Source organism: Mucilaginibacter sp. L196 (assembly GCF_009765905.1).
In the GTDB taxonomy this organism is placed as follows: domain Bacteria; phylum Bacteroidota; class Bacteroidia; order Sphingobacteriales; family Sphingobacteriaceae; genus Mucilaginibacter.
Map to the genome: position 1 here is coordinate 1 of NZ_LMUO01000004.1, position 57,671 is coordinate 57,671.

At 39.5% G+C, this 57,671-nt stretch carries 51 protein-coding genes (1 of these 51 running past the window's edge); 28 read left to right on the forward strand and 23 right to left on the reverse strand.

Translation table 11 applies throughout. The features are described 5' to 3' along the window. Positions 1 to 225: 225 nt before the first annotated feature. The 3 genes from pyrR to GSQ74_RS00425 are packed head-to-tail and all read left to right on the forward strand — an operon-like array spanning position 226 to position 3,231. Positions 226 to 771, forward strand: a complete 546-nt coding sequence (pyrR, locus tag GSQ74_RS00415) for a bifunctional pyr operon transcriptional regulator/uracil phosphoribosyltransferase PyrR (protein ID WP_158988921.1) — start codon at positions 226 to 228, stop codon at positions 769 to 771. A gap of 56 nt (positions 772 to 827) precedes the next feature. Next, complete coding sequence (locus GSQ74_RS00420; protein WP_158988923.1) at positions 828 to 1,754, forward strand: aspartate carbamoyltransferase catalytic subunit; 927 nt, start codon at positions 828 to 830, stop codon at positions 1,752 to 1,754. A gap of 40 nt (positions 1,755 to 1,794) precedes the next feature. Further along, entirely contained in the window at positions 1,795 to 3,231 is a 1,437-nt protein-coding gene (locus GSQ74_RS00425; RefSeq protein WP_158988925.1) for a serine hydrolase, read from the forward strand. Between the two features lie 71 nt (positions 3,232 to 3,302). Here GSQ74_RS00425 and GSQ74_RS00430 read toward each other — a convergent pair whose 3' ends face one another. From GSQ74_RS00430 to GSQ74_RS00440, 3 genes are read right to left on the reverse strand one after another with little or no spacing between them, the layout of a single operon-like run. Next, the gene (locus GSQ74_RS00430) at positions 3,303 to 4,493 is read right to left on the reverse strand and encodes an efflux RND transporter periplasmic adaptor subunit (protein WP_158988928.1); all 1,191 of its coding nucleotides are present in this window, start codon (positions 4,491 to 4,493) and stop codon (positions 3,303 to 3,305) included. Continuing rightward, positions 4,474 to 7,734 carry an efflux RND transporter permease subunit gene (locus GSQ74_RS00435; protein ID WP_158988930.1) on the reverse strand — a complete coding sequence of 1,087 codons (3,261 nt, stop codon included), beginning with the start codon at positions 7,732 to 7,734 and terminating at the stop codon, positions 4,474 to 4,476. Before GSQ74_RS00435 ends, GSQ74_RS00430 begins: the two co-directional genes overlap by 20 nt. An 18-nt stretch (positions 7,735 to 7,752) precedes the next feature. Then, positions 7,753 to 9,156 (reverse strand): TolC family protein, encoded by a 1,404-nt coding sequence (locus GSQ74_RS00440; protein ID WP_158988932.1) that lies wholly within the window; start codon positions 9,154 to 9,156, stop codon positions 7,753 to 7,755. Between the two features lie 88 nt (positions 9,157 to 9,244). On the opposite strand from GSQ74_RS00440, the gene GSQ74_RS00445 reads away from it, so the two are divergent. Both GSQ74_RS00445 and GSQ74_RS00450 read left to right on the forward strand, forming a co-directional pair. Further along, positions 9,245 to 10,291: a LysR family transcriptional regulator gene (locus tag GSQ74_RS00445; RefSeq protein ID WP_158988934.1), complete on the forward strand. Its 1,047-nt coding sequence runs from the start codon at positions 9,245 to 9,247 to the stop codon at positions 10,289 to 10,291. A 46-nt stretch (positions 10,292 to 10,337) separates the two neighbouring features. Then, complete coding sequence (locus GSQ74_RS00450; RefSeq protein WP_158988936.1) at positions 10,338 to 11,552, forward strand: glycosyl hydrolase family 8; 1,215 nt, start codon at positions 10,338 to 10,340, stop codon at positions 11,550 to 11,552. Here the strand turns inward: GSQ74_RS00450 and GSQ74_RS00455 are convergent. Then, positions 11,549 to 12,865 carry an NAD(P)/FAD-dependent oxidoreductase gene (locus tag GSQ74_RS00455; RefSeq protein WP_158988938.1) on the reverse strand — a complete coding sequence of 439 codons (1,317 nt, stop codon included), beginning with the start codon at positions 12,863 to 12,865 and terminating at the stop codon, positions 11,549 to 11,551. The two genes, GSQ74_RS00450 and GSQ74_RS00455, sit on opposite strands and share 4 nt — an antisense overlap. 733 nt (positions 12,866 to 13,598) lie before the next feature. Further along, positions 13,599 to 14,252 (reverse strand): ankyrin repeat domain-containing protein, encoded by a 654-nt coding sequence (locus tag GSQ74_RS00460; RefSeq protein WP_158988940.1) that lies wholly within the window; start codon positions 14,250 to 14,252, stop codon positions 13,599 to 13,601. Between the two features lie 175 nt (positions 14,253 to 14,427). Between GSQ74_RS00460 and GSQ74_RS00465 the strand changes: the two genes are divergently transcribed. The 4 genes from GSQ74_RS00465 (at position 14,428) to GSQ74_RS00480 (ending at position 19,140) form a co-directional block, all read left to right on the forward strand. Further along, positions 14,428 to 16,992, forward strand: a complete 2,565-nt coding sequence (locus tag GSQ74_RS00465) for a DNA translocase FtsK 4TM domain-containing protein (RefSeq protein WP_158988942.1) — start codon at positions 14,428 to 14,430, stop codon at positions 16,990 to 16,992. 370 nt (positions 16,993 to 17,362) lie between these two features. Next, positions 17,363 to 18,046, forward strand: a complete 684-nt coding sequence (locus tag GSQ74_RS00470) for an outer membrane lipoprotein carrier protein LolA (RefSeq protein ID WP_158988944.1) — start codon at positions 17,363 to 17,365, stop codon at positions 18,044 to 18,046. Positions 18,047 to 18,106: 60 nt separating this feature from the next. Continuing rightward, the gene (locus tag GSQ74_RS00475; RefSeq protein ID WP_158988946.1) at positions 18,107 to 18,379 is read left to right on the forward strand and encodes a hypothetical protein; all 273 of its coding nucleotides are present in this window, start codon (positions 18,107 to 18,109) and stop codon (positions 18,377 to 18,379) included. Further along, entirely contained in the window at positions 18,376 to 19,140 is a 765-nt protein-coding gene (locus GSQ74_RS00480; protein WP_158988948.1) for an MBL fold metallo-hydrolase, read from the forward strand. Before GSQ74_RS00475 ends, GSQ74_RS00480 begins: the two co-directional genes overlap by 4 nt. Positions 19,141 to 19,158: 18 nt before the next feature. On the opposite strand, the gene GSQ74_RS00485 is transcribed toward GSQ74_RS00480, so the two are convergent. Further along, positions 19,159 to 19,776 carry a hypothetical protein gene (locus GSQ74_RS00485; protein ID WP_158988950.1) on the reverse strand — a complete coding sequence of 206 codons (618 nt, stop codon included), beginning with the start codon at positions 19,774 to 19,776 and terminating at the stop codon, positions 19,159 to 19,161. Between the two features lie 13 nt (positions 19,777 to 19,789). Here GSQ74_RS00485 and GSQ74_RS00490 point away from each other — a divergent pair, with 13 nt between their 5' ends. Then, the gene (locus GSQ74_RS00490) at positions 19,790 to 20,656 is read left to right on the forward strand and encodes an alpha/beta hydrolase (protein ID WP_158988952.1); all 867 of its coding nucleotides are present in this window, start codon (positions 19,790 to 19,792) and stop codon (positions 20,654 to 20,656) included. 7 nt (positions 20,657 to 20,663) lie between these two features. On the opposite strand, the gene GSQ74_RS00495 is transcribed toward GSQ74_RS00490, so the two are convergent. After that, entirely contained in the window at positions 20,664 to 21,635 is a 972-nt protein-coding gene (locus GSQ74_RS00495) for a glycoside hydrolase family 5 protein (protein ID WP_158988954.1), read from the reverse strand. Between the two features lie 147 nt (positions 21,636 to 21,782). On the opposite strand from GSQ74_RS00495, the gene GSQ74_RS00500 reads away from it, so the two are divergent. After that, complete coding sequence (locus GSQ74_RS00500) at positions 21,783 to 23,045, forward strand: ectonucleotide pyrophosphatase/phosphodiesterase (RefSeq protein WP_158988956.1); 1,263 nt, start codon at positions 21,783 to 21,785, stop codon at positions 23,043 to 23,045. A gap of 90 nt (positions 23,046 to 23,135) precedes the next feature. Here GSQ74_RS00500 and GSQ74_RS00505 read toward each other — a convergent pair whose 3' ends face one another. Then, a complete protein-coding gene (locus tag GSQ74_RS00505) occupies positions 23,136 to 23,492 on the reverse strand; it encodes an endonuclease domain-containing protein (protein ID WP_158988958.1) in 357 nt (118 codons plus the stop codon). 436 nt (positions 23,493 to 23,928) lie between these two features. Then, the gene (gene bla, locus GSQ74_RS00510; protein ID WP_158988960.1) at positions 23,929 to 24,831 is read right to left on the reverse strand and encodes a class A beta-lactamase, subclass A2; all 903 of its coding nucleotides are present in this window, start codon (positions 24,829 to 24,831) and stop codon (positions 23,929 to 23,931) included. 132 nt (positions 24,832 to 24,963) lie between these two features. On the opposite strand from bla, the gene GSQ74_RS00515 reads away from it, so the two are divergent. From GSQ74_RS00515 to GSQ74_RS00525, 3 genes are all read left to right on the forward strand, one after another. Next, positions 24,964 to 26,580 (forward strand): amidase, encoded by a 1,617-nt coding sequence (locus GSQ74_RS00515; protein ID WP_158988962.1) that lies wholly within the window; start codon positions 24,964 to 24,966, stop codon positions 26,578 to 26,580. 80 nt (positions 26,581 to 26,660) lie between these two features. Then, positions 26,661 to 27,194, forward strand: a complete 534-nt coding sequence (locus GSQ74_RS00520) for a hypothetical protein (protein WP_158988964.1) — start codon at positions 26,661 to 26,663, stop codon at positions 27,192 to 27,194. Positions 27,195 to 27,253: 59 nt separating this feature from the next. Next, entirely contained in the window at positions 27,254 to 28,180 is a 927-nt protein-coding gene (locus tag GSQ74_RS00525; protein WP_158988966.1) for a DUF72 domain-containing protein, read from the forward strand. 10 nt (positions 28,181 to 28,190) lie between these two features. On the opposite strand, the gene GSQ74_RS00530 is transcribed toward GSQ74_RS00525, so the two are convergent. Genes GSQ74_RS00530 through GSQ74_RS00550 form a run of 5 tightly spaced genes read right to left on the reverse strand, consistent with a single transcriptional unit; the run spans position 28,191 to position 31,931 of the window. Continuing rightward, the gene (locus tag GSQ74_RS00530) at positions 28,191 to 28,883 is read right to left on the reverse strand and encodes a DUF1345 domain-containing protein (protein ID WP_158988968.1); all 693 of its coding nucleotides are present in this window, start codon (positions 28,881 to 28,883) and stop codon (positions 28,191 to 28,193) included. Between the two features lie 6 nt (positions 28,884 to 28,889). Then, entirely contained in the window at positions 28,890 to 29,090 is a 201-nt protein-coding gene (locus GSQ74_RS00535; protein WP_158988970.1) for a YwbE family protein, read from the reverse strand. 1 nt (position 29,091) lies between these two features. After that, positions 29,092 to 30,426: an argininosuccinate lyase gene (argH, locus tag GSQ74_RS00540; protein WP_158988972.1), complete on the reverse strand. Its 1,335-nt coding sequence runs from the start codon at positions 30,424 to 30,426 to the stop codon at positions 29,092 to 29,094. Positions 30,427 to 30,476: 50 nt separating this feature from the next. Further along, the gene (locus GSQ74_RS00545; protein ID WP_158988974.1) at positions 30,477 to 30,827 is read right to left on the reverse strand and encodes a four helix bundle protein; all 351 of its coding nucleotides are present in this window, start codon (positions 30,825 to 30,827) and stop codon (positions 30,477 to 30,479) included. A 39-nt stretch (positions 30,828 to 30,866) separates the two neighbouring features. Then, a complete protein-coding gene (locus tag GSQ74_RS00550) occupies positions 30,867 to 31,931 on the reverse strand; it encodes a M20 family metallo-hydrolase (RefSeq protein ID WP_158988976.1) in 1,065 nt (354 codons plus the stop codon). Positions 31,932 to 32,056: 125 nt separating this feature from the next. Here GSQ74_RS00550 and GSQ74_RS00555 point away from each other — a divergent pair, with 125 nt between their 5' ends. Next, positions 32,057 to 32,725, forward strand: coding sequence for a basic secretory protein-like protein (locus GSQ74_RS00555; protein WP_158988978.1), 669 nt, complete (start codon positions 32,057 to 32,059; stop codon positions 32,723 to 32,725). 1 nt (position 32,726) lies between these two features. On the opposite strand, the gene GSQ74_RS00560 is transcribed toward GSQ74_RS00555, so the two are convergent. Then, positions 32,727 to 34,007 carry an MFS transporter gene (locus tag GSQ74_RS00560; RefSeq protein WP_158988980.1) on the reverse strand — a complete coding sequence of 427 codons (1,281 nt, stop codon included), beginning with the start codon at positions 34,005 to 34,007 and terminating at the stop codon, positions 32,727 to 32,729. A gap of 111 nt (positions 34,008 to 34,118) precedes the next feature. Here GSQ74_RS00560 and GSQ74_RS00565 point away from each other — a divergent pair, with 111 nt between their 5' ends. From GSQ74_RS00565 to GSQ74_RS00580, 4 genes are all read left to right on the forward strand, one after another. Next, positions 34,119 to 35,405, forward strand: a complete 1,287-nt coding sequence (locus tag GSQ74_RS00565; RefSeq protein ID WP_158988982.1) for a DUF2851 family protein — start codon at positions 34,119 to 34,121, stop codon at positions 35,403 to 35,405. A gap of 1 nt (position 35,406) precedes the next feature. Next, positions 35,407 to 35,628 (forward strand): PspC domain-containing protein, encoded by a 222-nt coding sequence (locus GSQ74_RS00570; RefSeq protein ID WP_158988984.1) that lies wholly within the window; start codon positions 35,407 to 35,409, stop codon positions 35,626 to 35,628. 351 nt (positions 35,629 to 35,979) lie between these two features. Further along, positions 35,980 to 36,885 (forward strand): DnaJ C-terminal domain-containing protein, encoded by a 906-nt coding sequence (locus tag GSQ74_RS00575; protein WP_158988987.1) that lies wholly within the window; start codon positions 35,980 to 35,982, stop codon positions 36,883 to 36,885. Positions 36,886 to 36,901: 16 nt separating this feature from the next. Then, complete coding sequence (locus GSQ74_RS00580; protein WP_158988989.1) at positions 36,902 to 37,198, forward strand: chaperone modulator CbpM; 297 nt, start codon at positions 36,902 to 36,904, stop codon at positions 37,196 to 37,198. Here GSQ74_RS00580 and GSQ74_RS00585 read toward each other — a convergent pair whose 3' ends face one another. Then, entirely contained in the window at positions 37,199 to 38,872 is a 1,674-nt protein-coding gene (locus GSQ74_RS00585; RefSeq protein WP_158988991.1) for a hypothetical protein, read from the reverse strand. Positions 38,873 to 38,906: 34 nt separating this feature from the next. Beyond that, positions 38,907 to 39,683 carry an enoyl-CoA hydratase/isomerase family protein gene (locus GSQ74_RS00590; protein ID WP_158988993.1) on the reverse strand — a complete coding sequence of 259 codons (777 nt, stop codon included), beginning with the start codon at positions 39,681 to 39,683 and terminating at the stop codon, positions 38,907 to 38,909. 75 nt (positions 39,684 to 39,758) lie between these two features. On the opposite strand from GSQ74_RS00590, the gene GSQ74_RS00595 reads away from it, so the two are divergent. The 6 genes from GSQ74_RS00595 (at position 39,759) to GSQ74_RS00620 (ending at position 47,626) form a co-directional block, all read left to right on the forward strand. Further along, positions 39,759 to 40,391, forward strand: coding sequence for a LysE family translocator (locus tag GSQ74_RS00595; protein WP_158988995.1), 633 nt, complete (start codon positions 39,759 to 39,761; stop codon positions 40,389 to 40,391). Positions 40,392 to 40,527: 136 nt separating this feature from the next. Then, positions 40,528 to 43,527, forward strand: coding sequence for a PAS domain S-box protein (locus GSQ74_RS00600; protein ID WP_158988997.1), 3,000 nt, complete (start codon positions 40,528 to 40,530; stop codon positions 43,525 to 43,527). 48 nt (positions 43,528 to 43,575) lie between these two features. Beyond that, positions 43,576 to 43,947, forward strand: coding sequence for a PleD family two-component system response regulator (locus tag GSQ74_RS00605; RefSeq protein ID WP_158988999.1), 372 nt, complete (start codon positions 43,576 to 43,578; stop codon positions 43,945 to 43,947). A 110-nt stretch (positions 43,948 to 44,057) separates the two neighbouring features. Then, complete coding sequence (locus tag GSQ74_RS00610; RefSeq protein WP_158989001.1) at positions 44,058 to 45,356, forward strand: NRAMP family divalent metal transporter; 1,299 nt, start codon at positions 44,058 to 44,060, stop codon at positions 45,354 to 45,356. A gap of 102 nt (positions 45,357 to 45,458) precedes the next feature. Further along, on the forward strand, positions 45,459 to 45,995 hold the full coding sequence (locus tag GSQ74_RS00615; RefSeq protein ID WP_158989003.1) for a PA2169 family four-helix-bundle protein: 537 nt from the start codon (positions 45,459 to 45,461) through the stop codon (positions 45,993 to 45,995). Positions 45,996 to 46,144: 149 nt separating this feature from the next. Next, a complete protein-coding gene (locus tag GSQ74_RS00620; protein ID WP_158989005.1) occupies positions 46,145 to 47,626 on the forward strand; it encodes an ATP-binding protein in 1,482 nt (493 codons plus the stop codon). Positions 47,627 to 47,890: 264 nt separating this feature from the next. Here GSQ74_RS00620 and GSQ74_RS00625 read toward each other — a convergent pair whose 3' ends face one another. Next, positions 47,891 to 50,938 (reverse strand): DUF2723 domain-containing protein, encoded by a 3,048-nt coding sequence (locus GSQ74_RS00625; protein ID WP_158989007.1) that lies wholly within the window; start codon positions 50,936 to 50,938, stop codon positions 47,891 to 47,893. A gap of 279 nt (positions 50,939 to 51,217) precedes the next feature. Between GSQ74_RS00625 and GSQ74_RS00630 the strand changes: the two genes are divergently transcribed. Further along, positions 51,218 to 52,822 (forward strand): gliding motility protein RemB, encoded by a 1,605-nt coding sequence (locus GSQ74_RS00630; protein ID WP_254060777.1) that lies wholly within the window; start codon positions 51,218 to 51,220, stop codon positions 52,820 to 52,822. Between the two features lie 32 nt (positions 52,823 to 52,854). Here GSQ74_RS00630 and GSQ74_RS00635 read toward each other — a convergent pair whose 3' ends face one another. Beyond that, on the reverse strand, positions 52,855 to 53,751 hold the full coding sequence (locus GSQ74_RS00635; RefSeq protein ID WP_158989009.1) for a hypothetical protein: 897 nt from the start codon (positions 53,749 to 53,751) through the stop codon (positions 52,855 to 52,857). Between the two features lie 146 nt (positions 53,752 to 53,897). On the opposite strand from GSQ74_RS00635, the gene GSQ74_RS00640 reads away from it, so the two are divergent. Next, positions 53,898 to 54,416, forward strand: coding sequence for a hypothetical protein (locus GSQ74_RS00640; RefSeq protein ID WP_158989011.1), 519 nt, complete (start codon positions 53,898 to 53,900; stop codon positions 54,414 to 54,416). A gap of 155 nt (positions 54,417 to 54,571) precedes the next feature. After that, complete coding sequence (locus GSQ74_RS00645) at positions 54,572 to 54,934, forward strand: response regulator transcription factor (RefSeq protein ID WP_158989013.1); 363 nt, start codon at positions 54,572 to 54,574, stop codon at positions 54,932 to 54,934. 2 nt (positions 54,935 to 54,936) lie between these two features. On the opposite strand, the gene GSQ74_RS00650 is transcribed toward GSQ74_RS00645, so the two are convergent. From GSQ74_RS00650 to GSQ74_RS00665, 4 genes are all read right to left on the reverse strand, one after another. Next, positions 54,937 to 55,470 (reverse strand): Mpo1-like protein, encoded by a 534-nt coding sequence (locus GSQ74_RS00650; protein ID WP_254060778.1) that lies wholly within the window; start codon positions 55,468 to 55,470, stop codon positions 54,937 to 54,939. A gap of 89 nt (positions 55,471 to 55,559) precedes the next feature. Continuing rightward, positions 55,560 to 57,125, reverse strand: coding sequence for a ribonuclease Y (gene rny / locus GSQ74_RS00655; protein WP_158989015.1), 1,566 nt, complete (start codon positions 57,123 to 57,125; stop codon positions 55,560 to 55,562). Between the two features lie 226 nt (positions 57,126 to 57,351). Next, positions 57,352 to 57,642: a cell division protein ZapA gene (locus tag GSQ74_RS00660; protein WP_158989017.1), complete on the reverse strand. Its 291-nt coding sequence runs from the start codon at positions 57,640 to 57,642 to the stop codon at positions 57,352 to 57,354. A 21-nt stretch (positions 57,643 to 57,663) separates the two neighbouring features. After that, positions 57,664 to 57,671, reverse strand: partial view of a hypothetical protein gene (locus GSQ74_RS00665; protein WP_158989019.1) — the 3' end only. The gene runs 283 nt beyond the window's last position; only the last 8 of its 291 coding nucleotides appear in the window; the start codon falls outside the window, past its right edge — the gene reads right to left on this strand; it ends in the stop codon at positions 57,664 to 57,666.

Here is a 57,671-nt window from a genome sequence, read left to right on the forward strand (position 1 = left end):
GTTGTACTATGCGGTGGTGACCCACATAAGGTAAATACCTATCTTAAAATCTCCCCTGAATAATCTTCCGAACACCTATGGTGAAAACACCGACCACAGGCTTTTTATTAGCGCTTTTTGTTTTGATATAAGTAAAGAAATCTTGCAACTTTTACCACAACAAATCACAAATCACTATTCAACTAATCACTAATTTTCCTACCTTTGCCCAAATCCACCCAAACGATGCAAAATCTTACGCTGCTCGACGGTCAAAAATTTCAGATTACAATACAGCGTTTATGTCGTCAGTTAATTGAAAATCATGATGATTTTTCAAACTCAGTACTTATCGGCATACAACCCCGCGGCATTTATTTAGCCAAGCGCGTTGCCGAAGAACTACGCAAAATATTACCCGATAGCACTATACAACAAGGTGATTTAGATATTACTTTCTACCGCGATGATTTCCGTCGCCGTGGTGAGCAATTGGTACCAAATCAAACCAAAATAGATTTTATTATAGAAGGCAAAAAGGTCATCATGATGGATGACGTATTGTGGACTGGCCGCACCATCCGTGCAGCAATGGATGCCATGCTTGCCTTCGGTCGCCCAGAGAAGATAGAATTGCTTACCCTGGTTGACCGCCGATACTCGAGGCATATACCAGTAGCAGCAGACTATGTAGGTATTGAGGTTGATTCTATCGCATCGCAAAAAGTGGTGGTGAGCTGGAAGGAAACAGACGGCGAAGACAGGATAGTTTTACTATCGGAAGCAAAATAAAACAGAATACAATAATTTCGAAATCGAACATCCGAAACCCGAAATCAACATAGAAAATGGCAGGACTGAGCACAAGGCACTTATTAGGAATAAAAGATCTGAACCCGGCAGATATTCAATTAATATTTGAAACAGCCGATACTTTTAAATCGGTATTGAATCGTCCCATTAAAAAAGTTCCTTCCCTGCGTGATGTAACCATTGCCAATATCTTTTTCGAAAACTCTACCCGTACCCGTTTATCTTTCGAGCTGGCGGAAAAACGTTTATCGGCCGATGTGGTAAACTTCGCGGCATCCTCATCATCAGTAAGCAAAGGCGAAACGCTGATAGATACCGTAAACAATATTTTAGCCATGAAAGTAGATATGGTGGTAATGCGCCATCCCTACGCCGGTGCCGGTATCTTCCTATCAAAACACGTAAAAGCACAAATTGTAAATGCAGGCGACGGCGCACACGAACACCCTACACAGGCTTTACTTGATGCTTTCTCTATCCGTGAGCGCTATGGTGATGTAGCTGGTAAAAAAGTGGTTATTGTGGGTGATATTTTGCACTCGCGTGTTGCCTTGTCAAACATACTTTGCCTAAAACATTTGGGCGCCGAGGTAATGGTTTGTGGCCCTACTACGCTTATCCCCAAATATATTGGCTCGTTAGGTGTAAAGGTAGAGCATAACTTGTTAAAAGCATTAAATTGGTGCGATGTAGCCAACATGCTGCGCATTCAATTGGAACGTCAGGATATTAAGTATTTCCCTTCCCTGCGTGAGTATACCATGCTTTACGGCTTGAATAAACAGATACTGGATTCTTTAGACAAAGAAATCACCGTAATGCATCCCGGCCCTATTAACCGCGGCGTAGAAATTACCAGTGATGTTGCCGATAGCAAGCAATCCATCATACTTGATCAGGTTGAAAACGGTGTAGCTATACGTATGGCAGTACTGTACTTGCTGGCCGGGCAAACACCGTAGCCAATAAATTATTCGCATATTCGTTAATATTGCGATGTTTATGATAGCCAAACCCATTTGCCGTACTGTATTTGTTATTTTATTAAGCTGTATCTCACTAAATACCATAGCTCAAAGTGTTGAACAACACAAAACCGATTCGGTATTCCAACTGGTTAAGGTTCAATTCAATGCTAAAAACGCTGATCAGCTTTATACGCTTACAGGCTCTAATCTGAAACGGGATCTTATCATTGAAACCTTTCGGAACATATGCAATAACCAGCTTTTTACTTTGGGCGAGATCAAGCAATCATCGCTTATCAGCTTTGAGAATAATAAGGTAGCTACATACAAATTAACTTTCAGTACTGGCCAGGTATTACAGCTATTAATGAGTCTTGACAGGAATGATAAACTGGAAGTCTTCCTCTTTCAGCCTTACAAAAAAGCTGAGGGAGGGAAAAAATCATTAGCCTTATCATCTAATCCACTAAAAACAATTGAAGACAAGGAAATTGATACTGTCGCACGTACTTACATTCAAAAAGCAAATACCGTTGGTTTAAGCATTGGGATATTAAAAGATAATAAAATTAGCTACTACGAGTATGGCGAAACTGATCGTGGCAATGGCAAGCTACCAACAGGAAGCACTCTGTTCGAGATCGGTTCAATAACTAAAACTTTTACCGCTACCCTGCTGGCTTTGTATGTTAACGAGGGCAAATTAAAACTGAATGACCCGATAATTAAATATTTACCAGACTCTGTGGCTGCAAATCCTGCGCTACATGCTATTACATTGGAGGATCTGAGCAATCATACCTCTGGCTTACCTAGCCTCCCTCCCGACTTCTTTGCCCACGTTACAGACACATTAAACCCGTACAAGAATTATACGAAGCGCTTACTGTACGCCTATCTTAAAACCTGTACCCTAAACAGCAAACCTGGCGAAAAGTACGCATACTCTAATATGGCAGTGGGTTTATTGGGCGATATTTTAGAACGCGTCAGTGGTAAAACATTTGAACAACTGGTAACTGAAAACATCACCCAACCCTTACAAATGAGCAGCACGGTACAGCATATTACGCCATTACTTAAACCGCGTTTTGTAAGCGTTTATAACGACGGCGGCAAACTCACCGAAGCTTGGGACTTTAGCGCCCTTGCACCTTGCGGCTCATTAAAATCAACTGTAAATAACCTGTTGGTATATGCTAAAGCCAATATGGTTAAAAGCAATACCAGGCTCTCAAAAGCATTTGAATTAACCCACCAGGTAACCTTTGACAAGGACATTAAAATTGGCCTTGCCTGGCATATTATTAAGGTTGATGGTGTAGAATATTATTTCCACAATGGTGGTACATATGGCAGCAGCAGTTTTTTAGCGTTTAATCCCGAAAAGAATATAGCCATAGTGATATTATCAAATTGTGGCGAAAGTGTTGATCTGGTTGGGGTGGGTATTCTAAAGAAATTGCAGTAACTGCTACAAAAAAAGCCGATCTGAAATTAATCAAACCGGCCTCAAAAAAACAATAAAACTAACCTGTGGTATTATTTTTTAGTTTTTGATGTATCTGCTTTCTCAGGTTTAGCGATTCCTGTTTGATCACCCGAACCTATCTTAATTGGCGATCCATCTCTGATCTCTTCTGTTGCGGCTTTAACTATCTGGTCACCTGCATCAATTTTACCATAGATCTCTATGTTATCTCCGGATTCAAGTCCTTTTTGCACACCAAGCCATTCCGCTTTTCCATCCTTCACTCTAATAACAAAAACTTTTTCTGTTGATGTTACCACTGCTGTTTTAGGCACAATAAATGCACTGTCACTTTGTACCAATGGTACGTTAACATCAGCATACATGTTTGGCAACAATTTTTTGCTGGTGTTATAAACGTCCATTTCCAAACGTTCTGATCTTAAAGTGTTATCCAATGCACCCGCTAAACGAACAACCTTAGCTGTGAATTTTTCGCCACGCAGCTCACGTATAACAAAACTAACCTCATCCCCGTTATGCAAACCACCAGTAAAGTTTTCAGGTACCGATATTACCAAACGCAGCCTGTTATGATCCTCTAACCTAAATAAGGCTTGGTTTGATGCCGCACCACCCGGGCCAACATAAGCGCCAAGGTTTACATTACGTAAAGTTATAACACCATCAAAAGGTGCCCTTATTTGCAGATAACCTAAGTTAGCCGCGAATGATTGGTATGAAGATTTAGCAGCCTCTACACTTGCCGAATCTGATGATTTTTTCGCTTGCGCCTGCTCCAAATCATTTTCAGAAACTGTACCCGGAGTTTTGCTAGTGCTGTATAATCTGTCGAAAGTTGCTTTACTGGCAAAGTATACCGCTTTAGCCTGCTGAATTCTTGATTTTGCTTCTTCCAGCTGTGAGTTTAACTCAGGAGCCTCAAGCATAGCTAGTAACTGCCCCTGGTGTACTTGCGAGCCTATATCAACCAAAAGCGTTTTTACATAACTATTAACCTTGGCGTACAGATCAGTTTGTTGATAGGCCTGCAATTCACCCGGCACGGTAATATTTGAACTTAATTTTCCTTTATTAACAGCAACCAGGCTTACAGTAGGCGTGTCTAATGCATTTTCCTGCTGCACGGTTAAATCCTGTTCTTCTTTGTCTTTTTTACTTTCGCCGCATGAGCTAAAAAGTACTGTACCAATAACTAAAGCGGTTACTACAATTATTAATTTATTTTTTTGGATGTTCATGATTGTGGTGCAATGGGATATAAAATTTACTTTCTTTATCTTCAGGGTCTAATGAAACAGAATCTGTTGTAGCGTTACCTTGTACCCAGGCAAATACCAGTGGTAAAATAAATAACGCCGCAAATGTTGAGGCTATCAATCCGCCGATTACCGCGCGGCCTAACGGTGATGTCTGATCACCACCCTCGCCTAAGCCCGATGCCATCGGTATCATACCTACAATCATGGCCAAACTGGTCATTAATATAGGGCGTACACGTAAGGCAACCGCTTCACGGGCCGACTGTAGCGCATTGCCGTTATGCTTTCTTAATTCCTCCGCATTGGTTACGAGCAACACCGCATTGGAGATAGATACACCGACGGACATGATCATACCCATATAGGATTGCAGGTTAAGTGTAGCTCCTGTTATCTTCACCAGGAACAAGGAACCGAATAACACCGCGGGCACAGTTGACAATACCACCAGCGATACTTTAAACGATTGGAAGTTAGCCGCAAGCATTAAGTATATTACTAAAATAGCCACTAACAAGCCGGTTTGCAAACTGCTTAACGTATCGGTAAGCGTTTGGCTCATACCCCGCAGCTCAACAGTTAAGCCATGTGGTAATTTACCTAATGATTTTATTGCCTTTTGCACATCATCCGTAGCTGTACCCAAATCCACTTTATTGATATTGGCCGTAACCGATAGTGTTGGCACTGCGCCTATATCATCATTTTCGCCGTAGGTGCTGTCCACCTTAATATCAGCTACATCACTTAATACAGGCCTTGGTTGATTCGCCAAAACAGGTATCTCACGAATATCGTTCAAACTGGACATCTGGTACTCCGGAACTTCAACCTGTACCTGGTAACTTAGGCCTGCTTTTTCATCAATCCAAACGTTCTTTTCGGTAAGGCGGGATGATGAGGTTGATGCAGTTAATGTACGTGATATATCATTTACACTAACGCCTAATTCAGCTGCACGAGTCCGGTCAATATTAATATCGATAGATGGATACTGGTATGATTGTGCTATTTGAACATCGCGCAAATATTTAATACTATCCAGTTTTTTCACCATCGTTAAAGCAAAAGCAACATTCTGCTTCTTATTCTTTCCGGTAAAGGCCACCTCGATTGGTGTTGGTGATCCCTGGCTCAAAATTTTATCAGTAAGCTCAATAGGCTCGAATGACATTTTTACATCCGGTAGCGCTATTTTCATTGAGTCCCTGAATCTGTCTTTTAACTCATCCAAGTTTACTTTATAGCTCTCTGCAAGTTGCACTTGCATAACTGCCTCCTGCGGGCCTGCCATAAATAAGTAAATAGGGTTTGTTGAGAATGATGACGGGTGCGTACCAACTATAGTTGAGGTGATAGCTATGTTTTTTCTACCTACCAAACCTTCAAGCACGTGTAATGCTGTTAAGGTTGATGTTTCCGTACGTTCAAGCCTGGTGCCATCCGCACCGCGCAAACGAACCTGGAAGGTGCCTGAGTTAACTTTAGGCAATACGTCACGTCCAATTGTCGCGAATAGCAAGAAAGCTAACGCAAAAGCCACAACTAAATAAATACCAACAATTAATTTGCGGCGCAGCATCATTTTATCGATTACCTTAAGGAACCATACTCTGAACTTGTCAAACTTAGTTTCATTTTTGCCATGTTCCTCGGTAGCATGCTTAATTGCTTTCTCTTTTTGATCCCATGGGTCACCTTCATCATCCAGGGCGTAACCATCTTTATGGCTCTTGTCTTCATGCTCATTTTTCATTATCCAGTTTGCCATAATCGGCACAAAGGTTTGAGCAAGCAGGTATGATATGATCATGGCGAAACCAATTGCCAATGATAATGGCAGGAATAACGCTCCCGGGATACCTGTCATGGTAAAGGCTGGTGCAAACACCGCCAGAATACAAAACAAGATTAACAACTTAGGGAAAGCGATTTCTTTACAGGCATCCCATATAGCTAATGCTTTGGGTTTACCCATATCAAAGTGCTGGTGAATATTCTCAATGGTTACCGTCGACTCATCCACCAGGATACCAATAGCAAGCGACAGACCGCTCAACGTCATGATGTTTATTGTTTGATGGAATAAGTACAGGAAGAAAACGCTGGAAATAACGCAGGTAGGAATAGTCATGATAACGATGAGCGCACCGCGCCTGTCGCCCAAAAACAACAATACCATTAGGCCGGTAAGTATCGCTCCTATAGCACCTTCTTCGGCTAAACTTTTTACCGCGTTTATTACATATATCGATTGGTCAAATACGAAAGACAGTTTAACATCCGGTGGTACCAAACCTTGAAAACGAGGTATCGCTTTCTTTAAATTCTGTACAACATCCCATGTTGACGCCGATGCCGATTTGGTAATTGGCAAATAAACCGAGCGTTTACCATTAATAAGCGCATATCCTGCTGTAACGTCGGCAGCATCTTCAACAGTAGCTACATCCTTCAGAAATATAGTTTGGACACCATTCTTATACAGGGGGATATCACCAAAGTCGCTAACGTTTTTAATAGTGGTATTAGCAGGTGTAAGATAATTGAGATCGCCTATACGTACGTTACCTGCAGGCGTATTCTGATTGTTATCCCGCAAGGCAAGCACCAGTTGATCCGGTGTTAAATTATGCTGGCGAAGTAGTTGCGGATCGGCTTTAATAACTATAGTACGCTGGTTACCACCAAACGGCGCCGGTGCAACCAAACCCGGTACAGTTGTAAATGCCGAACGTATATAAACTAATGCAAAGTCAAGCAACTCGTTATTGCTACGTGTAGGGCTGCTTAATACAAGCTGGCCTACCGGTAATGTTGAGGCATCAAAACGCAAAATAAATGGCGGCTGAGATCCCTGCGGGAAACCTGCCTGTGCCCTGTTAGTATACGCCGTGACCTCCGCCGCGGCCTGTGCCATATTAGTGCCTTCGTAAAATGTCACTTTAATCAGGGTTAAGCCCTGTATATTTTTTGTCTCGATGCTTTTTACACCAGATACAAATAGTAGTAAGTTAACGTATGATTTGGCAAAATACGCCTCCATTTGGTTAGGTGTAAAACCACCATAAGGGTGCGATACATAAATAACCGGCAAATTAAGGTCGGGGAATATATCTATCTTAATGCTGCGCGTAGCATTAATACCAAAGAAAAACAATGCTGCTACTATAACCAGTATGGTGATTGGCCTTTGAAGGGCCCCTTTTATCATTCCCATTAGTGTATATTATGTATGTTAAAAGTTATTTATAAAAACCCCGAAATCGCCGGTTGCGGCCGCCTTATACAATAAAGCTTGCCAAACATTGTTCGATGTAATATCCTGGTCAACTTCGGCACGGTTCAGCGTGTAAAGCGCATCCGTAAAGTCAACTATATTAGCAAGCCCATTTTTATATAGCGCGAATTTTTGAATGTAGGCACTGTTTGCTGCCCTTACTTCAACCGGTGCTTCTGAATAGTTTTTTAATGCGTTATTTATCTTAATGGTAGCTAACGCTTCCTGATCACGTATCTGCTCATCAGCCAGGTTATATTCATCTCTGTATTGTGCAGATGTGTATCGTTGTGATTTTACCTGGTAATGCACCCGGAACGGATTAGTTAGGTTCCAAACAAAAGCTACACCTAGTAAATAGTTGTAACGTGTTGGATCTGCACCCGCACCGTAGCTGCTGCTATAATCATTTCCATCTGATGCAATGTCAGATTTAAAACCTGATCCCCTACCCTGATATGTCCCAAAAAGACTAAATGTTGGATAGGCAAATGTATTTAAATATTTAGCCTGCTCATCGCTCACGCCTATGCGGTTACGGTAGTATTTTAAAACAGGATGCTCTTCCGTACCACTGGCCGGCTCGGCATAAATATTTGCAGGTATTTTACTTATAAAGGTAGTATCCAGCACAAACTCCTGTGGTGGTATACCCAAATATTGCGCTAACTGATTAGCCTGCTCAGCAACTGTTTGCTGTGCATTGGTTAATGATATCCTTGCATTTGATACCTGGGCGTTTGCCAATGATGAATCCACACCCGGGTTTAAGCCGTTTTTCACACGTGCGATAACCACCTTTTGCAGGTCTAAACTGCGGTTAAGGTTATCTTGCTGTGCTTTACTTAATTGCTGGGCAACCAATAAATTAAGATAGGTGCTTGCCACTCTTACTTGATGTTCAAATTGCTCCTGGGCTAAATCGCTTTCATTAAGCGTTACTACGGAGTTTTGAACTTTAACTTTTTCCTTTGCTCTGCCAAAAGCAAAAAAGTTCCAGTTAACGTTGGCTACGTAAAGTGAGCCAAAAGCGGCGTTCCAGTTTTGATTAGGTAGTGCAGGGCCGGAAGACGCAACAGCTAAACCACCGTATGAACCAATCGGGCCATTAGTGCCGTTTATGGTGCCATAAGCTTGCTGTGCTGATACGCTAAGATCAGGTAAATATTCAGTTTTGGTTTCTGTTAACGAGGCTTTCGAAGCGTTTAGCTGGTTTGCTTTAGCTTTAATAGTGCCATAGTTTGAAAGTGCTAACTGTTCGGCATCCTTTATACTAAGTACTTTTTGTTGGGCCTGTACATTTACTAAAATTAAAATACCTGATAAACTTAAGAATAGACGTTTAGAAATTGTAACTAACATATTCGGTATTTTGATGCCGCAAAATTAAAACTATATTTTATATGAAAAAAATGAATTAATTTTGTGTTAATCATTAATAAAAGTAATAATGAATATCGCGATACATCACTTCAGACTTATAGATACTATATCAAAAGACGGAACCCTTACTAAAGCAGCCGCTACTTTGCACTTAACACAGTCGGCATTAAGCCACCAGTTAAAGGAGTTGGAAAAGGAATTAGGCATAGATGTATTCAATCGAAATGGCAAAAAATTACATTTATCTGAACAAGGCTATCGTTTTTTGCGTAGCTCGGAGAAAATATTAGCCGAATTGAAGTCGCTTGAAGAAGATATAAACAACTATAAAAATGGCCAAACCAGCAAGTTATCCATCAGTATGCAATGTTATACTGCTTACCATTGGTTACCGGGCATTATAAAATACTATAAATCCCGCTGGCCAGATATTAACATTCAAATAATGTCGGAAGCTACCAGCCGTCCATTAGAATATTTAATGAATGGTGATTTAGATATAGGTATCATCCGTACCCAAATGGTAAATACCAAAATACGTTACGAACCTATTTTTAACGACAGGCTTACGGCTATCATCAGCAAAGATCATCCGCTTGCGCAAAAAGATGTAATAGAAATAGCTGATTTTCAAGACCAGGAATTGATTTTGCCCTTATATGATCCGTCATACCAGGATACGCCGATGATTGAATCATTAATACAGGCACAGCAGGTTAGGCCAAAAACACTACATCGTATACATTATACTGATGCAACCATTGAAATGGTAAACGCTAATTTGGGCATAAGCGTAATGGCCGACTGGATTGTTGAACCTTATTTAAAAAATAAAAACATTGTTTCCAAGCCAATGCACCACAGCGTTGCCAGCCGATCATGGTTTGCGGCTACTTGTAAACAGACGCCTGCCATACAGAACTTTTTAGAGTGCCTGAAGATGTATTTCTCAGGGGCCGACATGAGCATCAACACAACTGAAAAAGAACAACTTATTAAACAACATTCTGTTAAAATACACTATCCTGAAAAATTAGCAGCCGCTACCGCTGTTTTTACACGACCATCTGTAGCAGCCAGCACGACTCAGGAGTTTAAAAATTATCAGTATTAATTTCATTAACCCCTCTTTACCCGGAGGGGTTAATAAATATCTACAGATGAAGTTTTTTGGTTTGATATGTCTTTTTTTTCTCTGTCTTTCAGCGGATGCTCAATCGGCTTATGAGCCCTTCCCCCAACATGTACATTATACAAAGGGGGTTATCAACCCCAATAAAGTTCCTCAATCAAAATTAGATCAAACTGTAGAATCTTTTTATAACCAATGGAAAAAACGATATATAAGATCAATCCCTCATAAGCAGGAAAGTTACATTTGGTTTGAAGACACGGATGGTAAACAATGCGTTTCCGAAGGGCAGGGTTACGGCATGGTCATAGTGGCCCTAATGGCCGGATTTGACCCATCAGCCCAAAACACATTTAATAATTTATACCGGTATTACCATGCACACCCCAGCAACCGGGGCCGCCATTTAATGGCATGGGCACAAAACACACACGATAAAGACATTGATGAAACATCGGCAAGTGATGGGGATATAGACATTGCTTATTCGCTATTACTAGCAAACGCACAATGGGGAAGCAAAGGCCCTATTAATTATTTACAGGAGGCGAAAATTACAATTGCTGATATTATGCGATATGACATCAACCGTAAAACATGGTCGGTTTTATTGAGCAATGGAGTTGAGGCTGACAGCAGAGACTATTTTGATACCCGGTCATCTGATTTTATGCCTGCTAATTTTAAAGCTTTTGAGAAGGTTACAGGTGATACCCGTTGGAAGAATGTTATAGATGATGAGTACAAGCTTTTTAGCTATATGCAAAAACAATACAGTCCGGATGCGGGATTAGTCCCTGACTTTATAATACGTTTAAACAAAAAAGCAAAACCCGCCCCAGCGCACTACCTGGAATCGGTTTATGATGGTGATTATAATTACAATGCATGTCGCGTTCCATGGCGCATAGCTACCGACTATTTATTATCTGGTGATGGGCGGTCGAAAACATTTGTTCAAAAGATAAATCATTGGATCAGGGAGACAACCAGCAATAGCACTTATAACCTATCCGCAGGGTATACTTTAGCTGGCGATGATATTAAGGATAGCCATTTTGAAGCGTTAAGTTTTATAGCGCCATTCGCTGTATCGGCCATGGTTGATAAAAGTAACCAGCAATGGTTAAACAGCATATGGGATTATACCGTACAGTTTAAACTGAAAGATTTTGATTACTACGACAACACTGTAAAAATGCTCGATATGCTTATCGTATCAGGCAATTACTGGAAGCCTTAGAATACCTGATGATTTAAAATCTTCTTTGCTACATTTTGGCCACTTGTTAAAGCAGCCTCCACAGTTCCCATTGCCGGGCCGTCATATAAATATTCACCTGCAAAAAACAGGGTATTATTAACCCCTGCATCTAATATCGTCCGGGCTTCGGGTGCAGCAACGGTATCATAACTATAAGAGCCGCGCGTAAACGGCTCAGCCGTCCAGTTCATAATATTTGAGGCTATTAATTTTGCTTTCAGCTCATCAACAGTTAGCTTAAATATATTGCTTAGCGATTGGAGGGCCTGTTGTAAAAGTTCTTCTGTAGTATCTTCCTTTTTTTCTGCTGCCCTTGGGCCACCTAACCAACCAGTAAGTAATGTGGAATGCTTAGGGTATTGAGTCCACCAGGTAGGTATATTTTCATCTGATATTAAGAAGGCCATATCTTTCAAACTTTTCCCTGCCAGCATTTTGGTACCATTGTTTTCCCAGAAAGCATCTTTAAACTCCAGTAAAAATTTAATTATCGCACCAAAACCTAAATCATTTATAGCATTTATCTGCTCCTTTATAGCAGGATGAAATACCACCGCTCCTTTTTCGCCTCTGTTTGCTTGCAAAACACCAAGCGGCATCGCTATAATAATCTTTTCAGCGCTATAAATTTCCCCCGAATCAGTGATCACCTTTACATCACCGGGCTTCCAGTCTATTTGCGTCACCACTGAATTTAAATAAACCTTACCCTCATGCTCTTTACATTTGTCGGCCAGGTAGTTGATCATGCTGCAATAACCATTATCTAAGCGGTGCTGGGCATCATCATCTTCATTATTCCATTCATTTCTTAAGGCAAAGGAACTCGCTTTCTTCGGATCAGCAGTATCATAACCCGCTACAAATTTTGATACACCATCCCGTAAACCAATATATTTCTCGCCCGGAAAATGCTTTTGTAAAAAACTAGCAATATCAGTATCCTCCTCAAGTTCATTCAGTTTTTGCAATAGCAGCTCCCAGTTTTCAATAAACCCTTCATGATTAATAAAACGCCCTTTATCATATCTCACCATTTCTCCGCCGGCGGCGCTGTATTTAATATTGGCCTCTTTTAATAAATTTAAGGTCACGGGTAAATTACCGTGAATAAACTCAGCACCCAGTTCGGCATGCTTAAAAAAAGACTCATGACTTATGGTATGAATACGACCACCTGTATGGTTGCGTGCCTCCAGTACTATTACCTTCCTGCCCGATGCCGAAAGCCTGTAAGCCGCCATTAAACCCGCGGCACCCGCGCCTATTATTAATATATCTGTGGTCTGCATTAATTATACCCGTATTAGCAAAAATCAATTTGCACAAATAACCAGCCACCTTTCATTAAAACGACCATTTTACTGAAATAACGTTGCATTTAACTGTTGAACAAATCCGTTTTCCAGCAACCCGATTAGCTGTACTGTATCGCGGTACAGGTGAAACAAGTGGTACATTTGGTACACTTTTAGCCTCAAAAATGCCCTAAAAAGTATTAAAAAGCGGGTTTTTAACTCCTTTTCGAATGTATTTTCAGCGCAAAAACAGCATATTTCACCTAAATAACAGCCAAAAAACGAATAATTTTGTCGTTTTTACCTCATTTTCGATCAAAAAACGATAGTTTTTATACTTGTTAGAATTAATTCTGGTACACTGAAACCGAAGTTCCAAAGCGCGCAAAAGCCCGACGGAAAACCGGTCCATGTCACACTGAGGTACTCGAAGTGTGGCCCTGTGGGCATAAGGTTTTTCCGTCTTGAATTATTCACCTGTTATTTGTTTTTTTAAGGTGTTCATGAGACGCTCCGCTTAGTTTTTGGTTCTTTTGTGTCAAGACAAAACGGCGAAGCCATCTTGAGCTCCATCAAAAAAATAAACACACTGCGAAAAACTACTAGCCCAGCGGCAATGAGCGGACAGAATAATTTATAAAACGAAAATATTTCTATTTTTCTCTGTAAGAAGGGGATTGCCATGCTCCGCTCGCAATGACGATGAATAATTAACCTGACATTCAACCTACTCTTCACTCAAAGCCTCTGCAATTTCCATAAAACCTTTTTCACGGGCAAGGTCAGCAGGTAATTTGCCACCTTCCATACGGATATTTATATCGGCATTGTTCTCCAACAACAATATCAGTAACTCAAGATTTCCATTTTGCGCGGCAGAGTGTATTGGCGTAACGCCAGCCTGTTGCCTTACGTTAATATTGGCTCCGCTCTCAATTAACAAAGCGGCAATATCGGTATGGTTGCCTGCCGCGGCAGAATGTATAGGATATACATTATAGCCATTGTTTGATGCCATGTTAACATCGGCTCCTTTTAAAATCAGGAAACGGGCGATTTCATATTGACCAAAATAACAGGCTAAGCCAAGCGGTGTAAAACCATCTTCGGCATAATAATTTATAGCATCAGGATAGGTATAAACCAGATGAGCAACCACATCAAATTTTCCTGCAGCAACAGCTTCAAACAAATTCACCTCATCAATATACTTCATTAAAAAAGCGGTAACCTCCGGCTTTTTATAGTAGCATGAAAGCATTAATGGTGATACATGGTGACTGGTCGTGGTTTTTGCAAGTGCAGGATTTTGAGTCAATAAAGTATTCAGACCTACTAAATCACCTGTTATAATATATTGTTCAAGTTGATTCTGATTCATCCTTATTCTAATCGTTTTGTTATCAATGCAATTTATATTTATTGCGCATAGAATCTATATCCGTTGTACGCAGAATAAACATCTTAGTTCTAAGATAAGTAAAAATTAAAAATTTAGCGCCAAATAAGTTTAATCTATTAACTTTATATTTGTAAGCTAAACGCTGTATACAGGGATGCCGGTAAAAGGAAATCAGTTCAAATCAAATAGTTTTAAAGAAGATAACGAGCCTCGCCAAAGCGCAAAAAGCGAGAAGGAAAAGTATGCAAGGGCTAAAGTGCCTAAAATGCCAACCTTTGACCTTAGTAACGGGCGATTGGTGAAAATTGTGGGCCTGTTTTTCCTGATTCTAACTATCTTTTTCCTGGTTGCATTCACCTCCTACCTATTCACCTGGCAGCAGGATCAAAGCTATGTTTCGCCTGCCAATGGCGGATGGCACAACCTGTTTAAAACCACACAGGAATTGCAGGACAATGGTATAAAAAGCCCCGTAGTTGAAAACTGGCTGGGCAAATTCGGCGCACTACTATCTGATCAGTTTATTTACGAGTGGTTTGGTATTGCCTCCTTTATTTTTGTATTTGTATTTTTTGTGATAGGCTACCGTATGCTGTTTAAGGTAAGGCTTTTCTCTATCCCAAGAACACTGGGCTATTCATTTTTCTGCATTATATTTCTTTCCATTTTTATTGGGTTCATTCATGCTTTTATTGGTGATTACCCACACATGCTGGAGGGTGGCTTCGGCTACTGGACAAACCTGTTGCTTGATGCGCAGATTGGGCAAACAGGCACCGGGGGTATTTTGATATTTGCAGCGCTAACCGTATTGATCATCGCTTACAATATTGATTTTAAATTCCCTGAAAGAAAAATAAAAGTCTCCCCAACCGGGGGAGATTTAGAGGGGGCTACTGTGGAAGTTCTTCCGGCTGATCCTATTGAATTATCGGAAGAAGAACCATCACTGCCTGTAGAATGGCCCCGCAATACAAACCGCGCCACTAATACTAATATAACCAGGCCAGTTGAGCCCCTGGTTCAAAACCCTATATTTCATGAACCTGTTGTGTTAACACCCGATCCGGCAAACGCGCATGAACCTGAATTTGAAAGCGAAATACCATTAACCGTGGCAGTTGACAGGCCGATGCCTATACTCAACATCGAAAAAAGTGATGATGATAAGGCAAGGGATTTAGTAGCCCAATTTGGTGCTTATGATCCAAAACTTGATCTGGCTAAATACAAATATCCAACACTTGATCTACTGGAGAATTACGGCTCCAACAAAATATCGGTAAACTCTGATGAACTGGAAGCCAACAAAAACAAAATTGTTGAAACGCTGAATCATTACAACATCGAGATTGATAAGATCAAAGCAACCATTGGCCCAACAGTTACCTTGTATGAGATCATCCCCGCTCCCGGCGTTCGTATCTCTAAAATAAAAAATCTGGAAGACGATATAGCTTTGAGCCTTGCCGCTTTGGGTATCCGTATCATAGCCCCTATGCCGGGTAAAGGAACTATCGGTATCGAAGTACCTAACCAAAACCCGGAAATGGTTTCTATGCGGTCGGTATTATCAACCGAAAAATGGCAGAATAATACCATGGATTTGCCCATCGCCTTAGGTAAAACTATATCAAACGAGGTATTTATTGCCGATTTGGCTAAGATGCCTCACTTATTGGTTGCTGGTGCTACCGGTCAGGGTAAATCGGTTGGTATCAACGCCATATTAGTTTCACTACTTTATAAAAAGCACCCAGCCGAGTTAAAATTTGTTTTGGTCGATCCTAAAAAGGTGGAGTTAACTTTATTCCGCAAAATAGAAAGACACTTCCTGGCAAAATTGCCGGATGAAGCAGATGCAATTATCACCGATACTAAAAAAGTGGTAAACACGCTAAATTCTTTATGTATCGAGATGGATCAGCGTTATGATCTATTGAAGGATGCACAGGTACGTAACCTAAAAGAATACAACGCCAAATATGTTAGCCGCAAAATAAGCGACCCGGAGAAACATCGTTACCTGCCATTCATCGTACTAATTATTGATGAGTTTGCCGACTTAATGATGACTGCTGGCAAAGAGGTTGAAATGCCGATTGCACGTATAGCGCAGTTAGCCCGTGCGGTCGGTATTCACTTGGTTATCGCTACACAACGCCCATCAGTAAACGTAATTACTGGTACCATCAAAGCTAACTTCCCGGCTCGTTTGGCATTCAGGGTATTATCTAAAATAGATTCACGTACGATATTAGATGCGGGTGGTGCAGATCAGTTGATCGGTCGTGGTGATATGCTGATGTCTACCGGCAGCGATTTGATACGCCTGCAATGCGCATTTGTGGATACACCGGAGGTAGAGCGGATATCTGATTTTATTGGCAGCCAACAAGGCTATCCAAGCGCTATGCACCTGCCCGAATATGTTGGCGAAGGCGAAGCCAGCAGCAGCTCTAAAGAATATGACCCGGATAATCGCGACCCGATGTTTGAAGATGCCGCCAGGTTAATCGTAATGCATCAGCAGGGTTCTACCTCGCTTATCCAACGCAAAATGAAACTGGGCTATAACCGTGCAGGCCGTATCATTGATCAACTAGAAGCCGCAGGCATAGTTGGCCCATTTGAAGGCAGCAAGGCACGCGAGGTATTATATCCTGATGAATATAGTTTAGAAAGATATTTAGAAACACTGGATAAGCCGAAGGGATAGGTTAGAATGTTCTCTATCCCGCCTTTCTTTGTACACCCTGTTTGTCATTCTGAGCGCAGCGAAGAATCTAATAACTTTGCTCAACGCCATATATACCGGATAGATTCTTCACTCCGTTCAGAATGACAAATGTAAAAGTAATGACAAAGGAATTAAACCTTACAAACAGAATGTTCTTTGTACACCCTGTTTGTCATTCTGAGCGCAGAGAAGAATCTAATAACTTTGCTCAACGCCATATATACCGGATAGATTCTTCACTCCGTTCAGAATGACAAATAAACGAATGCTGCATAAAGGAATTAAACCTTACAAACATCTAACCCTCTAAACTGTATATTTAGCAAATACATCCACCCCCCAAAAAAAAATGAAAAGAATTACTTTATACTTATTATTAGTTTTAGGAATAAACACTACTGCATTCGCCCAAAAAGATGCTGAAGCGAAAGTTATTTTAAACCAGGTAAGCGCCAAATACAAAGCCTACAACATTGTAAAAAGTGATTTTACATTTGTGATAGACAACCCACAAGCTCAGGAAACACAAACTCAGGAAGGAACCATCATTGTTCAGTCCAAAACCAATAAGTATAAGTTAAGCCTTTACAGTCAGGATCCTACCGCTAAAAATCAGGTTGAACAGGAAATAATAACCGATGGCAAAAACCAATGGACTTATACCAAAAAAGACAAAGAAGTACAACTAAACAAAGTTGATAATACCGACCAAAATTTCAACCCGGCACAGATCTTCACGATGTATGAGAAGGGCTACAAGTACATTTACACCGGCAGCGAAACCCTAAAAGGCCGCGTTTACCAAATCATCGACCTTACACCTGAGGATATCGATAAGTCTTTTTTCAAGATCAGGCTGATGATCGATAAAACCAAAAAACAGATCTATAGCGCCCTTATATTTGATAAATCAGGTAATAAATACAGCTACACCATCAAAACATTTGTACCTAATGTACAAGTCCCTGAAAGCACCTTTACTTTCGATACCAAAGCGCATCCTGGCGTTGAGGTTGTGGATTTGAGACAGTAAATTTACCTTTAGATTGGTTTAGGCATCGTTAAATTCAATCCCGAATCGTAAATTTGAATAATGCTATCCCTCACTAACCACACACTTGAAAAACTGGAAATGCTGTTAAAAACAGCAGGTTACAAGGTGAGGTACGAGAAAGGTAATTTTAAAACAAATGCCTGCCTATTGCAAAACAGTAAGGTAATTGTGATCAACAAATTCTCGAACCTCGAGAGCAGGATAAATTCTATAACCGAACTGGCACGCGAGCTGGAAATTGATTATAAACTTTTGGATGATAAACAGGTTGCATTTTTGCAGCAACTAAAACAAACTAACCTGCAATTGTGACCATTACTTTTTTAGGCACCGGCACTTCACAGGGCGTACCTGTTATTGCATGCGATTGCGAGGTTTGCACCTCAACCGATCCGCGTGATAATCGCCTGCGTTCATCAATCCTGATCGAAACCGCTGACAAAACGGTAGTTATTGATTCCGGCCCGGATTTTCGTTATCAAATGCTGCGCGAAAAGGTTAAGAAACTTGATGCCATAGTCTTCACCCATGAACATAAGGATCATGTAGCCGGTATGGATGATATACGCGCCTTTAATTATCACCAAAACGCACCAATAGATGTTTACGCTACCAAGCGCGTTCAAGAAGCCTTAAAACGCGAATTCTCATACATTTTTGCCGAATTTAAATATCCGGGTATCCCGCAGATCAATATGCACACTATTGATTTAACACCATTTGATATTGGATCGCTACACTTGATACCTGTTGAGGTGATGCATTACAAGCTACCGGTACTTGGTTTCCGCACAAATGATTTCACTTATATAACCGATGCTAAAACCGTAGCTGAAAGTGAAATAGAAAAAATAAAGGGTACAAAAACCCTGGTAATAAACGCGCTGCAAACGCAAAGCCATATCTCACACTTTACACTGGATGAAGCCATCACCTTTGCACAGCTAATAGGCGCTGAGAAAACCTATCTAACGCATATCAGTCACCGGCTTGGTTTGCATAAAACCATGTCGGCAGATTTACCTTACGGTATTGAGTTTGCCTATGATGGCTTAAAGCTTGATATTCTTTAAAAATTATTGGTTTCCTGGTCAAAGGCTAACATAGCTAATATGCTCAATTGTCCCTTTATAGGCATTAAGATGCCCTCTATTACGACAATTTATTTTCCCCCTGATGGTTATAGTTTTATTATTAACAGGTGTAAGCTGCCCGTTATTGGCATCATAATCAAAAAAACCGGTTCTGGTTGCTTTTATAAACAAAGGGCAATCCTGACTAAAGTCAACCAAAATCACCTTTTTATTTCCTTTACTTACCAGGCTATCATCAATCAGTAATGATAGATCTTTTTCCTGTTCATACTTGCCTTCTACCTGCACGTACTGATTATCGTAGTTTGCAAAACTGTCAACTAAATTCTTAAAGCTTATCTGTTTAAATGTGCGTTCATCATCGCAACTGCTTTCATAAATTTTTTTGGGGTGATTACAGGCTTGAAGTGTTAGTACCGTCGCCACAAAAGCAAAGACTTTAACACCAAATATGGATTTTAGGGGTATCATACTATGAAGGTAAATATATTTATTATAAGCACCGCCCATATGACTATCTGATTGATGTAAAAGTTTAATCGCATAACCACTTAATTTTCGCAATTTTATATTTATACCATAATCTGGTTTTAAAGTTTTAACATCTGCTACCATTTCAATAATATATATGGATAAGAAACTATTACTTCCAATATTTCTATTATTCGCTTTTGTGACAAAAGCTCAACAAAAGGTGGTTCAACTATATAATGGCGCAGCACCGGGCTCTGAAAGCTGGACATGGAACCAATCTGAAAGCGCGGATAATGTATATCACAGTAATGTGGTTTACAATGTAAGCCACCCTACCCTTACGGTTTACTTGCCCGATAGTACAGTTGCCAACACGGGTACTGCTGTTATTATTTGTCCCGGCGGTGGTTTACAAACACTATCTATAAATCATGAAGGTTATGATGTTGGTAAATGGTTGCAGAAACATGGTATAACCGCATTTTTATTGGAATACAGATTAATGCACACATTAGGACCTGATCCATACAAAGAGATGCTTGCTAAAATGAAAGCTAATACTGTATTACAGGAACAAGCACCTGTTGCACCACTAGCTGTAGCCGACGGACGTGCGGCAATAGCCTACGTACGCAGCCATACTGCTGAATATGGAATTTCACCGGATCGTATTGGTATAATAGGTTTTTCGGCAGGCGGTACCATTGCAGCATCAACAGCGTATGGCTATACTCCGCAAAACCGACCTGATTTTGTTGCCCCGATATATGCATATTTTCCACCTGAAATGCAGGTTAATGTCCCCGCAGATGCACCACCAATGTTTTTGGCAGCAGCCAGTGATGACGGATCATCTGTATACAGCGCACAGCTTTATAATACATGGATAACGGCCAAACACACTGCCGAGTTACACATATTTTTAAATGGAGGCCACGGGTTTGGTATGAAAAAACAAAATCTGGCAAGCGATAGCTGGCCAGGCCTGTTTGAAACCTGGCTGAAGCTAAGTGGTTTTTAAAGCTATATTATTTATTCAGCGCCCTTAATAATTTACGTAAATAAATACCATCAAGTGTCAAATCATCTTCTGCCCAACCACCAGTGGCAGATGCTTCGGGTTTTAATAACGCGGTAGTTTCCTCTTTATCGGTGATATTCCAGTTTACCCAGCTTAACTTGTGCGTCTCCATCCACTTTATCCAGGTTTCGTTTTCAGCAATATCAAATACGCCGTTGCCGCTTGCCTCGCCAACACCCCACTCGGTAATTAGTAGCGGTAAACCCATTTGTATCGCCTTGTCTGCTTTAGCCCGTAATTGATCCTGATGATTTGGATCACTCGCATAAAAATGGAAAGAATAAGCAATATTTTTAAATCCTGTAATAGGATTTGCCGCTGCAACATCTACATCCTGATCCCAATGCGGGCTGCCTACAACAATTAAATTATCCGGATCGTATTTGCGTATTTCCGATATAACTTGTACCGCATAATTTTTCACAGTATCCCAGCTTACACGCTCAGGTTCGTTCCAAACTTCATAAATAACATTAGGTACGCCTTTATACTTTTGTGCCATCTCCGCGAAAAACGCTTTTGATTGAGGTATATGCAGGTAACCGTTATGGTCATGCCAATCTATCAATACGTAAATCCCTTTTTTAATGGCTTCATTAACTACGGTTTCAATGAGTTGCTTTTGCGAATCCGGTTCTTCCAAATAGCCATGTTCGGGTTGTACCGCCATGGCTGCTCTAATAAGCGATACTTTAAAGTCTTTACTTATCCAGTCAACAACATCGGTATTATAATACTTTCTACCCTGCCAAATACTCCATGAAAAACTAAGGCCCCGCAATTCAGGAGGCACTCCATATTGATTAACTACCTGGCCATTTTTTACACTTAACGCGCCATTTCGCGCTACAGGGGTTTGTGCCGATAGCAAACTGTTTGCACAAATAACCACCAGGAAAATAAATACTGCTTGTTTCATAATTGGTAAAACAAGATAGGATATTTTTTGGGGCGAAGATGGATGTTGTAAAAAAACTATCATATAAGGTTAAAATCACACAAACTTCATGCTCCTTAACAGTTCCATAATCTTATTTATATAAATTTGGATACAAACTGATCGCTCATGAAATATTACTTATCCTTTTTGGTTTTCCTCTTAATTACCTCAGCCAGCTTTGGTCAGGTAGATACCACACAAAAGATTATTCCGGACCGTACAAACAGCCCCGAGCAACAACAAAAACCTTATGTAATATTAATTTCCGCGGATGGCTTTCGCTGGGATTATGCGCAAAAATATCATGCTGAGCATCTGCTCGCTTTAGCAAAATCGGGCGTTCAGGCAGAGTCAATGTTACCATCTTATCCATCGGTAACTTTTCCAAATCATTATTCTATTGTTACAGGCTTATACCCATCGCACGAGGGCTTAGTTAACAACTCTTTTTACGATGCCGATACCAAATCATTCTTTTCCTATAAAGGCAAAACCGGTACCGATGCTATCTGGTACAAAGGAGGGACACCTATTTGGGTATTAGCTGAACAACAAAAAATGTTATCCGCAAGCTTTTACTGGGTTGGATCAGAAGCTGAGGTGCAGGGCGTGCGCCCAACTTATTACTACAGATACAATGAAAAAATAGAAATGCATAATCGTATACAAACCGTAGTAAACTGGTTAAGTATGCCAGCTGATAAACGCCCGCATATCATCACCTTCTACTTTCCGCAGGTTGATCACGAAGGGCATAAACACGGTCCGGATTCACGCGAAGTGGCCGACGCTGTACATTTGATCGATTCATCGGTATATGAGCTAACCAAGGCCGTTAAAACAACCGGATTAAACGTGAATTATGTTTTTGTATCAGATCATGGCATGACCAAAGCTGATACTGAACATCCAATAGAAACACCTGCAGGCATAGATACCTCAAAGTTTATTGTTTCGGGCGATGGGTTACTGCTGGAACTATACGCGAAAGACCCTAAATATATTCAAGCTACCTACGACGAACTTTTAAAGAATAAAACGGCTGATTATGCTGTCTACTTAAAAACAAACGTACCCGAAAAACTGCATTACGGTGCAAAAGACGACTGGCATAACCGCATAGGCGATATTTTACTGATCCCTAACTGGCCAAAAGTATTCGACCTATATCACAGAAAAATGGATCCGGGCTGGCATGGTTATGATCCTACTGTAGTTAAGGATATGCACGCTACTTTTTATGCATGGGGACCGGCATTTAAAAGCGATTTAATTATCCCGGCTTTTAACAACGTAGATATTTTCCCGATGATCAACCAGATATTAGGCTTAACCTATACCAACAAAGTTGATGGCACAAAGAAATTAGCTAATGAGGTTTTAAAATAGTAAAGTATTTTTTCACCTCTTTGTCGCACAGCGATAGAGAGGTCGACCAGCGAAGCGTCGTCGGGTGAGTTAACCTCGCCATAAAGAAACTTACAAATGCTTGCCTATTTCCGTCAACACAGTTCGTATATCTGTCAATATCTGCTTATTCTCAAACCTTAAGATGGTTAGTCCCAATAAGCCTAATACTTCGTCACGGTTTTTATCATATTCTTTTTTTAATTGATGAATCGAGCCATCGGCCTCAATAACCAATTTAGCTTTAGCGCAATAGAAATCAGGGATATAATACAAATCTTTATCAAAGGTTGATTTTGCACAAATTGGGTATTGCCGTAAAAATTTATGATCAAATAATTTGCGGTTCCTGAGATGATACCAAAGAACTTTTTCAGCAGGAGTTTCTCGCTGCCTTAATTCCCGGCATAATTCGGTTATAGATTGCATAGCTAAAAATAATAAAATATTTTTTCATCACTTTGTGCCGAAGACATAGAGGGAAATTAAACTTATATTTTCACCTCTTTGTCGCACAGCGATAGAGAGGTCAGCCAGCGCAGCGTAGCTGGGTGAGTTGATGTCGCTTGCAGAGTACTCACCTGGTCTTGCTACGCTCGACCACCCTCTCTACCGCAAGCGGTCAATGTCATTAAGTTAAGCCCCACCTAAATCCTCCCCGGTAGGGAGGACTTAAAAAAACAAACGCGGGCGAAGCTAAAGTCTCCCCTTCCGGGGGAGATTTAGAGGGGGCTATATGCTTGGCGCCCCCTTAACTTAATGACATTGCGCTTGCGGTAAAGAGGGGAATTCAATTTATTTTTTTCACCTCTTTGTCGCACAGCGATAGAGAGGTCGACCAGCGAAGCGTTGTCGGGTGAGTTAACTATTTATATTTTTTCAATAACTGGTTATCATATACAGCCTTTGCAATCTTTGCTATTACTAAATCGCGGGTGGCTTCATCCGCGGTTGAATTTGTTATAAATATAGCGATAGCCACATGTTTGCCATTAGGCAAGGTGATAACGCCAACGTCATTTGTACCAACTGCTAAGTCAACAGCATTAGTTCCCGATGTGCCAGTTTTATGTGCAACAATTGTACCCGCAGGTAATAAGCCTTTAATACGGTTAGGCCCGGTTGTAGTTGCAACCATTAATTTATTTAAATAATCCCTGCTGGCAGGTTTTAAAACATTCCCGGTATATAAGGTATCTAAAAGTTGTATAATGGCCTTCGGTTTACACCAATCAGTATATTGGCTTTCAGGTGTTTTCGCCATATCTTCTTCAGATGCTTCAATATTGATGCCTCTAACTTTGATCATATGCAGGTAATACTCAACCTGATCAGCACCACCCAATTTTTCAAGTAAAATATCGCAGGCATCATCATCACTTTGAGATACCATATAACTCATTAAATCATTTATCGACACATCAACATCTCCATTAGGATATTTGTCGCGTAAGGGGCTATATATTGGAGGTAGATCTTTCTTTTTGATATGAATTGTTTGATTCAGCGTTAATACACCCGAATCAACCAAATGCAATACCGCCATAGCAATGGGAAACTTCATCACGCTTTCCATCACCAACCGGGCGTTGCCATTGTAGTTTACTGTATCTCTATCCTCTAAACCCAAAACAGATACGCCAACAATACCTTTGGCAGATTTAGCGATTTCTGCAATTTGAGGACGAAGAACACTTGATTGCGCGAATGAGGTATTAATTACCAACACGAAGGCTGCCGTTAACACGGCTTTATACATTGTGGACATATTTTGGGTAGATTTTATTACTAATTATATTAACGTTTGGAAAATTAAGAAATTACTGGCAGATAAGCTTTCATTAATGAATACATTTTCATAAAAATTTTGTTTCTTGTAGTTCATTTCACCGACTTTATTATGCACAGAAGAAATTTCCTTAAAACGGGCTCTATAGCCGGGATTACTTTATCGGCCTTAAGTATCAATGCCTGTACTCCGGCACCTAAAAAGTCAGTAAGCGATACACCTGCAAATGACAACTTTGAGCTTAACGAAGTAACTGTAGCGCAATTACAGGAGTACATGAAAAGCGGAAAATATTCTTCACATACTATTACCCAATTATATCTCACCCGTATTAATGATATTGATAAAAATGGCCCTAAACTAAACGCCATTATTGAGTTAAATCCCGATGCACTATCTATAGCCGACGAAATGGATAATGAGCGCAAATCAGGTAAAATTCGCGGGCCGTTACATGGTATACCCGTGCTTTTAAAAGATAACATCAACACTAAAGATAAAATTGCCACAACTGCAGGTTCACTCGCTTTAGCTGATAACTATGTTGGTAAGGATGCCTTTATTATAAATAGGCTACGCGAAGCAGGTGCTGTAATTTTAGGCAAAACAAACTTAAGCGAATGGGCAAATTTCCGTTCCACCCGTGCGTGCAGCGGTTGGAGCAGTAAAGGAGGGCAAACCAAATGCCCTTATATTTTAGATCGTAACCCTAGCGGATCAAGCGCGGGTACAGGATCTGCAGTTTCAGCAAATTTATGTGCGATAGGAATCGGAACCGAAACGGATGGATCAGTAGTTTCGCCGTCGTCCGTAAACGGCATTGTTGGTATAAAACCTACAGTAGGCTTATTAAGCCGTGCGGGCATCATCCCTATATCAAAAACACAAGATACCGCTGGACCGATGGCAAGGAGTGTTACAGATGCCGCGATTCTATTAGGAATATTAGCAGGTATAGATACTGAAGATAACTATGCGCCAAAAGATAAAAGTAAAATACAACCCGATTACACTAAATTTTTAGATGCGAATGGCTTACATGGCAAACGTTTAGGCATCGAAAAAACTGCCTACACCGGAAACCCTGATATGGAAGCATTATTACAGGATGCCATTACAATTTTAAAAAGTAAAGGCGCAACCATTATTGATGTAGAACTGGTAAAGGAGTTAAAACCAATAGGTACCGATGAATTTACCGTATTGCTCTATGAATTTAAAGACGGGCTAAACAAATACCTAAGCACTGCCAACTCGAAAGTAAAATCGCTGACTGATGTAATGGCCTTTAATAAAGCTAACGCGGCTAAAGCGATGCCATTCTTTAAACAGGAAATAATGGAGCAAGCGCAGGCAAAAGGCGATTTAAACAATAAAGAATATTTAGATGCTGTAGCAAAAACTACCGTTATCACCCGCAAAGCAATTGATACGATTATGAGCGATAATAAACTCGATGCCATCATCGCGCCAACAAACGGTTTCGCCTGTACTATCGACCTGGTGAACGGCGATTATGATAATGGTTTTGGATTCTCTACTCCTGCTGCAATGGCAGGCTATCCGCATATTACCGTACCTATGGGCGCGGCGCATGGCTTGCCAATTGGCTTATCATTTGTAAGTACCGCGTATAAGGAGGCTGATATTATTAAATTGGCGTATGCCTATGAGCAGGCCTCTAAAAAAAGGATTATTCCTGAATTTAAGGTAGATTTATTAGGTTAAAATACAAGCGGCAAATCACTAAAGGCAATCTTGTGGCAACTTGTCAATCAAAACGGTATCTTTGTAACTTAATCCTTATCATGAAAAATTTTACAAAACTTTTTATTGCTGGTTTGTCTACTATAACTGCCTTTACTGCTTGTAATAAAACCACTGTAACCACGTCAACTAGTACCACCGGTTCATCTTCTATGAAACTGGCATATAACAATACAAACATGGCATTTAACACTTGCATTGCAATTCAGAGTAGTGTTAACGGGAGTGAGCAATTAATTATATCGGGCTATAATGTAACTAAAAGCCAAATTAGCGATAATAGTTTTGAGGTAGATTTATATGCTGATATTGATAGTATAAAGGTTGGCCAGGTATTTCCCGCTTCCACTATATTTGAACAACCACATAGCATGACGCTGTTCTTTTTTCCGGATACAACTAATGCTTACGTAACTCAGGTAGCTCAGCCAATAGGATCGGTAACTATAACAGCGGTTACTTCTAACGAGATTAGGGGAACATTCTCCGGAGGACTATTTAATTCAGACGATTTTGACGCCTCCGCTTTGATCTATACAATAACCAACGGTTCATTCACAGCTAAGCGCGAGTAATTCCAACCTTATTTTTGTCTTCAATCCTGATAAAATATTATCTTGCCAAAAAATAAACCATGGAATTTGGCAGAGTAACACCGGGAGAATTAGAGGAAGCAGATTTTACGTTACCGCCTGACCCACAGCTAACGATAAAAACGCTTGGTGCCTCAAAAAATGATAAACCTTTTCAGGTTCATGTAGGCTGTGCTAAATGGGGACGTAAGGAATGGGTTGGTAAAATATATCCCCTAAAAACAAAAGACGCCAATTTTTTAGACGAATATGTAAAGCATTTTGATTGCATTGAGCTGAATGCGACGTTTTACAATGTTTATCCACCGCCTACAATCAGTAAATGGAAAGAAAAGGCGAATAGTAACCCTGATTTTAAATTCTGTCCCAAGTTTTCGCAAAGTATCAGCCATATTCGTCGCTTAAAAAACGCGGATGACATAACCACTGTTTATTATGAAGGCATTATGGCCTTCGGCGATAAATTAGGGCCGTTGTTTTTGCAGTTAAGTGATAACTATACACCTAAAAGTTTCCCGGAATTAAAAGTATACCTTGAAAGTCTGCCAAAAGATGTACCGGTATTTGTAGAGTTAAGGCATAAAGAATGGTTTGCCGATGCAACGGTACGTGCGCAAGTATTCGAGCTGTTCCATCAGCTAAATATAGGTGCGGTAATAACCGATGCAACCGGGCGAAGAGATGTTGTACACATGGAACTACCTACACCACATGCCTTCATCCGTTTTGTGGGTAACAGCCTTCACCGTTCCGATTATGCCCGCTGCGACGAATGGGTGGAACGCATAAAGCAATGGCGAAACATGGGCCTGCAATCTGCCTGGTTCTTTATGCATCAGCACGACGAGCGCTACTCGCCTGAATTAGCAGATTACGTAATTGAAAAATTGAATCAGGAATTGGGCACACAATTACAGCGACCAAAATTTATTGACAGGGATAAACCAGCACCGGGATTGTTTGATTAATCCTGGTTCACTATTGCGTTATCAAACCCGATATTACATTAATACTTAATGCAACAATAGCAGTATTAAAAGCAAAAGAAATCAGTCCATGCAGCAGGCATAGTCGACGGATATTCCTATCGGTGATCTGCACGTCAGATACCTGAAAAGTCATCCCAACAACAAATCCGAAGTAAATAAAGTCGAGAAAATCAGGTTCTTTGGTGTCCGGAAAATCAAGTCCTCCACCTTTTTTGGTTCCACCATCGTCGGTATCTGTATCATAAAACAAATGGGCATATCGCAATGAAAATACGGTATGAACAAGCCACCACGATACCGCAACCGCCCCAATAGCTAATAAAATATGTTCATTTTTACCCGTCTCTGATATGCCTTTAGGTGATTTCAGCAGAAATATAATAGCAGCCAAACTTATTACAGATGCTGTTATTATAAACGCGAAAAGAAACGTGCGACTGGAATCCTGCAGTTTGGCTATTTTTTTCACCTCACGGGGATGAGAGGTTAAGATAATGATCCAATTAAAAATAATTATGGTAGATGCACAAGCTATCCAGGTAACCAGGGCAAGCTCCGGGATAGTAAGTTTGTCCAAAAAAATAAAGAAGACTATTACGCTAACCACCAATGCCATCATTAAGCGGTAGTGCGCATCAATTTTGTAGAAAAAACGTTTATCAGTTGCTATTGTATTTGCCATTGTTTGTTAATCTTCTTCGATGATTTCAATAACCCGGCCAACCTGCCCGTCCTCCAATCGCACCTTAATACCACGTGAATGATGTGCGGAGCTTGTCAGCAGATCCTTCACAAACCCACGGGTACGTTTTCCTGAACGCTGATCTTTTTTCAGGATGATATCAACTTCCAATCCCGGATAAATATCTGCTCTGTTTTGGCCGTTCATGTTATTTCACTAATTCTTCAATTGCTTGTTTCACTTTCGCAAAATCAAAACTATTTACCAGCTTGTTAAATGCTTCCTCAATATGCTCATTTCCCAGGTTTCCGATGCTGCCTTCGTGGGTATGGTTGACTTTTTTATCAGGATTAAATTCGCCTTTTTCAATAGCTAAGCCCACTTGCTTGTAAGCATCACGAAATGGGGTACCGCTTAAAGTCAGGCGGTTCACTTCTTCTACGCTAAACAGGTAAGCATATTTCGGGTCATTCAATATATCCGTTTTTACGGTAATGTTTTGCAGCATAAAAGTTGCCATGTGCAGGCAGCTTTTCAACTCCGTAAACGCAGGGAATAACAATTCCTTAAGCAACTGCAATTCGCGGTGGTACCCTGATGGCAAATTGGTAGTCATCATGGCCACATCATTTGGCAACGCCTGTATGCGGTTGCATTTGCCGCGCATAATTTCCCAAACATCAGGATTCTTTTTATGCGGCATAATACTGCTGCCGGTAGTTAAGGTATCAGGATAGCTTACAAAAGCAAAATTCTGGCTCAAATACAAAGCCTGATCCATAGCCATTTTAGCCAATGTAGCCGCGATAGATGATAAAGCTTGCGCGATGATACGCTCAGTTTTACCACGGCCCATTTGCGCGTAAACCACATTATAGTTAAGACTATCAAAACCTAACAATTTGGTAGTTAAAGTACGGTTTAACGGGAATGAAGAGCCATAACCCGCAGCCGAACCTAATGGATTTTTATTAGTGATTTTATAAGCAGCCAAAACCAGTTCCAAATCATCCGACAAACTTTCAGCATAAGCACCAAACCATAAGCCGAAGGATGATGGCATAGCTACCTGCAAATGGGTATAGCCCGGCAAAAGAACATCTTTATATTTTTCGCTCAGCTCAATTAACTGGCGAAACAAAATTTGAGTTTCCTCAACCACTTGTTGTAATTCGTTTCTGAAGAATAATTTGAGATCAACCAAAACCTGGTCATTACGGGAGCGACCGCTATGTATTTTCTTACCGGCATCGCCAATGCGCTGGGTAAGCAACATTTCTACCTGAGAGTGCACATCTTCAACACCAGGCTCTATGGTAAAATTACCTTGCTCAATATCTTTATAAATGGCTTTTAATTCGCGCTGAACTAATTTCAGATCATCGCTGCTCATCAATCCAATGCTTTCCAGCATTTGGGTATGCGCCAGTGATCCCAGCACATCAAAAGCCGCCATTTGATGATCAAATTCCGTATCACGGCCAACGGTAAAGCTTTCTACCAGTTGATTAACATTTGTAGTTTTTTGCCACAATTTACTCATTCAATTTACGATTTACGATTTACGATTTACGATTACGCGTAAATAATAAATCAATTTCCACGTGATGTATTTATTGCTGCAACAATTATAGAAAGAAGTTCATTACCTTCCTTATAAATAGGCACTATTTTTTCTCGCATTTCGGTATTAAGTTCTACCAATAATTCCATAAAAAACAGTGTTTCGTCTAATTCTTCTTCTACAATCTTTAACTTATTGATGAAGTCGGCTTTGGATTTAGCTCTACAAGCAGCGCGATAATTAGCTCCGACAGAACTCGCACTTCTATTTAACTGATCTGCGTAATTACGATTTACTATGTTATTAGGAATATTAAGTACTAATCTCGCATTTGCAATAGCATAGTTTTTAGTACGAAGCAATAACTCATCCTTAGTCATATCTTAAAATTGCAATCGTAAATCTAAAATCGTAAATCATTACACCAAACGCTCCAACATTTTCACATACAATTCAATCCCTTCCTTAATCTCATCCACATAAACAAACTCATCAGCAGTATGCGAGCGTGCAGAGTCGCCGGGCCCAACTTTGATGGATTGGATATCCAGTAACGATTGATCAGATGTAGTAGGCGAACCATAAGTTGTTCTACCTAAAGCTATACCTGCTTGCACAATCGGATGTTCTTTATCTATTGATGATGGTTTTAACCTGATCGACCTCGGTTTAATATCGCATTTCACATGCTGACGGATTATTTCCAGCACTTCTTCATTACGGTAAGCATCGGTTACCCTCACATCAACGGTAAATACACAGCTTGCAGGTACCACGTTATGCTGTGAACCCGCATTTATGATAGTAACCGACATCTTGATCGGTCCAAAAACTTCTGATTCTTTAGGGAAACGGAAGGTCCGGAACCATTCAATATCCGCTAACGCATTGTAAATAGCATTCTCGCCTTCCTCGCGTGCAGCGTGACCAGCCTTTCCATGTGCAGTACAATCCAACACCATTAAACCGCGTTCGGCAATAGCTAACTGCATAAGGGTTGGTTCACCAACTATACCAAAATCAAGCTGACCTAATTCAGGAATAATCAGTTCTAAACCATTAACGCCTGATATTTCTTCTTCGGCAGTAGTGGCCAAACAAAAATTATATTTTAGATTTTCTTTGTTGTAAAAATAAAGGAAGGTTGCTATCAACGATACCAAACATCCACCGGCATCATTGCTGCCTAAGCCATAAAGTTTGCCATCTTCAATCTTAGCATCGTAAGGATCGCGGGTATAACCTGAATTTGGTTTTACGGTATCGTGGTGCGAATTCAATAAAATTGTAGGCTTCGCCGGATCGAAATGTTTATTCCAGGCCCAAAGATTATTTAATTTACGATGCATGGTAATACCATGGCCTTTCATAAATTCCTGGATGGTATCGGCGGTTTTATCCTCCTCTTTGCTGAATGATGGTATCGAAATCAGTTTTTGCAACAACGCTACTGCCTGATCAAAAAGTTTTTCTGTATCGGTCATAAATATATGTGCGCAAAAATAATCTTTTTATGAAGATAGCGGGTATATAGCGGCTATATTGTATAGTCATTATAATATTACAAACACAAAAAGGCTGTTTAAACTATAATTTTTAACTTGTCGTCATGAAAACTGCCTCCATCATACTTATGCTATTCTTATGCCTTGTTATCAACGCAAACGGGCAAAAAACTACTATTTATAACAATCACGGCTACAAACTTACTTTTATAAATTATGATGCTACGCTTGATAGCGCCGAACAAGCCCGCATGGTAAACACCTTTTACATTGTATATCCTGAACTTGCAAAAGCTTATAATAAAAACACGCTAAAGGCTGTTACGATGGTGATTGATACCACTTATAAAGGCGTTGCCGAAACTGATAACGGCAAGGTTACCATAAGCAATATATGGATGCACAAACACCCGGAAGATATTGATGTGATAACTCACGAGGTAATGCACATTGTACAGGATTATGGCAATAGCGACGGCCCAGGCTGGTTAACCGAAGGAATTGCCGATTATGCCCGTTATAAATTCGGTATTAACAACAAAGCGGCTAACTGGAAACTTCCTGATTACAAACCAACCCAAAATTACACCGATGCTTACCGGGTAACTGCCCGCTTTTTGGTTTGGATAGAGAAAAACTACAATCCCAAAACTGTGATCTCCTTAGATGATCAAATGCGTAAGCATGTTTATACCGATGCATCATGGCAACAGTTAACCGGTAAATCGCTGGATGATTTATGGAAAACTTATATCGCGAACCCAGTGATATAGTTTATTCGCCTTCTATTTTCGAATGCTTTTGGGTATCAAGCATACTCACATAAACTATTAAGGATACTGCTATACAAATTGCAACATACCAGTAAAACCACCCCTGGTGGCCTTCGTTCTTAAATAAAAGCGCAATATATTCAGCAGTACCGCCAAACAATGATACCGCAATGGCATAAGGAAAGCCAACGCCAAGTGCCCTTACATTTGCCGGAAAAAGCTCGGCTTTTACTACCGCATTTATACTGGTATAAGCACTAACAATAAGTAATGCCAGCATAATTAAAGCAAAAGCAACCCATACATTACGGGTATCTGCTAAAAAATAAAGGATTGGCACAGTTGTAATTGTTCCTAAAATACCGAATGCTATCAGTACAGGTTTCCGCCCAATTTTATCAGATAACAAGCCAATTACAGGTTGTATCAGCATAAAAATCACCAACGTAAGTGTAGATATTAACGTAGCGCTGTTTTTAGAGAACCCAGAAGTATTTACCAAAAACTTTTGCATGTAAGTGGTAAAGGTGTAAAAAGCCACCGTACCGCCAAGCGTTAAGCCAATAACCGTGAGCACCGCTTTGGGGTGCTTCAATAACTCGCTAAAAGTGCCGCGTTTGGCGATAGAGCGTTCATCCTTTGTTATCTCTACCGACTCCTGTAAACTACGCCTTAAATACATAGTAATTATCGCCAAAAATGCCCCGATGCCAAAAGGGATACGCCAACCCCATGCATGTAGTTGCGCTTCGGTCAGGAACACCCGTTGCAATAAAACCAATACTCCTAATGCTATTAACTGCCCCATAATGAGCGTTACATATTGAAAACTGGAATAAAACCCACGATGCTTTTTGGTAGCGATTTCACTTAAATAAGTGGCACTGGTGCCGTACTCTCCACCAACACTTATACCTTGAATAACACGGGCTAATACTAATATGATTGGCGCGGCAATACCAATCTGTTTATAACCAGGAATCACCGCTATTATTAATGAGCCTAAACTCATTAACAGTACTGAATATGTTAAAGCAGTTTTACGCCCCCGTTTATCAGCAAAAGTACCCATTAACCAACCGCCAATTGGTCGCATTAAAAAGCCTATGGCAAATACCCCGGCAGTATCTAATAATTCGGCTGTTTGATTACCGGATGGAAAGAAAGCATGAGCGAAATACAGGGAAAATGCAGAGTACACATACCAGTCGTACCACTCAACCAAGTTACCTAATGATCCACCTATGATTGATTTTATTCGGCTTGCGGTTGTTTGCTGCATAATTGGTGATGGAGAAAAGAGGTTTTCAATAGTTTAAAAATACATTTATAAATTATATATTTATTATAACAGAATTAAACTTAAACCAAATCATCAACTCACTGAACTAGAATGCTTTTCACCGAAGACTTTTTACACTATGTATGGAAATTCAGGTTATTTGATAACACTGACCTGAAAACTGTTGACGGTGAAGCTATTCATATCTTCTCCGCAGGCATCCATAACACCCATTCCGGTCCGGATTTCAGTAATGCCCGGATCCGTATTGGCGATACCACATGGGCGGGTAATGTGGAGATACATGTACCCTCGTCAGATTGGCGAAAGCATAATCATACCAATGATGAAGCTTATAAAAACGTAATACTGCACGTAGTTTACCGTGACGATGAACCGGTGATTACAGCCGATGGCAATAAGTTGCCGACTTTGGAATTGGAAAACCGCATATCACCAGATTTATATAATCGGTTTCACTCTTTGGTTTATGGTAATCAAACTATTATTCCTTGCGAAGGAAACATTGGTCATATTGATGATATGACTATACGCTCATGGCTTACCCGCGTGTTGGTAGAGCGTTTGGAAAAACGTGCAGAAACGGTGATCAAAGCACTCGATCAAAATCGTGGCGACTGGGAAGAAACTTTCTATCAGTTTTTGGCGGCTAACTTCGGTTTCAAAACCAATGCTTTACCTTTTGAAATGCTAGCAAAATCATTACCACAAAATATCCTCGCGAAGCATAAAAACAACCCACTGCAAATTGAAGCGTTAATATTCGGTCAGGCTGGTTTTTTGGAGGGAGATATTGTGGATGAATATCCGAAGAAACTAAAAACAGAATATGATTTTCTGCGCAAAAAATATAGCCTTACCCCCATTGAAAACCATTTATGGAAGTTTTTGCGCATGCGGCCACAGAATTTCCCAACCATCAGGCTGGCGCAATTTGCCGCGTTAATCATAAAATCCAATCACCTATTTTCTAAAATTTTAGACATTCGTGAAGTAAAAGGGTTGCGTGACCTATTTACCGAAATACAGGTAAATCCCTATTGGGAAGAACATTATCGATTTGATATGCCATCCAAGCCGTCATCAAAAAACTTGGGGCAATCATCGGTTGATGTATTGCTATTAAACACTTTAGCGGTTTTCCTGTTTAGTTATGGGAAGCACTTGCAGCTGGAATATTATATAAGCCGCAGCATGAAGCTTTTAGAGAGTTTGCCCAAGGAAGAAAACAATATTATTAACGATTTTGACGTTTTAGGGGTGAAAGTTAAAAATGCATTCGAGTCACAGGCTTTATTGGAGTTAAGGAATAATTATTGTAACTTTAAAAAGTGCCTGCAATGCGGTATAGGTAACAAAATATTGAAACTGGCCTGATATGTTACAGCGAATACTTACATTTTTTGAACGATACTCTTTTGGGGTTTGTACCTATTTAGGTCAGCGCTTTAATATATCTATCAATAAAATCAGGCTTTTCTTCATCTACTCGTCGTTCCTGGCAGTAGGTTTCCCGCTCATATTCTACATATTCGCCGGTATAGTGCTTGATATTCGCAATTACGTAAAACGCGTACATACACGCGTTACCGATCTTTAAAACAGGGATACGCCGCGCACCGTAAATTGCAGAACGTTGAAAGCTGCCCGCATATTTATAAGTACGCTTTGTACCCCAATATCTAAGCCCCCTCTAAATCTCCCCCGGTAGTGGAGACTGTAGCTTCGTTTTTTTTAAGTCCTCCCTTCCGGGGAGGGTTGGGCTTTTACCCAAGTTATTTAGCTAATTATTGATTGATATATGATAAGACTCATATTTTCACACTTAGTTGCATTGTATTTTTCACAGCAATAAGTGCTACCTTTATTTATCTGTTAATAAACATTTATTGTTAAAACTAAGCCGCGCTTTTTGCGGTTAATATATACCAACTACTACTTACATAGCTATATGGCTTTTATTGATTATTATAAAATTTTAGGTCTGGATAAGAAAGCATCAGACAAAGACATTAAGAGTGCTTACCGTAAACTGGCCCGTAAATATCACCCTGATCTTAATCCTAACGATTCCGAGTCGCACAAAAAATTCCAGCAGCTGAATGAAGCTAATGAAGTATTAAGCGATCCTGAAAAGCGTAAAAAATACGATCAATATGGCGAGAATTGGCAACATGGCGAAGCTTATGAACAACAACGCCAGCAGCAACAAAGCCGCCAGCAGAGTTATGGCGGTGCGCAAGGTTTTGGCGGATTTGGTGGTGGTAGCGGAGGCGAAGATTTTTCTGATTTCTTTAATTCGATGTTTGGTGGTGCGGCCGGTGGCGGGCGTAGCGGCAGGCAAGCCAAATACCGCGGACAAGATTATAATGCCGAACTCAATTTGAGCTTGCGCGATGTAAGCGAAACTCAAAAACAAACCATTACCGTTAACGGCAAAAATCTGCGTATAACTATACCGGCAGGTGTAGAGAACGGCCAAACCATAAAAATTACCGGCCATGGCGGACCGGGTGTTAATGGTGGCCCAGCAGGTGATTTATTTATAGCATTTTCAGTGAGCAACGATCCAAGATTTAAAAGAAGCGGAAACGATCTTTATAATACCATTAAACTTAACTTATATACAGCGGTGCTGGGCGGAGAAATAACTGCCGAAACACTTACCGGTAAAGTAAAACTAAAAATTCCTGCAGAAACGCAGAATGGAACCAAAGTAAAGCTAAAAGGCAAAGGAATGCCGGTATATAAAAAAGAAGGTCAGTTTGGCGATTTGTATTTGACCTATGAGATAGAGATACCAACTAAGCTTACCGACAAACAAAAAGAATTATTTGAAGAGTTATCAAAACTGTGATATTAAATAAAACAAGATGGCAACAGGAAACTTAATAGCGACAACTGATTTTTGTGTGTATTATAATATTGAATATACCTTCATCAATTCGTTACAGGAAGCTGGTTTGGTGCAGATCAAAACGGTTAATGAAACCACCTATATACCAGAAACGGAACTGCAAAAACTGGAACGCATGATACACCTGCATCATGACCTGGAAATAAACGTAGCGGGAATCGAAGCCATCACACATCTACTTGATCGTGTAGAGCAAATGCAGGAAAATATGCGTGGTTTAAGAAACCGCTTACGTTTGTACGAAGACGAATAATTATAGCTGATACTTTTCTCTTAACTGTTCACTTACCTTACCCGCATCATTAACAACAGATTGCGGATAGCCTAAAGATTGGAGTATAGCTATACCATTTTTATTCTTAAGCAAACCTTCTTTTATTTTGTAATCAAATACCAGGCGTTTATCGTCTACTAGTTCTTCAAAAGAGTATATCGCATATTCATCGCCCAACAATTCGGCAAGCTCCAGGTCGTGGGTTGATACAAAGACAAAGTTGCGGTTAGCCGTAAGGTATGATAATACTGATTTCGCAGCGGCTATTCGCTCTATAGTATTTGTCCCCCGGAATATTTCGTCGATGATCACCAGACTTCTGAAGGGCTCGTTAATTCCGCATTTGTTTACAATATCCAGCACAGCTAATGCCTCAGCCTGAAAATAGCTTTTATGCTCTTCAATGTCATCGCTAACCCGTATGCTGGTATGTATATTCAGCAAAGGCGCATGGTATTCCTTTGCGCAACAAGTATAAATAGTTTGGGCCAATAAAGTATTTAAAGCAACGGCGCGTATAAAAGTAGTTTTACCCGACATATTTGATCCCGTAATCAATCCCCCCTTATCTACATTGCTGAATATGGAATTGGCTACACAATTCTCAACCAACGGATGATATAGTTCTGTGATCTTTAATTCACCATCACTAACAGAAAATTCAGGCTTGGCATAATAGGGTAAGCCAATTCTTACAGAATCAATGGAGATCAGTATATCAATTTCTGCAACATATTTATAAACCGTCTCAATTTCCTTACGGGATTTATTTACCCGTTTAATTGAGGTGATAAACATTAATGGTTCCAATAAAAACACGGTTTTTATAAACTCGAATATCGCCGCAAAAATATCAGTAGGATCGCTTCCGATGCCATTCTGAAAGTTCACAAAGAGTAGGGAACGTTTTAATTTATCAACCTTGCTCAAGCTATTTAAAACGGTTTCATTTCCGCGTACGGCTACATTCCTTATTAGCCACCAACCTACTTTATTTAGTAAAAGCAATTGTGGCAATGAATGTGTATACTGTGCTACCTTACCTTTATTTTTATAATGAAGGGCTGTGTTAAGTATTGCCAATCCCAGTAATGCTAAAAAATAAACCTGGCTATGAACCAGGCACAACATTACAATTAGGCATATCATCACTATCCACGAAATTTGAATATATGATGTTTGCAGTGGCGTAAATAAAGGCTGCTGTTCCTTTACAAACAACTCCGGCAGGTAGCAGGAATTTATTGTGTTGAGTTTTGATAGCTCCAGTTCAATTCTTTCCTGTTTAGCACGATCTTTCCCTAACCATGTTATATCCTCATCTAACTGTTTAAGCACATCAATATCCAGCTCCGGATCATGTAATTTTTTATATAGATACTGCTGGCCGGGTTTCGAATTTGTCCGGTCGACGTAAGCGAAAACGTTATCCAGGTCAAGATCATTTGCTGTAGTACCGGTAATTTTACCGGGATTAACATCTGAGTCCAGGTAAATTCTCACCAAATTAAAATTCGGGTCGTTATAATAAGGCTTGCCCCATTTTTCCTTTATCGCGGTTATTTTCTTTTTTGTATCAAGCCATCTTCTATAAAAAGCTAACGACACGATAAGCACAATAATTAGTATGATCCCTAGTATCCAATAAATCATTCGTGATAGGTGTTTAAATATTCAGGGTGATTTATTAGCGTTTGCCACTCAAAAAGCCATGTAAAGCCTGTTGTGTAAATTCAGATAACACCAATTCCCCGCTAATAGCAGCCCGTTGTTTTAATAGCTCATCCCAGTCTTCTGTGCCTTCCCATAAAATTTGCTTTAAGCCGGTTAATGCTTCCGGATGATAGGATGCCAGCTTCTCGGCAAGTGCGTTAACCGCTTCATCAAGGCTGGCTATATCAGCATAAACCTCATTAAACAAACCTTTCTCTTTAGCCCATTGTGCCGTTTGAAAATCAACAGCACGAATAGTAAGCTGAGAAAATGCCGGTAAACCAATTTTACGGGTAACAGCCGGAGATATTACAAACGGACCGATACCAATAGCCAACTCGCTCAATTTTATCGACGCCGCTTCGGTTGCCAGGCAGTAATCTGCTGCGGCAGCAAGCCCTACCCCACCACCTACAGATTTACCCTGCACCCGGGCAATAACAATTTTGGATGATTTCCTGCAGGCATTTATAACCCTGGCAAAGCCTAAAAAAAATTGGGCACCTGCCTCTTTATCCTTTATTTGCAATAATTCATCAAAACTGGCGCCTGCGCAAAAGGTACGGTCGCCCTCACTTTTCAACAAGATAATACGGGTTTGCGGGTCATTACCGGCGCTTTCAATTTTCTCGGTAAGCTCATCCAAAAGTGCTGATGGCAATGAATTTTGTGCGGGATGATAAAAGCTAATGGTTGCAATACCGCTATTGCTGATGTTTAAAGACACATTTCCGTTATCGGCTGATGACATATGTAGATAATAAATGGATGTATAAAGATTTATAAAATTACTTATTTTACAGCTTAATAATTTAAAGATAAAAGTATGTTCACATTCCAACATCTCTACTTATTTTTCATAGCATCCTTATTGCTTAACCTAACGCCCGGTAATGATATGCTATATGTGGCATCCAGGAGTATTTCACAAGGAACCAGGGCTGGAATAGTTTCTGCATTGGGAATATTCGTGGGCTGTTTTGTACATATACTGGCTGCGGTATTGGGCATCTCCATCATCATCGCAAAATCAGCTTACGCGTTCGAGATCGTTAAATTTGCGGGAGCCGGGTACTTGATCTACCTTGGTATAAAATCAATTATCACTAAACCAAATGTTGATACGAAAAACGAAAAACCAATCAAGGCCAATTATTGGAAATTATTTAAGCAGGGCGTAATTACCAATGCACTTAACCCAAAAGTTGCTATCTTCTTTTTGTCTTTTCTACCTCAATTCATTGATGTTGCTTCCCCGTATTTTAAAGTTCAGCTATTCACTTTAGGCGCTTGGTTTGATATACAGGGATCGCTTTTGCTAATTGTTGTCGCCTGCATTTTAGGAAAAACAAAAGATTTCTTTAAGCAGAACCCGAAAGTGTGGTTGATACAGGAAAAAATAACAGGATTTATATTAATTGGCTTAGGCATTAAAATAGCGCTGCTGACAAAAAAGTAGCTATTAATGGTTACTTATACATAACTTAGATAAAGCCTATCTCTTTAGTTGAAAAATTATCATGTTCTATTTAAAACATTTACACCCGTTACCTGATTTTTTGTTTTAAAATTGTATTTGTTTTTCCAGCTTAAAAATGAATAGCGACCCTAACTTATTGTACCCGGAAAATGAGAATATTTTCAGAACACTGATTGAGGAATCACCTACGCCTGTTGGATTATATATCGGGCGCGAAATGGTTATTCAGTTGGCTAATAAGGCTATTTTGAATATTTGGGGGAAAGATGAATCCATCATTGGTAAAACATTCAGCCAGGCATTACCCGAATTGGAGGGGCAACCCTTCTTTCAGTTATTAGATAACGTTTACACCAGTGGTATTGCTTACGAAGCCACAGAAGATCGTGTGGATTTGCTTGTTGATAGGGAAATGCAGATATTCTATTTTAATTTAATATACAAGCCACTAAAAGATAAAAAAGGTAATGTTTGGGGAGTGCTTAATACAGTTACGGATGTAACAGAACTGGTAACAACCCGCCAAAAGCTAGCCGAATCTGAACAACGTATACAATTTGCTATTGACTCTGCAGAGATAGGTACATGGGACATTGACCGGATAAAAGGCACCATTGTTTGGAATGATCGCAGCAGCGAGCTCTACGGTTTTCCGAAAGGAACACAAGTAACCATACATAATGTGCGTGACAATGTACATCCTGATGATGCCGAACGTATAACTAATTCTGTAAAAATTGCTACCGACCCCAAAACAGGTGGTAGTTATGATGATATATTCAGAACTATTGATGCAGTAACTAAAAAAACACGTTGGGTAAAGTGTAAAGGAAAGGCTTATTTTAATGACGAGGGCATATGTTATCGCTTTGCCGGCACAACGCTTGATATTACTAAAGATGTACAATCGCGCGAGGAACAGCAAAAACTAATAGCCCTGGTTGAAAACAGTGCTGATGTTATTGGCATTACGGATTTAAGCTCCACTGTAACCTATTTAAATAAAGCAGGCTATGAGTTATTGGGCTTAGATGATCCGGATCAAGCACCAAAATCACCTGCCGATTATTACATGCCCACAGATGCCAAAAAACTGTACGAAGAAGCACTGCCTGCAATTATAAAAACAGGAAGATGGTCGGGCGAAATGAATTACCGGCATTTTAAAACAGGTGAACCTATTCCTGTTTATTTAAATGTTTTTAGAATAGATGATCCTGAAACAGGGCTGTCAATTGGCAGGGCATCATCAGCCAGAGACCTGCGCCCTGAAAAACGAGCCCGTAATGAGCAATCTAAGTTGCTTTCACTCATTGACCATAGTTCTGATTTTATAAGTTTGTCCGATCTTGATGGCAATGTGAGCTATGTTAATGCAGCAGGAATGAAAATGTTGGGAATTACCTCGTCATCTATTTTCAAGCATAATAGTGAGTATATAATGCCTGGCGAGATTGATAGGCTACAAAATGAGGTTAATAAAACATTGACGGAGAAAGGCCGTTGGTCGGGATATATCAACTATCGCCACTTCGAAACAGGTGAGCCAATTCCTGTTTTTGCCACAAGCATGCTGGTTTACGATGCCGTAACAGGCAAACCACAAGGCAGGGCAAGTATAGCCCGCGATTTAAGACGTGAAATTGCCGACAGGAAAGCGCTTGCTGAAAGTGAACATTTGCTAAAAAATATCACCAAAGAAAGCCCTACCGCACTTTGGATGTCGGATGACAAGGCGAATATTATCTATATCAATCAAACATGGATAGATTGGACCGGCCTGAGTTTTGAAGAAAGCATGGCCCGGGGTTGGACAATGGCCATTGTGCAGGAAGACAGGCAACGTGCAATTGACCAATTCATTAAAGATTTAAAAGCTCGTAAAAGCTACACGGTTGATTTTAGGATAAAGCTTAAAAATGGCGAGATACGCTGGTGCACCGCAACCGGTAACCCTCAATATAAACATGATGGCACCTTTGCAGGCTATATAGGTGCATGTACAGATGTTACTGAGAAAGTACTATCCGATCAGCAAATCAAACAAACAAATGAGGATTTAAACAACCAGATAAAACAGTTTGAGTTTGTAACAGGATTTATGCCGGTACAGCTATGGACCGCCACAACTGATGGTGAAATTGATTTTGTAAATAATCGTACCATTGAATATTTTGGCTTACCTACTGAAAAAATTATCGGACCCGGGTGGCAATATCTTATTCATCCTGACGACCTTACACCTTGCATTGAAGTTTGGTCACATTCTTTAGACACCGGAGAGCCTTATCAGTTTGAATTTAGATTGCGTGATAAGAATCGTGTTTATAAGTGGCACCTAACGCGTGCGCTGCCCTTTTACAACGATGGCGAGGTTGTAAAATGGTTTGGTACCAATACCGATATTGATGATCAAAAACAATTGCAACGCCAAAAAGATGATTTTTTAGGTATTGCCAGCCATGAGTTAAAAACTCCTGTAACCAGTATAAAAGCTTATGCCCAGGTATTAGGCGCTATGCTGACCAAAGAAGGCGAAACTAAAAAAGCCGACATGGTTTTAAGGATGGACGCCCAGGTAAACCGCCTAACCAATTTGATAGGGGATTTATTGGATGTTACCAAGATAAATTCGGGCAGATTACAGTTTAATAAAACATGGTTCGATTTTAACCAGGCTATTAGGGAGTGTATTGAAGATTTACAACATACCACTAAAAAACATAACCTAATTGAGGATTTTGCCGAAGCGGGACAGGTTTACTCGGACAAGGACAGGATTGGACAAGTAGTCATTAATTTAATTACTAATGCCATAAAGTACTCGCCGCATTCAGATAAAATCATTATCAGCACTAAACTGGAAGATAAAGAAATTATTGTTTGCGTACAGGATTTTGGAATTGGTATACCTAATGATAAAACCGATAAAGTATTTGAACAATTTTATCGTGTAAGTGGGAATAAACAGCATACTTTCCCCGGATTGGGGTTAGGATTATACATTTCATCAGAAATTATTAAACGTGAAGGAGGCAGAATGTGGGTAAACAGCATTGAAGGAAAAGGGTCTACTTTTTGCTTCGCTTTGCCTGCATATGATTCATCAATATGAATATGCCCTGATTACATTAATAATTAATTTAACTTATTAACCGAAACAATGAGCTTAAAGCATAAAAAGATAATGATTGCCGACGACGATCCCGGAATAGTTGATGCAGTTGAAATGCTGCTGGAATTTGAAGGGTATGATGTAATATCAACCGTTGATGGCAGCACTGTTTTGGACATGAAAGAGAATCTTCCCGATCTTTTATTATTAGATATATGGATGTCAGGCGAAGACGGCCGGGATATATGCAAAAAGTTAAAGCAGGAGCCACTTACAAAAAACATCCCGATTATTATGGTATCGGCCAGTCGTGATATCGAAGAATCGGCTATAGAAGCAGGCGCTGATGATTTTTTAGCTAAACCTTTTGAAATGAATGAGCTGTTAAAAAAAATTGAGGATTTGACCAGGTACTTATAGCTTTTAACAATATCATTGTGCGTAAAGGTTATATAACTTTTATATTTAAACATTTAGGTATGTAAAGTGTATATTTAATAACCATATATTATACATTTTACACCCCAAAAATGCCGGCAAAATCTGCACCAAAACATCCCCGCAAAAAAATCTGGAAATTTTTCACCCTATTAGGCCCAGGCTTAACCACCGGTGCTGCCGATGATGATCCATCCGGCATTGCCACCTACTCACAAACAGGCGCCCAATTTGGTTACGGGCAACTATGGACAGCCTTGTACATGCTGCCATTTATGACTGCTGTGCAAGAGGCCTGCGCACGTATTGGCTTAGTTACCGGCAAGGGAATAGCTGCTGTTGTTAAACAACACTACAGCCGTAAAGTATTATATGCGGTAGTTGGCCTGGTAGTACTTGCTAACACTATAAATATAGGTGCTGATATTGGCGCAATGGCATCTGCCGCGCAATTATTAATACCCGCTATCCCATTTGTTATCCTCACTTTGTTTTTCACTGTGACAATATTAGTCCTGGAAATTTTTACTAATTACAAGGTTTACTCCAAAATACTTAAATGGCTTGCACTGGCTCTGCTGGCCTACCCTATTACGGTATTCATCGTACATGAGCCTTGGTTAACCGTGTTAAAAGCAACGGTTGTTCCTCATTTCGAATTCAGTTTTGCATTTCTGTTTATCATTACTGGTGTTTTAGGTACTACAATATCTCCATATATGTTTTTTTGGGAGGCATCTCAGGAGGTTGAAGAAGTAAAAGAAGAAGACAGAATGATAACAGGTAAACCTGTTATGAGCTGGCAACGCATAAAACGCATGCGGGTTGATAATAATGCAGGTATGATCATATCTGAGATTACTACCTGGTGCATATTGGTGGTCGCTGGAACTGTTTTACATAACAGTGGCGTACATGATATTAATACTGCCGCGGATGCCGCGAAAGCTTTAGAACCCTTGGTGCATTCATTCCCAAATTCCGGTTTTTTATCAAAACTGATCTTTTCTATTGGTATAATCGGTTTAGGCTTATTGGCAGTACCGGTGCTTTCTGGTTCAGCAGCCTATGCTGTTGCCGAAGCTGTTAACTGGAAAGCCAGCTTAAATTTTAAATTAAAACAAGCACATGGCTTTTATGGCATTATCACCATTGCCACCCTTATAGGGTTAATGATAAATTTTGTGGGGATAGATCCTGTTAAAGCATTGGTATACGCCGCGGTATTAAACGGCGTTGCAGCCGTACCTCTACTATTTTTGATCGCTAAAATTGGCAGTAATGAAAAAATTATGGGTGAATACAAAAGTGGTTTACTATCAAATAGTTTAGTATGGTTTACATTTGTTGCTATGGGTGCAGCGGCCGTTGCCATGTTTTTCACGTTGTAATTCTTGTATAAGTTTAATTAACAATTACTCTTGCAATAGCGCTAAATGCCAAAAACAATTGATTACGGTGTAATGTTATTAATATGACTAAACAATACGGCCATGGGAATTTTGCAACACGTTGAACATCAGATATCGGCACTAAATGATCTGATTAAAATAAATAATGATCGTGCAACAGGTTATCAAAAAGCGATTGAGAGCACTGAAGAACAAAAGCTAAAAAAACTATTCGAAGATTACATAGAAGATAGTAAAGAATATGTAGGCGATTTAACTGAACACTTACATTTTTTAGGTGGAGACCCTGCAAGCGGAACAACACTGGCGGGTAAATTTTATCATACATGGATTGATGTTAAAGCTAAATTCTCTAAAAAAGATAACGTTTCGATATTATCTGATTGTGAATATGGAGAAGATGTTGCTAATACAGCATATAGAAATGCATTAGATGATAAGGAACTTATATGGAAGGATGAGCGTATAGTAAACATACTAAGCCGCCATTTAAAGGAGCTTAAAGCCACCCATGACCATATTAAAGAGTTACGCGATAATGCGATTGCATTGGCATTACAAAGCAAAAAAGTGGAAAAGCCTATTGTAGAACCGGCAGATACAAAAATCAATAACTAATTTTATTATAAACAACACACTATGTAAATGCGCTTCAAATATTGGGCGCATTTTTTCTATAAGTTGATTCATAATATTAACTTCACTAAGCCAATAGTATAATACAGATTTGGTAACTTATACAACAGTAATACCTATACCAACATAAAATGAGCGCTGAATCACAGCATATTTTACCGGTAGATATTTTTCAAACCATATTTGAAAAATCACCAGGCTCATTGTTAATTAAGGCAGATATGCCGCGCTTCACCATACTTGCTGCCAGTGATAGTTATTTAGAATTTACAGATACCACCCGGGATGCTATATTAGGCCGTGGTTTTAGCGAAGTATTTCCTGATAATGGAAATACAGATGAGCAAATCAAAGCACACAATGTGTTTATACGTGTAGTTAATACCGGAAAAAAGATAGATATTCCACGTTACAGATATGACATTTTTAATCAGCAGAACAAATGTTATGAAGAGCATCATTGGTCGTGCAGTAACGTACCAATAACAGGGGATAGCGGCGAAATAGCCTATATTTTAAATACTGTAGTAGATATTACCGGCGAGGTAAAAGCGAAAGAAACGGCTCTGGAGAATGAAAAACGCCTAAATCTCGCTCTTGAAGCAACCGGCTTGGCAACATGGGAGGTGAACCTGATTGATAACGCTTTTTCTTATTCTATAGGTATGGCCGAGATATTTGGGTTGAACCCTGGAACATCACTCACAATTGACATGTTGCGTAGCCAGATAGCGGAAGAAGATATGAAAAGCATTATTCTACCCTCCTATCAACAAGCATTAACTTCGGGTGAATATTTGTTTGAAGTTAAAGTGGTATGGCCAGATAAATCGCAACATTGGATAAGAACACAGGGCATTATTATTTTTGATGAGAATAATATACCAGAAACCATGCTGGGAACTACGCTGGATATAACTGAAAGTAAACGCGACGAGATCAGAAAGAATGACTTTATTGCAATGGCAAGTCATGAACTAAAAACCCCGCTCACATCTCTTAAAGCATATATTCAACTGCTCGCGAAAAAACTAAATAATAACAATGACGAGTTTATTGCCAATGCCCTTACCAAAGCAGATAACCAGGTAAATAAAATGGCAAACCTGATATATGGCTTTCTTGATCTTTCACGCCTGGAGTCCGGAAAATTGCAAATTAAAATGCAAGATTTTGATATTAACAAACTCCTTGTAGAAAATATTGCAGAAACTCAACTAACCAACAACGGCCATACAATTATTTTTGATGCAGATGGTGTAGTTATGATTCATGCTGACAAAGAAAGAATAGGACAAGTGATTAATAACTTTTTAAGCAATGCCATAAAGTATTCGCCAAAGGATACTATAATTACCATAACCACTAAAACCTGCGAAAACGAAATACAAGTTTCTGTTTCTGATACTGGCGTTGGGATTAAACTCAAAGATCAGGAGAAGCTATTTCAACGCTTTTACAGGGTTGATGACGATGAGATTAAAAACATCTCGGGCTTTGGCATTGGTTTATACCTGGCTAGTGAGATTATACAGCGCCATAGGGGCAAAATATGGGTTAATAGCGAAGAAAATAAAGGATCAACATTTAGCTTTAGTTTACCAATTGGATGATCCTAAAAGCTGTCTAAAAACGATTGAATCTTGTTTATATATAAACACAAAAACAAAGTGTCATTTGCGAGGTACGAAGCAATCTCTACATAAGCAAGAACATTGAACCTGCAGAGCAGCTCTGTAAAGTATAGCGATTGCTTCGTACCTCGCAATTACTATAGTTTTATCATTTCTAAACAACTCCTAGGTAAACAGATATTTTAAATACAAAAAGGCCACTTCAAATTGAAGTGGCCTTTTTAATCGCATTATCGTTTAGCTTTATTGTTGCCTGCTTAAAACATTAGCAAATTTAGTTTGGTAGTCTTTATACTGTGCATTTAATTTATTATACAAAGCCGTTTGGTGCGCTCCTTTTGTAAAATCAGTTAAAGCACCAATCAATTGTACCCCTATATTAACAGTGCGGGTATCTACATCATCACCATTGTTTTGCAACTGGTAATAATTATAATCTAACTGATCGGTAAGATAATCATCGATATCCTCTGTAAACTTATTGCCTACCACCACATCGTTCAATTTATAAGCTGCCTCCGCTAAATACAACTTGCGTACATTCACATCAATAAATGGGTTAATATCAGGTAATACTTGTTGGCATTTCTCTAAAACCTTCACGGCAAGGTCAGGGCGTTTTTGTGTTATCAAATCATTAGTCAAATCAAGGAATGTCTCCAATAAAACAGGATAAAACATATTAGTTGATTCATGATCCAGGTATTTGGCAGTTTTAAAGTTCCCCCATTTAAACTTGTTCATTACATTGTTGTACATTACTATAGGATTCGTTTTAGCCATCTGATCCCTATTGGCAGTATCTGGAGTGAAAGGAATAAGATGGTAAACAAAACCTTCTCTGTATAAATACGGCTGTAAACCCATCAAATTCTCAGAGCCAACAGTTACAGTAAAGCATATAGGGCGTTTCCAATGGTTGTGAGCCAAAACATCAAACATCGCCAGATTGCCCTTCATTACGTAATTAGAATTGTATTTAAACTTCATCGTATCAGTCAGCTTGCTTCTGTCGCTGTCAGGCACTACACCGTTCTTTATAACTTCATCTTTATTAATGGTAATCTTGAAATTTTTGGTTGGCAAGTAATTGGCGTTATCACCATTTTGGTATTGTACCATCGTAGCAGGATTGTCTGATGTTATAAAATCAAACACCTCACTTAATTCAGTAAAACCAGGTATTTTTCTATCATCAAAGTAAATCACATCCCGTATCCCATCTTTATACTTATCAAAAGGCATGGTGATAGGCAATGCATCTGCGTCATTCATTTTACGCGTCATTTGCTTAATATTCCAATCGGCGGAGAATAAGCTTAGGTTCACAATACGTACATCCGGCCTGATTCCCTCAACTTCCTGATCGTACCATAATGAATAGGTATCATTATCGCCATAGGTAAACAGAATTGCATTTGGCGGGCATGATATTAAATAATCATAAGCCATATCATGCGGCGTTAATTTGGTTGAACGGTCATGATCTTTCCATTCTTGTTTAGCCAGCACCACTGGGCCCGCTAATAAGCATATGCCGGTAGCAGTAAAGGCCGCGGTTTTAGCATTTATCTTTCTGCGTAACAAGTCGGCAATGGCAATTACCCCCAGCCCTATCCATATAGAGAAAGCATAAAACGATCCTACATAACTATAATCACGCTCACGTGGTTGTATAGATGGCTGGTTAACGTATAATACAATTGCAATACCGGTGAAGAACCACAGTAAGGTAACAACAAGTGCATCTTCTTTACGGCGATTAAAATGGAATATTAAACCAAATAAGCCAATGATTAAAGGCAAAGCGAATAATGGCGTATAAGTAACACCTGCTAACGGATCTCTGGCATCACCCCCAATAACAGATTTTGGTAAATGTCTGCCGCCATCAAATATTCCGGTAGTCCAATTACCATCAATTCCTGCCATACTTGCTTGTCCGTCGGCATCATTATAACGGCCTGCAAAATTCCATAAAAAGTAGCGCCAGTACATCTGGTATATTTGCCAGCTGAACATGAATTTCAGGTTATCGCCAAAGCCAGGTGCTTGTCCGTCAGGTATTCTTAACCATTCTTTATAGAACTGCGGGTCCTGGCCATCGCTGCTATATATACGTGGCAAAATAGTTGTATGGTCATAAACGGTATTTAATTTTTTACCTGCTACTTCATATTTTGTATTCCCTTTACGGTAGATGTTTGCACCTTCTGTTTGATCAATAGGTTTCGCATCAAAATATGGCCCATAAAGTAAAGGTGTTTCACCGTATTGCTCACGGTTTAAGTAACTGTTTAACGTAAATGCGTTATCGGGGTGCGCGTTATCCAAATTGGTATTAGCCGTTGCCCTTATTGGTATATAGGCAAATGAGCTGTAACCTAAATAAATAAAAGTGCAACATAAAAACGCCAGGTTTAGCATTGGCTTTTTATATTTAATGCTATAATATATACCGGCTATCAATACTGTTATTAATAATACCAGGAATACGGCCGCGCCACTACCGAAACCAAAACCAAGTGTATTTACAAAGAACAGATCAAAATAAGCTGCACCAACAACGGTGTAATTCCTGATACCATATTGAATAAACACTAATATAACTATGCCCGCTAAAATGGCTAAAATGCTGCTTTTTAAGTTTATTTTCTGAGTCCTTCGCAGGTAATAAACTAATGCTAACGCAGGGATAGTTAATAAATTAAGTAAGTGTATACCTATTGATAAACCTATTACATAGGCAATAAATATGATCCATTTATCGGCACCCGGTTCATCAGCATTGGCATCCCATTTTAAAATGGCCCAAAATACTAACGCTGTACAGAATGATGACCATGCAAATACGATGGTTTCAACAGCAGAGAACCAAAAAGTATCGGTATAAGCGAATGCTAAAGCACCCACCAAACCTGCTCCCATGATCATGTAAAATTTCGATTGATCGGCGTCTTCGCTTTCCTTATAAGCAAGTAATTTTTTTGCCAATGCGGTTATCGTCCAAAACAGTAGCATTATAGTTGCGCCGCTGGCTAATGCCGAACCCATATTGGTAAAAAATGGAACCTTAGCATTATTTCCCATTGATAATAATGAGAATGCTTTGCCAAGCATTGCAAATACCGGGTAACCCGGCTGGTGCGCTACCTGTAAGCGGTATGCGCAAGAAATAAACTCGCCGCAATCCCAAAAGCTTACTGAGGGCTCCAGCGTCATGATATAACTAATTGAGGCGATAGCAAAACACAACCAGCCTAATAAATTATTAATTTTTTTGTATTGCATGTATAAGGATTTTAAAAGCAGGCGTAAATATCAGAATTTTTATAGGTTATTTTAAAAAAACGGTATTACAATAACACAATTTAACAGAAATTAACTTTTCAATTTGAATAAAGTGCGAATATCATAATTTTTTTTAGGCTTCATTAATTTATCTCTCAACACTATATTGATATTATTAAAACTTACTAAATAATACATCGTTAAGAATTTAATACTCACTTTTATATTTTATTATCTTTGGTTTTTTAGATTGTAAAAACAACTCTTATTTTATTGAGCATGATAAAAGCTTACCACTTGCCTATTAAAAAAATATTATTGCTCCTGGGTGTTATAATTATCTTAACACAGGTTAGCCGTTCACAATCGGTATATGCCCCATATTCATACGAATTCTATCAAAAATTTAATGCTGACGTTTATAGTGTTAACAGTTCGTTTCACACTTCATTAAAGCCATATCTTATTGATAGCATTATCGCCCCAAAATATAATGCCATAACCAGTATAGGTGTTGATAGCAGCCGTAAGAACTATTTTTTACGTAAAATATTTAATGAGCATGTTTTTGATGAGCGAACCAGTGAATATACCTTCTATGCAGATTATATAGCTGATTTGCAGATAGGACGAGATTTTGCGAATAACACTACCACCTATCTTAATACACGTGGTTACCAACTTGGTGGAACAATAGGCGACAAATTTTCCTTTTATACAAGCGGTTATGAGGATCAGGCGCGATTTGCAAACTATTATCAGGCTGTTGTTCAAAAAACAGGATTTATTCCGGGTGAGGCTTATAACAGGGAATATCAATCTACTACCGAGGACGACTGGTCGTACGTTACTGCTGTTTTATCTTATGCACCAATAAAACAGCTTAATATCACTTTAGGACAAGATAAAACATTTATTGGTGATGGTTACCGCTCTTTACTGTTATCTGATTTTGCAGCCACTTATCCTTTACTGCGTGTAACTGCAAATTTAGGTAAGGTACAATACATGATGATGTGGACCAACATGGAAGACATTAACGTACCAAAATATGATACCTATGGTAATAACCGCCGCAAGTGGGCAGCATTTCATTATGTAGATTGGAATGTAACTAACCGATTTTCATTAGGATATTTTAATGCGATGATTGCGGCCGAGGCTGATGATAACGGTAATTCGCATGGGTTTGATGCTAATTATGTTAATCCGCTAGTATTTGCAGCCGCTTTAGGCCCCAAAACACCATACCCCGATAATATATTAACCGGATTTACCGGCAAGTATAAAATTTTTAATAAAACAGCTATCTACGCACAGTTGCTATTAGATAGATTAAACCAAAGTCTTGCTCCTAAAAACACAGGTGGCTATCAAATAGGTATCCGCGGAGCTGACCTCTTTAACATAACTAACTTTAATTATCTGTTTGAGTTTAATACGGTAAAACCGTATACCTATTCATCCCCGCAGGTAATTACTAATTATACTGACTATAGCGAACCTCTGGGCGACCCGCTTGGTTCTAACTTTAAAGAAGCGATAGCTATATTGGATTATTCAATAGGCCGTTTCAGTTTTCAGGGACAGATAAATTATGCGTCGTTCGGGCTTGATCCGAATACCTCGGTTAATTATGGGCAGAATATAATGCTTGCTTTTGACCCCGGTACAGTAGAGGGTAGCACCACCGGGCAAGGGTTACCTACTCACCTTTATTATGGTGAAGGTACTATCGCTTATCTGATCAATCCTAAATATAATCTTCGGTTTGAATTAGGCGGATTATACCGTAAACAAGAGAATAGCCAGGGAACTCAAAACACAAAGCTGGTAACCTTTGGAGTAAGAGCTTCATTCAGACAGTTGTATCATGATTTTTAATCATCGTACAACTGTTATAATATTGAGAAAGTTTAAAACTTTAGAGACAGACCTGTTTCAAAGTAAACTATATCATTATTGTTAGATAAACCGACAGCTTTTGCCACTGCTGCGGATTTAAATCCATTTTGCACAACAGCATAGGTAGGTATAAATTCAAATATCAGGTGGCCAATCTTATATTCTAAAGGAACTGAAAACTCATAGTCCAATGTTTCAAATTTGCTTAAATTAGATTCAAAGGCTGCTACCGCGGCACCTACTTTTTTGCTTTTGAATACTTTCTTCTTGATATAAGCGTCATAAAAATTTTGTGTGCCTAAATTGATAGCTACAGTTGGCGAAATGATCAAATCATCATTATTTGCAAATGGCTTAATAACAATAAAATCATGTGAGATACCGCCATTTATAAAAATATCAGCATTTGCCCCATTGTTTAAACTATAATTAGCGCTTACACTTGGTGTAATTATGTCACCTATTTCATAATCAAAATCAGCACTGAATGTATTGGTAATTGATGACCCTATTAAGGTACTGTTTGGGTTATAAAACATTTTGCTGTATGATATCCCACCGGAAAAGTCATCGGTAATATCAAAATCATAACCAGCTGTCAAATTTCCGCCATCCACTTTATTTTTCTTATTATCAGGCAGAATATCCATACCGCCCGATATATATATTCCTGGTTTAAAAGTATATTTAATATCCGGGCTTACAAGTGGTGTGGTAGTAAGGCCGGTTCGGCCCATAAAAACATTGTTGTTTAAATAATCCGCGCCTATTTTAAATGAGGACTTTTTGGTTGATTTGGCTTTAACTGTATCTGTAGCAGTGGAATCCGCAACTTTTTGGCAGTAGCTATTGAAGCTGATCCCTAAAAATAATAAAACAAGAAGGTTTTTGTAAAGAAAGTTGTGCATTAGGGGTATTTTAAGTTGATATGAGCCTATGACATATATTTTATGCTATGGTTTAACATCAAAAAATATTTATATATATTAAACCATGTATTAAATATTTAGTCTGTAAGGTCAATGAGTTATCAATCATTATAAAAACCCCAAAAATGAAGAAACTAGGATTATTAGTTGTTGCCGCAATGTTTTCGGCTGCATCTTTTGCACAAACAACCACACCAGCCACTACACCGGCTACCACTACCCCAACAGAAAAAACACAGATGAAAGATCTGCGTAAAGACGTACGTGCTTACGACAACAAAAAAGCGGAAGCAAAGGCTCAAATTAAAAAAGGCAATTTAACCGCCGCCCAAACTGATTTGGCAGCTGCAAAAACCGACAAGGCCGACATTAAAACAGATGCCAAAACCTTAAAAAGCGAAGGGGTAGCTCATCCTGTAAAATTAGCTACCAAAGAAGTTAAGAAAGCCGACGTAAAGAAGGTTGAAGCAACTAAGGCTGATTTAAAAACAGCTAAGGCTACAGAACAAACAGATGTTAAAGCCGGTAATATCACAGGCGCACAGGCGGCTCAAGCTGCAGCTACAGCCGACAAAAAGGATCTGAAGAAAGATATACGCGAAGCTAAACGTGACGGTGTTAAACGTCACCTGCACAAGGCATAAATTATAAATAGCTAAAGAGGATGTTGAAAATCGGCATCCTCTTTTTACGTTACACCTGTTTACCATTTTATTGTAAAGTGTTTGTTGTAAACCATTAAACGATGCAATCACGCTTACAATAATTCGTTATAAAAATACCCCTTACCTAATTATTTATGCAAAAGCGAATCTTATTACTTGATGATAACCAGGATATTTTGGATATAATGCAGGAGGCCTTATCCTACCAGGAATACGAAGTTAAAGTAGCTCTGGATAGTAATAATATGATCAATTTAATACTTGATTATCAGCCAGACCTGGTCATACTAGACTACCACTTAACTGGCCGAAACGGATACGAAATTTGCCGGCAGTTAAAAACACACCCCGAACTTGGGCATATACCTGTTATTATATGTTCAGCTTATGTTAATAAAGACGAGAACTTATCTGCCTGGGGTTGCGATGCTGTGATAGCAAAACCTTTCGGTTTAGATGAACTTACAAGGAAGGTGAATAATTTAATATTGGGTTAAGCTTAATATTTTATATTAAAACGCTTCACTACCAAATGCACTAAAAACAAAGGCGCTACCAGTATATTTTTATATCGATACTCAAAAGAAAGGTTTTTACCTTCTTTTTTATAGCCTCCATATAACGCAGCACATGATATTACAAATATCAACCCACATAAAGCCCCCAGTTGCGGCCCTCCGGCCTTCTGCCACTGCACCAGCAGGGTGATGATATAGTAATAGGCCAGCATAATAAACAGCATAAAATAGCTTAAAACAGGTGAAAGCTTTAAGTAGTAATAAATACTGAATGCCAATAAAAAAGATGACCAATTAAAATCGGCATTATACTGCCCCAGAAATTTAATGTAAGGGAAAGGTATCGCCCACAATAATCCAAACAGGCTAAACAGCAATAGCGAAATAAATATAATATGAATAACAATGTTTGCCGGATCCTGGTGCGCGGCAGCAAATTTGTCAAAATGAAATTCTACGCTCCCGGGCTTTACTTCGGGTTCGGCTTGTTTTTTTTCAACTTTCTTTTTACTCACAACTGCGGAATAGATTAATTATTGAATGATGAACGCCGAAGTTTTTACACTTCGGCGTTCGGTATTTTTAAGATCAATATGATGTTTTGCTATTTAGCGAAAGCAACTGATCTGGTTTCCCTGATCACTGTAACTTTGATTTGCCCAGGGTAGGTCATTTCAGTTTGGATACGGTTTGAAATATCAGCCGCTAAAACTTCTGATTCAGCATCGCTTATCTTCTCGCTTTCAACCACTACACGTAACTCACGGCCTGCCTGTATCGCAAATGTTTTTTCAACACCTGGATACGACATAGCAAGCTCCTCAAGCTCTTTTAAACGCTTAATGTAGCCTTCAACCACTTCGCGCCTTGCACCCGGCCTCGCGCCTGAAATGGCGTCACAAACCTGTATAATCGGTGATATCATCGACGTCATTTCTATTTCATCGTGGTGAGCGCCAATAGCATTACAAACTTCAGGATGCTCCTTATATTTTTCAGCTAATTGCATACCTAAAATAGCGTGTGGCAATTCCGGGTTATCGTCAGGCACTTTACCTATATCGTGCAGTAAACCCGCGCGTTTAGCTAATTTTACATTAAGACCTAATTCCGCAGCCATAGTAGCGCAGAAGTTAGCTACCTCGCGCGAGTGCTGTAACAGGTTTTGCCCATAAGATGAGCGGTAACGCATACGACCAACCATACGGATCAATTCCGGATGTAAGCCTGTGATACCTAAATCTATCACGGTACGCTCGCCTATTTCTACGATTTCTTCTTCAATTTGCTTTTTGGTTTTGGCAACAACTTCTTCAATACGTGCCGGGTGGATACGGCCATCAGTTACCAAACGGTGCATTGCCAAACGGGCAATTTCGCGCCTAACCGGGTCAAATCCTGAAAGGATGATCGCTTCAGGGGTGTCATCTACAATAATCTCAATACCGGTAGCTGCTTCCAACGCACGGATGTTACGACCTTCGCGACCAATGATTCTACCTTTGATCTCATCGTTTTCAATATTAAAAATTGAAACAGTGTTTTCAATAGCAGCCTCGGTAGCGGTACGTTGTATAGTTTGAATAACTATCTTTTTAGCTTCTTTGGTAGCGGTAAGCTTGGCTTCGTCAACAATATCTTTTATCTGCGCCATAGCTTTGCTACGGGCTTCTTCGCGCAAGTTGTCAACTAATTGGTTACGCGCTTCTTCGGCAGATACGCCTGCGATTGTTTCCAATTGCTGTACGTGCTGATTTTTCAGAACCTCAACTTCTTCCTGTTTTTTAACCGCGATGTCGGTCTGTTTTTCCAGGTTCTTACGCACATTGTCTATCTCATTTTCCTTACGGGTAAGGTTTTCTAAACGAGAATTTAACGACTGCTCTTTTTGTTTAAAGCTATTTTCGCGTTGGTTATAAGCGTTGTTTTTAGCATTTAACTCCTGCTCATGCTCTGCCTTTAATTGTAAAAAGCGCTCTTTTGCTTCAAGCAGTTTGTTCTTTTTAAGAATTTCCGCGTTGTTTTCAGCGTCTTTTAAAATAAGTTTCGCTTTGTTTTGGGCCTGATTTTCCTGTGATTTAAAAAGCTTGCGCAACAGGAAACGGCCAACGATGATGCCTACACCGACCCCAATCAGGAGCCCGATGATAACATATAATGATGAATTCATTCTTCTTTTAGGTTATATAAATAAAAAAACCGCAACTAACTTTTAAGTATCATGTATTGAAAAACTTCGTCACAGATATTGGGACCATGGGTTACCGTTAATGTTCGACGAATAACGCATGCCTCTTGATCCGCTGAATATTGAAGCGTTAAGTTTTTAATAGTGAAACCTAAAATTTAACTGCGGTTAAATCTTAAATGCTCTGTTTTTATGTAAAGAACGTTTATTACTTCGAGAAAAACTCGGTCAGTAAATGATCCAACTGGTAAACTTTTTCGGCTACATCTGTATCTTCAACAGTAACCTTTTTCTCTGCTTTTAATGATGATGTTGCAAAATGCAGCACGCTCATCGCAAGCAAATCTTGTTTATCCCTTACCGCGTAATTTTCCTGATATTCCTTTATGCGGTCGTTGATCAGCTTAGCTGCCCTACGTATTATTTCTTCCTCCTCCATGTTCACCTTTAAGGGGTAAACTCTGTCAGCAATATTTATTTTTATAGAGATTTCTCCCATTGAGCTTTTTCACTATTTATATTACTTTT

Excerpts from the sequence above, each read along its gene's own strand:
- GSQ74_RS00455 (WP_158988938.1), bottom strand. The coding sequence starts at position 12,865 with ATGCAGACCACAGATATATTAATAATAGGCGCGGGTGCCGCGGGTTTA.
- GSQ74_RS00535 (WP_158988970.1), bottom strand. The coding sequence starts at position 29,090 with ATGAACGGCCAAAACAGAGCAGATATTTATCCGGGATTGGAAGTTGAT.
- GSQ74_RS00555 (WP_158988978.1), top strand. The coding sequence starts at position 32,057 with ATGAAAACTGCCTCCATCATACTTATGCTATTCTTATGCCTTGTTATC.
- GSQ74_RS00625 (WP_158989007.1), bottom strand. The coding sequence starts at position 50,938 with ATGCAATACAAAAAAATTAATAATTTATTAGGCTGGTTGTGTTTTGCT.
- bla (WP_158988960.1), bottom strand. The coding sequence starts at position 24,831 with ATGTCCACAATGTATAAAGCCGTGTTAACGGCAGCCTTCGTGTTGGTA.
- GSQ74_RS00585 (WP_158988991.1), bottom strand. The coding sequence starts at position 38,872 with ATGATTTATTGGATACTAGGGATCATACTAATTATTGTGCTTATCGTG.
- GSQ74_RS00615 (WP_158989003.1), top strand. The coding sequence starts at position 45,459 with ATGGGAATTTTGCAACACGTTGAACATCAGATATCGGCACTAAATGAT.
- GSQ74_RS00580 (WP_158988989.1), top strand. The coding sequence starts at position 36,902 with ATGGCAACAGGAAACTTAATAGCGACAACTGATTTTTGTGTGTATTAT.
- rny (WP_158989015.1), bottom strand. The coding sequence starts at position 57,125 with ATGAATTCATCATTATATGTTATCATCGGGCTCCTGATTGGGGTCGGT.
- GSQ74_RS00485 (WP_158988950.1), bottom strand. The coding sequence starts at position 19,776 with ATGGTAGCAGATGTTAAAACTTTAAAACCAGATTATGGTATAAATATA.
- GSQ74_RS00495 (WP_158988954.1), bottom strand. The coding sequence starts at position 21,635 with ATGAAACAAGCAGTATTTATTTTCCTGGTGGTTATTTGTGCAAACAGT.
- GSQ74_RS00430 (WP_158988928.1), bottom strand. The coding sequence starts at position 4,493 with ATGAACATCCAAAAAAATAAATTAATAATTGTAGTAACCGCTTTAGTT.
- GSQ74_RS00630 (WP_254060777.1), top strand. The coding sequence starts at position 51,218 with ATGATAAAAGCTTACCACTTGCCTATTAAAAAAATATTATTGCTCCTG.
- GSQ74_RS00515 (WP_158988962.1), top strand. The coding sequence starts at position 24,964 with ATGCACAGAAGAAATTTCCTTAAAACGGGCTCTATAGCCGGGATTACT.
- GSQ74_RS00520 (WP_158988964.1), top strand. The coding sequence starts at position 26,661 with ATGAAAAATTTTACAAAACTTTTTATTGCTGGTTTGTCTACTATAACT.
- GSQ74_RS00435 (WP_158988930.1), bottom strand. The coding sequence starts at position 7,734 with ATGGGAATGATAAAAGGGGCCCTTCAAAGGCCAATCACCATACTGGTT.
- GSQ74_RS00635 (WP_158989009.1), bottom strand. The coding sequence starts at position 53,751 with ATGCACAACTTTCTTTACAAAAACCTTCTTGTTTTATTATTTTTAGGG.
- GSQ74_RS00425 (WP_158988925.1), top strand. The coding sequence starts at position 1,795 with ATGATAGCCAAACCCATTTGCCGTACTGTATTTGTTATTTTATTAAGC.
- GSQ74_RS00525 (WP_158988966.1), top strand. The coding sequence starts at position 27,254 with ATGGAATTTGGCAGAGTAACACCGGGAGAATTAGAGGAAGCAGATTTT.
- GSQ74_RS00610 (WP_158989001.1), top strand. The coding sequence starts at position 44,058 with ATGCCGGCAAAATCTGCACCAAAACATCCCCGCAAAAAAATCTGGAAA.
- GSQ74_RS00475 (WP_158988946.1), top strand. The coding sequence starts at position 18,107 with ATGCTATCCCTCACTAACCACACACTTGAAAAACTGGAAATGCTGTTA.
- GSQ74_RS00660 (WP_158989017.1), bottom strand. The coding sequence starts at position 57,642 with ATGGGAGAAATCTCTATAAAAATAAATATTGCTGACAGAGTTTACCCC.
- GSQ74_RS00490 (WP_158988952.1), top strand. The coding sequence starts at position 19,790 with ATGGATAAGAAACTATTACTTCCAATATTTCTATTATTCGCTTTTGTG.
- GSQ74_RS00600 (WP_158988997.1), top strand. The coding sequence starts at position 40,528 with ATGAATAGCGACCCTAACTTATTGTACCCGGAAAATGAGAATATTTTC.
- GSQ74_RS00640 (WP_158989011.1), top strand. The coding sequence starts at position 53,898 with ATGAAGAAACTAGGATTATTAGTTGTTGCCGCAATGTTTTCGGCTGCA.
- GSQ74_RS00570 (WP_158988984.1), top strand. The coding sequence starts at position 35,407 with ATGTTACAGCGAATACTTACATTTTTTGAACGATACTCTTTTGGGGTT.
- GSQ74_RS00530 (WP_158988968.1), bottom strand. The coding sequence starts at position 28,883 with ATGGCAAATACAATAGCAACTGATAAACGTTTTTTCTACAAAATTGAT.
- GSQ74_RS00575 (WP_158988987.1), top strand. The coding sequence starts at position 35,980 with ATGGCTTTTATTGATTATTATAAAATTTTAGGTCTGGATAAGAAAGCA.
- GSQ74_RS00420 (WP_158988923.1), top strand. The coding sequence starts at position 828 with ATGGCAGGACTGAGCACAAGGCACTTATTAGGAATAAAAGATCTGAAC.
- GSQ74_RS00500 (WP_158988956.1), top strand. The coding sequence starts at position 21,783 with ATGAAATATTACTTATCCTTTTTGGTTTTCCTCTTAATTACCTCAGCC.
- argH (WP_158988972.1), bottom strand. The coding sequence starts at position 30,426 with ATGAGTAAATTGTGGCAAAAAACTACAAATGTTAATCAACTGGTAGAA.
- GSQ74_RS00470 (WP_158988944.1), top strand. The coding sequence starts at position 17,363 with ATGAAAAGAATTACTTTATACTTATTATTAGTTTTAGGAATAAACACT.
- GSQ74_RS00450 (WP_158988936.1), top strand. The coding sequence starts at position 10,338 with ATGAAGTTTTTTGGTTTGATATGTCTTTTTTTTCTCTGTCTTTCAGCG.
- GSQ74_RS00560 (WP_158988980.1), bottom strand. The coding sequence starts at position 34,007 with ATGCAGCAAACAACCGCAAGCCGAATAAAATCAATCATAGGTGGATCA.
- pyrR (WP_158988921.1), top strand. The coding sequence starts at position 226 with ATGCAAAATCTTACGCTGCTCGACGGTCAAAAATTTCAGATTACAATA.
- GSQ74_RS00445 (WP_158988934.1), top strand. The coding sequence starts at position 9,245 with ATGAATATCGCGATACATCACTTCAGACTTATAGATACTATATCAAAA.
- GSQ74_RS00645 (WP_158989013.1), top strand. The coding sequence starts at position 54,572 with ATGCAAAAGCGAATCTTATTACTTGATGATAACCAGGATATTTTGGAT.
- GSQ74_RS00460 (WP_158988940.1), bottom strand. The coding sequence starts at position 14,252 with ATGAATCAGAATCAACTTGAACAATATATTATAACAGGTGATTTAGTA.
- GSQ74_RS00595 (WP_158988995.1), top strand. The coding sequence starts at position 39,759 with ATGTTCACATTCCAACATCTCTACTTATTTTTCATAGCATCCTTATTG.
- GSQ74_RS00465 (WP_158988942.1), top strand. The coding sequence starts at position 14,428 with ATGCCGGTAAAAGGAAATCAGTTCAAATCAAATAGTTTTAAAGAAGAT.
- GSQ74_RS00550 (WP_158988976.1), bottom strand. The coding sequence starts at position 31,931 with ATGACCGATACAGAAAAACTTTTTGATCAGGCAGTAGCGTTGTTGCAA.
- GSQ74_RS00590 (WP_158988993.1), bottom strand. The coding sequence starts at position 39,683 with ATGTCATCAGCCGATAACGGAAATGTGTCTTTAAACATCAGCAATAGC.
- GSQ74_RS00565 (WP_158988982.1), top strand. The coding sequence starts at position 34,119 with ATGCTTTTCACCGAAGACTTTTTACACTATGTATGGAAATTCAGGTTA.
- GSQ74_RS00545 (WP_158988974.1), bottom strand. The coding sequence starts at position 30,827 with ATGACTAAGGATGAGTTATTGCTTCGTACTAAAAACTATGCTATTGCA.
- GSQ74_RS00505 (WP_158988958.1), bottom strand. The coding sequence starts at position 23,492 with ATGCAATCTATAACCGAATTATGCCGGGAATTAAGGCAGCGAGAAACT.
- GSQ74_RS00620 (WP_158989005.1), top strand. The coding sequence starts at position 46,145 with ATGAGCGCTGAATCACAGCATATTTTACCGGTAGATATTTTTCAAACC.
- GSQ74_RS00440 (WP_158988932.1), bottom strand. The coding sequence starts at position 9,156 with ATGTTAGTTACAATTTCTAAACGTCTATTCTTAAGTTTATCAGGTATT.
- GSQ74_RS00605 (WP_158988999.1), top strand. The coding sequence starts at position 43,576 with ATGAGCTTAAAGCATAAAAAGATAATGATTGCCGACGACGATCCCGGA.